Source organism: Colwellia piezophila ATCC BAA-637 (genome assembly GCF_000378625.1).
In the GTDB taxonomy this organism is placed as follows: Bacteria; Pseudomonadota; Gammaproteobacteria; order Enterobacterales; family Alteromonadaceae; genus Colwellia; species Colwellia piezophila.
Map to the genome: position 1 here is coordinate 115,344 of NZ_KB905167.1, position 57,671 is coordinate 173,014.

At 38.8% G+C, this 57,671-nt stretch carries 46 protein-coding genes, 2 tRNA genes and 1 pseudogene (2 of these 49 cut by a window edge); 23 read left to right on the plus strand and 26 right to left on the minus strand.

Features of this window, described 5'->3' with window-relative positions; genetic code table 11:
- Both F580_RS0114360 and F580_RS0114365 read right to left on the minus strand, forming a co-directional pair.
- Positions 1-229: the beginning of a DUF350 domain-containing protein gene (locus F580_RS0114360; protein ID WP_019028436.1), read on the minus strand. It extends 674 nt beyond the left edge of the window; 229 of the gene's 903 nt are visible here — the first part of the coding sequence; its start codon is at positions 227-229; its stop codon lies beyond the left edge, outside the window.
- A 40-nt stretch (positions 230-269) separates the two neighbouring features.
- A complete protein-coding gene (locus F580_RS0114365; RefSeq protein WP_019028437.1) occupies positions 270-1,256 on the minus strand; it encodes a hypothetical protein in 987 nt (328 codons plus the stop codon).
- A gap of 130 nt (positions 1,257-1,386) precedes the next feature.
- Here F580_RS0114365 and glnE point away from each other — a divergent pair, with 130 nt between their 5' ends.
- On the plus strand, positions 1,387-4,245 hold the full coding sequence (glnE, locus tag F580_RS0114370; protein WP_019028438.1) for a bifunctional [glutamate--ammonia ligase]-adenylyl-L-tyrosine phosphorylase/[glutamate--ammonia-ligase] adenylyltransferase: 2,859 nt from the start codon (positions 1,387-1,389) through the stop codon (positions 4,243-4,245).
- Between the two features lie 623 nt (positions 4,246-4,868).
- On the opposite strand, the gene F580_RS0114380 is transcribed toward glnE, so the two are convergent.
- Positions 4,869-5,567: a TcpQ domain-containing protein gene (locus F580_RS0114380; protein ID WP_019028440.1), complete on the minus strand. Its 699-nt coding sequence runs from the start codon at positions 5,565-5,567 to the stop codon at positions 4,869-4,871.
- 157 nt (positions 5,568-5,724) lie between these two features.
- Positions 5,725-6,663: an LpxL/LpxP family Kdo(2)-lipid IV(A) lauroyl/palmitoleoyl acyltransferase gene (gene lpxL, locus F580_RS0114385; RefSeq protein WP_019028441.1), complete on the minus strand. Its 939-nt coding sequence runs from the start codon at positions 6,661-6,663 to the stop codon at positions 5,725-5,727.
- A 148-nt stretch (positions 6,664-6,811) separates the two neighbouring features.
- On the opposite strand from lpxL, the gene F580_RS0114390 reads away from it, so the two are divergent.
- Positions 6,812-7,906 carry a glycosyltransferase family 4 protein gene (locus tag F580_RS0114390; protein ID WP_019028442.1) on the plus strand — a complete coding sequence of 365 codons (1,095 nt, stop codon included), beginning with the start codon at positions 6,812-6,814 and terminating at the stop codon, positions 7,904-7,906.
- Positions 7,907-8,221: 315 nt separating this feature from the next.
- Here F580_RS0114390 and tolC read toward each other — a convergent pair whose 3' ends face one another.
- The gene (gene tolC, locus F580_RS0114395; RefSeq protein ID WP_019028443.1) at positions 8,222-9,571 is read right to left on the minus strand and encodes an outer membrane channel protein TolC; all 1,350 of its coding nucleotides are present in this window, start codon (positions 9,569-9,571) and stop codon (positions 8,222-8,224) included.
- Positions 9,572-9,714: 143 nt separating this feature from the next.
- Between tolC and F580_RS0114400 the strand changes: the two genes are divergently transcribed.
- The 12 genes from F580_RS0114400 (at position 9,715) to parC (ending at position 24,817) form a co-directional block, all read left to right on the plus strand.
- Positions 9,715-10,356, plus strand: coding sequence for an NUDIX domain-containing protein (locus F580_RS0114400; protein ID WP_019028444.1), 642 nt, complete (start codon positions 9,715-9,717; stop codon positions 10,354-10,356).
- A 66-nt stretch (positions 10,357-10,422) separates the two neighbouring features.
- Entirely contained in the window at positions 10,423-10,917 is a 495-nt protein-coding gene (locus F580_RS0114405) for a DUF1249 domain-containing protein (protein ID WP_019028445.1), read from the plus strand.
- Positions 10,918-10,920: 3 nt separating this feature from the next.
- Positions 10,921-11,733, plus strand: coding sequence for a metallophosphoesterase (locus F580_RS0114410; RefSeq protein ID WP_019028446.1), 813 nt, complete (start codon positions 10,921-10,923; stop codon positions 11,731-11,733).
- A gap of 346 nt (positions 11,734-12,079) precedes the next feature.
- Complete coding sequence (locus F580_RS0114420; RefSeq protein WP_019028448.1) at positions 12,080-12,673, plus strand: YqiA/YcfP family alpha/beta fold hydrolase; 594 nt, start codon at positions 12,080-12,082, stop codon at positions 12,671-12,673.
- 142 nt (positions 12,674-12,815) lie between these two features.
- Positions 12,816-14,702, plus strand: coding sequence for a DNA topoisomerase IV subunit B (gene parE / locus F580_RS0114425; protein ID WP_019028449.1), 1,887 nt, complete (start codon positions 12,816-12,818; stop codon positions 14,700-14,702).
- A gap of 51 nt (positions 14,703-14,753) precedes the next feature.
- Complete coding sequence (locus tag F580_RS24590; protein WP_019028450.1) at positions 14,754-15,179, plus strand: hypothetical protein; 426 nt, start codon at positions 14,754-14,756, stop codon at positions 15,177-15,179.
- Positions 15,180-16,421: an HlyD family secretion protein gene (locus tag F580_RS0114435; RefSeq protein ID WP_019028451.1), complete on the plus strand. Its 1,242-nt coding sequence runs from the start codon at positions 15,180-15,182 to the stop codon at positions 16,419-16,421.
- Positions 16,422-16,694: 273 nt separating this feature from the next.
- Positions 16,695-17,780: an ArsJ-associated glyceraldehyde-3-phosphate dehydrogenase gene (locus tag F580_RS0114440; RefSeq protein ID WP_019028452.1), complete on the plus strand. Its 1,086-nt coding sequence runs from the start codon at positions 16,695-16,697 to the stop codon at positions 17,778-17,780.
- Between the two features lie 8 nt (positions 17,781-17,788).
- Positions 17,789-19,027 carry an organoarsenical effux MFS transporter ArsJ gene (gene arsJ / locus F580_RS0114445; RefSeq protein ID WP_040357439.1) on the plus strand — a complete coding sequence of 413 codons (1,239 nt, stop codon included), beginning with the start codon at positions 17,789-17,791 and terminating at the stop codon, positions 19,025-19,027.
- Between the two features lie 112 nt (positions 19,028-19,139).
- The gene (locus tag F580_RS0114450) at positions 19,140-21,053 is read left to right on the plus strand and encodes a tetratricopeptide repeat-containing diguanylate cyclase (RefSeq protein ID WP_019028454.1); all 1,914 of its coding nucleotides are present in this window, start codon (positions 19,140-19,142) and stop codon (positions 21,051-21,053) included.
- Positions 21,050-22,336: a GGDEF domain-containing protein gene (locus F580_RS0114455; RefSeq protein WP_019028455.1), complete on the plus strand. Its 1,287-nt coding sequence runs from the start codon at positions 21,050-21,052 to the stop codon at positions 22,334-22,336. Before F580_RS0114450 ends, F580_RS0114455 begins: the two co-directional genes overlap by 4 nt.
- Positions 22,337-22,507: 171 nt before the next feature.
- Positions 22,508-24,817 (plus strand): DNA topoisomerase IV subunit A, encoded by a 2,310-nt coding sequence (parC, locus tag F580_RS0114460; RefSeq protein WP_019028456.1) that lies wholly within the window; start codon positions 22,508-22,510, stop codon positions 24,815-24,817.
- Positions 24,818-24,950: 133 nt separating this feature from the next.
- Here the strand turns inward: parC and F580_RS0114465 are convergent, their stop codons facing one another.
- On the minus strand, positions 24,951-27,200 hold the full coding sequence (locus F580_RS0114465) for a winged helix-turn-helix domain-containing protein (RefSeq protein ID WP_019028457.1): 2,250 nt from the start codon (positions 27,198-27,200) through the stop codon (positions 24,951-24,953).
- A gap of 549 nt (positions 27,201-27,749) precedes the next feature.
- Between F580_RS0114465 and F580_RS0114470 the strand changes: the two genes are divergently transcribed.
- The 3 genes from F580_RS0114470 (at position 27,750) to F580_RS27130 (ending at position 32,260) form a co-directional block, all read left to right on the plus strand.
- The gene (locus F580_RS0114470) at positions 27,750-30,809 is read left to right on the plus strand and encodes a TonB-dependent receptor domain-containing protein (RefSeq protein ID WP_040357440.1); all 3,060 of its coding nucleotides are present in this window, start codon (positions 27,750-27,752) and stop codon (positions 30,807-30,809) included.
- Positions 30,810-30,953: 144 nt separating this feature from the next.
- Positions 30,954-32,099 carry a metallophosphoesterase gene (locus F580_RS0114475; RefSeq protein ID WP_019028459.1) on the plus strand — a complete coding sequence of 382 codons (1,146 nt, stop codon included), beginning with the start codon at positions 30,954-30,956 and terminating at the stop codon, positions 32,097-32,099.
- A gap of 32 nt (positions 32,100-32,131) precedes the next feature.
- Positions 32,132-32,260, plus strand: coding sequence for a hypothetical protein (locus tag F580_RS27130; protein WP_281167225.1), 129 nt, complete (start codon positions 32,132-32,134; stop codon positions 32,258-32,260).
- Between the two features lie 104 nt (positions 32,261-32,364).
- Here the strand turns inward: F580_RS27130 and F580_RS0114485 are convergent, their stop codons facing one another.
- A complete protein-coding gene (locus tag F580_RS0114485; RefSeq protein ID WP_019028461.1) occupies positions 32,365-33,090 on the minus strand; it encodes a YebC/PmpR family DNA-binding transcriptional regulator in 726 nt (241 codons plus the stop codon).
- A 697-nt stretch (positions 33,091-33,787) separates the two neighbouring features.
- On the opposite strand from F580_RS0114485, the gene F580_RS0114490 reads away from it, so the two are divergent.
- Positions 33,788-34,636 carry an N-formylglutamate amidohydrolase gene (locus F580_RS0114490; RefSeq protein WP_019028462.1) on the plus strand — a complete coding sequence of 283 codons (849 nt, stop codon included), beginning with the start codon at positions 33,788-33,790 and terminating at the stop codon, positions 34,634-34,636.
- A 191-nt stretch (positions 34,637-34,827) separates the two neighbouring features.
- Here the strand turns inward: F580_RS0114490 and F580_RS0114495 are convergent, their stop codons facing one another.
- Positions 34,828-36,999 carry a cation:dicarboxylate symporter family transporter gene (locus F580_RS0114495; protein WP_019028463.1) on the minus strand — a complete coding sequence of 724 codons (2,172 nt, stop codon included), beginning with the start codon at positions 36,997-36,999 and terminating at the stop codon, positions 34,828-34,830.
- 621 nt (positions 37,000-37,620) lie between these two features.
- Between F580_RS0114495 and F580_RS0114500 the strand changes: the two genes are divergently transcribed.
- A complete protein-coding gene (locus F580_RS0114500; protein ID WP_019028464.1) occupies positions 37,621-38,763 on the plus strand; it encodes an HlyD family secretion protein in 1,143 nt (380 codons plus the stop codon).
- Positions 38,753-39,826 carry a DUF2955 domain-containing protein gene (locus F580_RS0114505; protein WP_019028465.1) on the plus strand — a complete coding sequence of 358 codons (1,074 nt, stop codon included), beginning with the start codon at positions 38,753-38,755 and terminating at the stop codon, positions 39,824-39,826. Before F580_RS0114500 ends, F580_RS0114505 begins: the two co-directional genes overlap by 11 nt.
- Here F580_RS0114505 and F580_RS0114510 read toward each other — a convergent pair.
- The 17 genes and pseudogenes from F580_RS0114510 to mutY all read right to left on the minus strand — a co-directional run bounded on the left by F580_RS0114510 (position 39,818) and on the right by mutY (position 55,007).
- Positions 39,818-40,567 (minus strand): SCO family protein, encoded by a 750-nt coding sequence (locus tag F580_RS0114510; RefSeq protein WP_019028466.1) that lies wholly within the window; start codon positions 40,565-40,567, stop codon positions 39,818-39,820. The genes F580_RS0114505 and F580_RS0114510 overlap by 9 nt on opposite strands.
- A gap of 6 nt (positions 40,568-40,573) precedes the next feature.
- The gene (locus F580_RS0114515) at positions 40,574-41,482 is read right to left on the minus strand and encodes a heme o synthase (protein ID WP_019028467.1); all 909 of its coding nucleotides are present in this window, start codon (positions 41,480-41,482) and stop codon (positions 40,574-40,576) included.
- Positions 41,483-41,520: 38 nt separating this feature from the next.
- Positions 41,521-41,871 carry a cytochrome C oxidase subunit IV family protein gene (locus F580_RS0114520; RefSeq protein ID WP_245560631.1) on the minus strand — a complete coding sequence of 117 codons (351 nt, stop codon included), beginning with the start codon at positions 41,869-41,871 and terminating at the stop codon, positions 41,521-41,523.
- Between the two features lie 7 nt (positions 41,872-41,878).
- The gene (locus tag F580_RS0114525) at positions 41,879-42,568 is read right to left on the minus strand and encodes a heme-copper oxidase subunit III family protein (RefSeq protein WP_019028469.1); all 690 of its coding nucleotides are present in this window, start codon (positions 42,566-42,568) and stop codon (positions 41,879-41,881) included.
- A gap of 9 nt (positions 42,569-42,577) precedes the next feature.
- Positions 42,578-43,261, minus strand: coding sequence for a cytochrome c oxidase subunit 3 (locus F580_RS0114530; RefSeq protein WP_019028470.1), 684 nt, complete (start codon positions 43,259-43,261; stop codon positions 42,578-42,580).
- Positions 43,261-45,030: a cytochrome c oxidase subunit I gene (locus F580_RS0114535; protein ID WP_019028471.1), complete on the minus strand. Its 1,770-nt coding sequence runs from the start codon at positions 45,028-45,030 to the stop codon at positions 43,261-43,263. The genes F580_RS0114530 and F580_RS0114535 overlap by 1 nt, the downstream gene beginning before the upstream one ends.
- Positions 45,031-45,070: 40 nt before the next feature.
- Positions 45,071-46,480: a c-type cytochrome gene (locus F580_RS0114540; RefSeq protein WP_019028472.1), complete on the minus strand. Its 1,410-nt coding sequence runs from the start codon at positions 46,478-46,480 to the stop codon at positions 45,071-45,073.
- A 519-nt stretch (positions 46,481-46,999) separates the two neighbouring features.
- On the minus strand, positions 47,000-47,557 hold the full coding sequence (locus F580_RS0114545; RefSeq protein WP_019028473.1) for a hypothetical protein: 558 nt from the start codon (positions 47,555-47,557) through the stop codon (positions 47,000-47,002).
- 236 nt (positions 47,558-47,793) lie between these two features.
- Positions 47,794-47,963: pseudogene (locus F580_RS26620) on the minus strand (IS1595 family transposase); the annotation flags it as partial.
- A gap of 94 nt (positions 47,964-48,057) precedes the next feature.
- Positions 48,058-48,336, minus strand: coding sequence for a GGDEF domain-containing protein (locus F580_RS0114550; protein ID WP_083926992.1), 279 nt, complete (start codon positions 48,334-48,336; stop codon positions 48,058-48,060).
- A gap of 560 nt (positions 48,337-48,896) precedes the next feature.
- Positions 48,897-49,289, minus strand: a complete 393-nt coding sequence (locus F580_RS25570; RefSeq protein ID WP_019028477.1) for an FAD synthase family protein — start codon at positions 49,287-49,289, stop codon at positions 48,897-48,899.
- Between the two features lie 292 nt (positions 49,290-49,581).
- Positions 49,582-50,235 carry a CDP-alcohol phosphatidyltransferase family protein gene (locus F580_RS0114570; protein WP_019028478.1) on the minus strand — a complete coding sequence of 218 codons (654 nt, stop codon included), beginning with the start codon at positions 50,233-50,235 and terminating at the stop codon, positions 49,582-49,584.
- Between the two features lie 769 nt (positions 50,236-51,004).
- Positions 51,005-52,606 (minus strand): diguanylate cyclase domain-containing protein, encoded by a 1,602-nt coding sequence (locus tag F580_RS24600; protein ID WP_019028479.1) that lies wholly within the window; start codon positions 52,604-52,606, stop codon positions 51,005-51,007.
- 484 nt (positions 52,607-53,090) lie between these two features.
- Positions 53,091-53,166: transfer RNA gene (locus F580_RS0114580), tRNA-Thr, on the minus strand.
- A gap of 112 nt (positions 53,167-53,278) precedes the next feature.
- Positions 53,279-53,354, minus strand: a tRNA-Phe gene (locus tag F580_RS0114585).
- A gap of 214 nt (positions 53,355-53,568) precedes the next feature.
- Positions 53,569-53,841, minus strand: a complete 273-nt coding sequence (locus F580_RS0114590; RefSeq protein ID WP_019028480.1) for an oxidative damage protection protein — start codon at positions 53,839-53,841, stop codon at positions 53,569-53,571.
- Between the two features lie 80 nt (positions 53,842-53,921).
- Entirely contained in the window at positions 53,922-55,007 is a 1,086-nt protein-coding gene (mutY, locus tag F580_RS0114595; RefSeq protein ID WP_040357443.1) for an A/G-specific adenine glycosylase, read from the minus strand.
- A 138-nt stretch (positions 55,008-55,145) separates the two neighbouring features.
- Between mutY and F580_RS0114600 the strand changes: the two genes are divergently transcribed.
- Positions 55,146-55,484, plus strand: a complete 339-nt coding sequence (locus tag F580_RS0114600) for a YggL family protein (RefSeq protein ID WP_019028482.1) — start codon at positions 55,146-55,148, stop codon at positions 55,482-55,484.
- Between the two features lie 268 nt (positions 55,485-55,752).
- A complete protein-coding gene (gene trmB / locus F580_RS0114605; protein WP_019028483.1) occupies positions 55,753-56,487 on the plus strand; it encodes a tRNA (guanosine(46)-N7)-methyltransferase TrmB in 735 nt (244 codons plus the stop codon).
- A 34-nt stretch (positions 56,488-56,521) separates the two neighbouring features.
- Here the strand turns inward: trmB and F580_RS0114610 are convergent, their stop codons facing one another.
- The gene (locus F580_RS0114610; RefSeq protein WP_019028484.1) at positions 56,522-56,884 is read right to left on the minus strand and encodes a hypothetical protein; all 363 of its coding nucleotides are present in this window, start codon (positions 56,882-56,884) and stop codon (positions 56,522-56,524) included.
- Between the two features lie 141 nt (positions 56,885-57,025).
- On the opposite strand from F580_RS0114610, the gene F580_RS0114615 reads away from it, so the two are divergent.
- Positions 57,026-57,671 carry the 5' portion of a S1C family serine protease gene (locus F580_RS0114615; RefSeq protein WP_019028485.1) on the plus strand. The gene runs 404 nt beyond the window's last position, so 646 of the gene's 1,050 nt are visible here — the first part of the coding sequence; it begins with the start codon at positions 57,026-57,028; the stop codon falls past the right edge of the window.

Below are 57,671 nucleotides of genomic sequence, written 5' to 3' on the forward strand. Positions count from 1 at the left end.
CAGTAATAGCACCGGTAAGTACAATTCCTAACGCGAAAATGCTACCCGCTACACTGATACCAAAAGCGAAATTGTCTTCTTTTGCTAATTCTTCGGTGCTGTTCACTTGCGCGCTAAGTCCTGAAAGAAAGCGCATAGCCCCTAATAACAAAATGGCAATGGAAACATCGATAGCTAAATAAATAAATAAATCTTGATTAACACCAACGAGTTCGATGAATGTGTTCATAATATTGTTGTTCCTATTCTTTTTTTATACGACTTATTCATTACTTCCCACGTCTAAAACCGCGTGAAGTATTGGTATTTGAGTTTCTAAAACTAGAATTCTTACTTCTAGATTTACTGGCGTAGTTGCTTTTCTTGACACTATTGGTGCGAAAGCGATTGGCACTGTTTTGTGCTGTTCTACTCTGACTTGATAAACTCGATGAACCCGCTCGGTTCTTACTATAGGGACTAGTAAATTTTTGTCCGCGGCTCGCAAACGATTTTTTAGTACGCGTGTCTAGTGAGGTTTGTTGTTTTAATTGATTTGGTGAGCTGTAACGTGTTCTACCATAGTCGTTGTAATAACTATAATTACGGTTGCTGCCCCAATCATTATAATAGGTACGTCGACCAAACACGTTGCCCACCATAGAATACATGCCATACCAAGCCCAGAACGACATACCATTACTGCCGGTTTGCCAATTACCATAATTGGGATTGCCAATAAGTTGTTCACCCGTGCCAAAGTCTTGGGCATTATTGGCGCGTTGGCTCTGAGATTTTGATAAGGAATTAATGCGCGGTAATTGACCATCAGACATATCCGCTAAGACATTAAGAGGATCACTTAAGGCATCAGAATACAATACGGGATCTGCAGCCTGGTAAATATTAAGTAATTCATTATAAAGCGCCTGAGATGACTCAAACATTTGCGGTTGTGTCTTAGCAGTATTAATCCTATCTAATAACGCTTTGTACATAGGGCCATCAGTGGAAGCATCTTTGCGAAACTCATTAATCAAAGGCGTTAAATGTGCCTTGCTAACCATGACGGTATCAGCATATTGATTGATTAAGCTGGCATTACGAACTTGGCCATTAGTTAGGGCATTACCTAACTGCACCACTCTTTGTTCAGTTATTGGTAATTGCTGCTGTATTTGCTCTTTAACCGGATCACCACAGCCAAATAAACTAAGGCTGGTAATTATGATCACGAGCAATAAAAAAGGTGTTTTTAGTAAGTGCATTTCTGCCATCATCTCCTCAAAAATGCTATGTTATCGAAATAGTTAAATAATATTACCGATAATTCATAGACAAGTGTCAATTAATACCATTATCGACATATTATGTCTATAGATAGACTTGTTTATATAAGGAATTCTTGTGACCTTGGCCTTTTCCCCGCTTCTTCAGCAACAGCAAATAACTAGCTGGCAACACTTTACTGAACAACACAGCAATGTCTGTGATGAGTTAACAACGCAGCAAGTAAAGGCTTTTCAGCAAGCGATAACCTTAAGTGACTTTATTTTTGAAAGTGCTTTGCAAGCGCCAGAGCTTGTCATTGAACTATTCAAGACACCCAGTGATGAAGCAATACCAGACTATAAGCAGCTTTTGTTTGGACAGGTATCAGTTTGTGCTGATGAAGCTGAACTGCATCGAGCACTAAGACGCTTTCGCTTACAGCAAATGGTCAGCATTGCTCTTGATGATTTAGTCTTTAATATCAGTCTAGACACGTCACTAGCACGGCTATCATCGCTAGCTGAGGAACTCATTTTGGCAAGTTTACAGTGGCTTACTGATTTTTGTCAGCAGAAGTGGGGCACCCCGACTAATGAGCAAGGCGAGCCGCAAATTTTATTGGTTTATGGCATGGGAAAGCTCGGGGGCAAAGAATTAAATTTCTCTTCTGACATTGACCTTATTTTTACTTACCCCGAAAGAGGGGGCACTAGAGGTTGTCGCCGAAGTATTGATAACCAACAGTTTTTTACTCGTTTAGCGCAAAAATTAATTGCTTCACTCCATCAAGTGACCTGTGATGGTTTCGTCTATCGCGTCGATATGCGCTTACGTCCGTTTGGAGATAGCGGCCCATTGGTACTCACTTTTAATGCCATGGAAGATTATTACCAAGAACAAGGGCGAGATTGGGAGCGTTATGCCATGCTAAAAGCGCGGGTTATCGGTCAGTCTAGCTATCATCAGCAGCTGTCAACTATGCTCAGACCTTTCGTTTATCGTCGTTATATTGACTTTAGTGTTATTGAAAGTCTGCGCCGTATGAAGATGATGATTGCTCAAGAGGTACGTCGTAAACAATTAATAAATAATATTAAATTAGGCGCCGGTGGTATCCGAGAAATTGAATTCATTGTGCAAGTTTTCCAGTTAATTCGCGGCGGTCGAGTAAAAGAACTGCAACAGCGTAGTTTATTAACCGTGTTACCTAAACTGGTTGAGTCAGGCGAAATAAAAGAAGAAAATAAACGAGTACTTGAAGATGCCTATCGTTTCTTACGCCGAGTTGAAAATATTATTCAGGCATTAGCCGACCAGCAAACACAAACCTTACCCGACAACGAACTTGATCAGCAGCGGTTATTATCGGTACTGAATATGGATAACTGGGCTGATTTTCTAGTCATTTTAGCTAAACATATGGACGGGGTTCATCAAGAATTCGATTTACTTATTGGCCTAGATAGCCCTAATCATCAAGCCGCGGATGAACATTGGGTTACTCTTTGGCACAGTCGTTGGAATATTGAGGAGTCTATTGCTTGGATAGAGCAAGAGGCACTTGCATGGCATAGTGATACAGTTTGGCAAACACTCAGTGATTTTCGAGAAGATACCGGTAAACGCAGTTTAGGTAATCGAGGGCGGCAAGTCTTAGATAAATTAATCCCGTTATTGTTATGTCGACTACAAAAAAACATTAATGCTGAAGAAGTCTTAGCACGAGTACTGCAAGTCTTTAGTAAAATAGTCACCCGTACTGCTTACTTAGAATTACTTTTTGAAAATGAAGGCGCACTAAAGCAGTTGATTCATCTTTGCCAAGCGAGTAGCTGGGTGGCAGACTATATTGCTAAGTACCCGATATTACTTGATGAGTTGATTGATCCTAAATTACTGCATAATCCGCCACAACTTTCATCTTATGGGCTAGAGTTACGCGAACGTATGTTGCGTATTCCAGAGGAAGATCTTGAAGCGCAAATGGAGTCGTTACGTCAATTTAAACAGTCACAACAACTACGCATTGCGGCAGCAGAAATTGCTGATGTACTACCTGTTGCCCGAGTTAGTCAACACTTAACTGCCTTAGCCGAAGCTATTTTATCAGAAGTAATAAGTCTTGCTTGGCAGCATGTTTGTGAACGCTTCGGCGTGCCTATATCATGCCTAGGTGGAGATAAGGAAAAAGGCTTTGGCGTTATCGCTTATGGAAAAACGGGGGGGGTAGAACTCGGTTATAGCTCTGATTTAGACTTGGTTTTTGTTCATGACAGTGACGCCAATGAGGTAACCACAGGCAGGGCTGATGGCAGTAAAGTTGTCTCAACAAGTCAGTTCTATATGAAATTAGCACAGCGTATTATGCATATATTTAATGCCCGTATGAACAGCGGTATATTATATGAGTTAGATATGCGCTTAAGACCGTCAGGTAATTCTGGTGTACTAGTTGTTCATTTAAACACTTTTGCTCAATATCAGCATGAAGATGCATGGACCTGGGAGCATCAAGCACTAGTGCGAGCCCGAATGGTATTTGGTAATAGTGAGTTTAAGCAACGCTTTATCGACATAAGACAAGCCGTTTTATCAAAGCCAAGGCAGATTGAAACACTTAAAATCGATATTACTAACATGCGCGAGAAAATGCGTAATCATCTAGATAAATCGAGTGAAACACAATTTGATATTAAGCAGGGCAGGGGCGGCTTAGTCGATATTGAGTTTCTTGCCCAGTTTCTTGTGCTAGCTCATGCAAATCAGTACCACGAACTGATGTTGTACTGTGATAATTTAGGGATTTTTAAAACATTATTGAAATTGGACTTACTTGATAAACCAGAGCAACAACAGTTGAGCAATATGTATCAAAAATTTAGAGCGCTAGGGCATCAAGCAACTATGCAAAGTGAAGGACAATTAATCAATAGTAAAAACATCACCGGACAAGAGGCTATTTATGCTATTTGGCAACAACGCCTAGTTAAGTAACCTCAACTCTGGATAAGCAAAGTTACTCAATAAGCTATTTCATACCAATTCCAATAAGTTTCTTCGCACTCAGCGAGAGTTAAAAGGTTTAGAGGCAAGGCATTGATTGTAGATAATGGTTATTCAGGAGAATAAGCTCAGGATAATATGCTCCTGCATTATCTAATAAGGTACTTCCTGTACCGTCTGCATTCTCTAAAAACACCATCCATGTAGCGTCCTTATCAAAATCAATAACGCAGCATGTAAGTCTTTACCTTTTATTAGGTACTCGCCCTTTGGGAGATCACCAGTAATTCGATAACCACACAGAATTTCTTTCATATAGAGTGACTATATGCAAAAAAATTCTATTTGTTCTCAAACCGCTGGCAAGCTCTGGGTTGGAACTAACTTAATGGATTTGGTATTGGGCGATATCAGCATTGGAACTCCTACCAATAACCAGTTATTGGGTACGTAATACCGCCTTGTTATCCACAAAACTATCAATATTGAGACTAATAAACAATCACATAACATATGTTTTATGCTATGTGATTGATAATAAATAAGTACTTATAAAACTTAACATTCATTACCCAAAGTTGAGGTTAAGTAATAAAAAAAGTGATGAAGGAAAATTAATAAGCTTTGTCACTATCGAGTAAAATACAAGCGTCATCTAAAAACTCTTGTGGAGCGCTTTCAATAACAACAATTGCCCGTTGTCGATTGCAAAAGAAGATGGAAAGGCCTGATGGAAAGTGCCCTTCGATTGCTTTCGCAACTTGGAAGGTTGTCGTTAGAATGTTTTTATCAATTCGAAAAGGGTCTTTAATTATATAATCTCGGTTTAACCACCAGATCAAATCTAGGCCATCTTTCTCGGTGTACTCGGCCAGTTTTTGGTTTAAGGTTTCACCACGCCTAAAAGGTCTCGATTCAATACTGCCACGCCAATTTTCTTTATAAGGGCGCACTACCATTTCTCTTGCTTGCAATATTTTAACTAAATCCCCCTTAGGCTCTGGCAGATAAACAATATTATTACGGATTTTAGGGCCCTTACCATCCATATCGCCGTGTATGTTAGCATAAAATTTGGATAAACCTACTGCTGCAGCATTGGTAGAGACTCTGCCTTGTTGGTACTTTGGGGCTTTACTCTTGGCTACTTGTGGCGTCGAATCGCTCGCTGTTTCACTCGAATTTATGGTACTTTCATCGACCTTACCTAAGGAGCCATCAAGGGAAAGCAAAAAGTCTTGGTTAGCAAAAAATGCCCAAGCTAATACGGTGAGAAAAAGTCCTAATATAGTGTTACGCAGCCAAAAGTTCATTGGTTAATTAATACCTTTATTATCATTATCTTAATTATAGTGAATGTTTACTCAATTTACGTAATGAATAGTCTTTCTATGAATTACTGATCAATAATGGCTAGTTGATAGCTAAAGTCAAAGCCTTTGCTTTAGTTATTAACGATAAAATAATCTGTTACTTATATAAGGAAGCATCATCCGGATTTGGTCTAGTTTTAAAACGTCGATGTAACCACATATATTGCTCGGGTTGCACCATAATGGCTTTTTCTAATTCTTGGTTTATTTTGATTAAATCTTGTTGGTCATTACCTGTTGGAAAATTTTCTAGTGGCGCAGATACTTCTAAAGTGTAACCACTGTCATCCGCATTTCTTCGCGGGATCATCATTACTGTTTTGGTGTTTTTCTTCTGGGCAAATATTAAAGTACCCAGAGTGGTTGCTGTTTCCTTTACCGCAAAGAAGGGCACGAATAAACTTTTATTGCGGCCGTAATCTTGATCGGGCAAATAGGCACAGGCTTCTTTGTCATGAAGTGCTTTGAGCAAACCTTTGACATCTCGCTTCCCTACCATATATTTATTAGATCGAGCTCTGCCTCTGTGTTGAAAAAACTCCATCAGTGGATTGTTGTGGGGGCGATAAAACGCCACTAAAGGGTTGTTGATTCCAGCGCCACGAGCACATATTTCCAAGCTTAAATTGTGCATGGATAGCACAAGCACGCCATTACCTTGAGCTTGTGCAGCCGTTATATGATGCGCGCCAATTACCTTTACTTTTTTCGCTATGCGCCAATTTGGCCACCACCAACCCATACCGGTTTCAAAGAGGGCTATGCCAGTATTTTCAAAGTTTTTCTTTAAAAGTTCTTGTAATTCTAGCTCGCTTTTTTCAGGAAAACATAATTGTAAATTTGTCAGTGCTACATGTTTACGTTTTGAAGCGAGTTTAAAAATAAGTCGACCCAATATTCGTCCCATGGCGAGTTGTAATTTAAAAGGTAACCAAGAAATACTGTAAAGGATAAAAACACCGAGCCAAGTTAACCAGTACTTTGGTAAGAGAAAAGATAACCTAAAATTAGGCTGTAATACTTTATTGCTGCTCAATTAATTTTCTCATCTGACTTTTATTTAAACTAGGTTTGATTATACGCAAGTTAGTTTGCCTTGGGCAATGAAGTTATTTCGCCACGGGACAATTTTTACAGTAGAATAGCGCCTAATAGTTTAATTGTTGGTATTTAGAGAATTTTTAATGGAAACAGTGGTTGACCAAGGGGCAAGCGACAAAGAAATTGAGCTTATTCTTGGAAATTCAAAACGGAATTTTTCAGGTATTACTTCAACAATGTTGCAAGTGGTATCTTATCAAAAGGATATGATACCATTACGTATCATGGGGAAGAATAATTTAACCGATCCAAGTCTAGCGATTAGTTTTTGGGAAGTTGTTAAATTGTGCCAACAGCCTTTAACCAATGGTAAATTTCGTATTTTTCATGCTCGTCGTGTTGATGAAATGATTCAAGGCGTACTCCTTAAATATATTTTTGGCGCCAAAATAAAGTTGGTTTTTAGCTCTGCAGCTCAACGAAAACGTGCAAAGTTTACTTGTTGGTTAACTCGGCGTATGGATGCAGTTATCGCCATGAGCAAAGCTTCTGCCCGTTATTTAGAACACCCGCCAACTACTATCATTTATCATGGCATAAACACTAACGCTTACACCGCGAGTGCCGATAAACTCCAAGCGTGGCAAGCGCTAACATTATTAGATAGCACACAAGATAAAGGTAAACGTGGTATTGCTATTTTAGGACGTGTTAGAAAGCAAAAAGGTGTACACCTCTTCGTTCTAAGCTGTATCTCGCTCTTAAAAGATTACCCTGATTATACTGCCGTTATTGTTGGTGGTGTTGCACCTAAACATGCAAAGTTTACTCAAGAATTACGTGATATGGTTGCCAAGGCAGGATTGTCTGAGCGTATAATTTTTACTGGCGAGCAGGACTTTGCTGATATCCCTAAAATATTTAGCAGTTTGTCACTGGTGGTTGCCTTGAGTGACAACGAGGGTTTTGGCTTAACCATCCTTGAAGCCATGAGTAGTGGCGCAGCTGTCTTAGCTAGTGAAGCTGGCGCATGGCCTGAAGTTATTCGTCAGGGAGTCGATGGGTACGTGGTTCCGATAAATGATTTAGCGGCCGTAAAAGATAAAATGGCTTTGCTGTTAAGCGATGAAAATAAACTTGCCCAAATGGGTGAAGCCGGACGTCAACGCATCAAAGAACATTATTCGGTTGAGCGAGAAGCAAAAGAGCTCACTAATTTCCTTAAAACGCTCGTTTAATATAGCTTATCCATAATTTTAAAGTCGCTATTTTTGCAGCGAGATCATGTTATGGCTGAAATTTTGACGGGGAATTCTAGCCGATAACAGCTGAGTTTTTGACAAAAGACTTCGACGACTTGTTGTAAACCTGAGTAGCTCTATAGATAAGTTCTTATCTTGAACGTTCAATTATCGAACACTAAACGCCTCCTTACTAAATTATTGTTTACTCAAAAGTAGTCATAAAAAAGCCCTAAACAATCGTCTTGCTTAGGGCTTATTAAATAGTGTATTAAATTAAATCTTAAGTCATAGTTGATATAAACCGTTTGACTAATTAACTACCATTAAACCGGAGTTTATTGAACTTATATCTGCATCAGTGATAGTACCTGCAGCGCGTTTTAATAATAAAACATTTTGAATATAGGCATAACGAGTTGATGATAAATTACGCTTGGCGTTATATAAGTTACGTGTGCTATCTAATACATCAACGATAGTACGTGTACCCACTTCAAAGCCTGCTTCAGTCGCTTCTAATGCTTTATTCGCACTTAACACTGATTGCTCAAATGCTTTAATTGCTGAAATAGCGGCTATAACCGTGTTATAGGCGTTACGTGTAGTACGAACAACACCGCGGTGTGTTAATGAGAGATCTTGGCTGGCCAGTACAAAGCTGTTCTGCGCTTTACGCACTGAGCTTTGAATAGCGCCACCTGAATAAATAGGCACATTCAATTGCACGCCAATCGAGTAACCATTAACGCCTGGTAAATCTGCAGAAGAGCCTGAGTTGAATGCTGTCTCTTCATCTTTACCATTGTAACTCGCGCCAAAGTCTAACGTTGGGTAATGACCTGAGCGAGCAATATCAATATTATCTTTTGCAATATCAATACCGACTTTAGCGGTAATTAAATCCAAGTTTTTAGCTTCAGCCGTTACTTGCCACTCATCAGCACTATTTGGTATAGGAGTACTGGTGCTAAAACGTTCAGTGTTTAAGACGCTAATATTTCTTGGGTAAGTATTGGTGATTACGCGTAACTCTTCTTCTGCTTGGAAAATCGCATTTTCAGCGCGAATTTCTTCAGTAACAGCACTATCAAATTGCGCTTGTGCTTCATAGACATCGGTAATAGCCGTTAAACCAACAGAAAAACGCTGCTTAGTTTGCTCAAGTTGACGAGCGATAGCATCTTTTTCAGCGGTGGCAAAAATGAGATCATCTTTAGTACTGAGTAAATCAAAGTAAGCTTGGGTAACACGGGTAATCAAATCTTGTTTAGCAACTTGATAAGTTAAATCACTTTGATGGGCTGCTTTTTCGGCATTACCTAAACGTAACCAACTATCATGATGATAAAGCTGCATATTCAAACTTGCACCGTAAGTCAGGCTTGTTGATTCTTGTGTGTTGACAGTGGTGTTATCATTAGCAACAAATTCTTGTTCTCCTGTACTGAAACCGCCATTGGCACTGATTTGCGGTAATAACACCGATCTAGCCTGGACAATATCTTCTTTTACGATCATAAACTGAGCTTGTGCTTTAAGAACCACAGGATCATTTAATAGGGCTTGATGATAAACGGTAAGTAAATCATCAGCTTGGGCGTTTGTACTGCTAATTGCAGCGGTAATCGCTAGAATTAGGGTGCTTAGGGTTTTTTTCATGAGTAAGGAATTCCTTGGGTGTATTACTCTAATTATTCATTTATAGGTATTAGTTGGTAGAGTATCCTACATGGATTTTAAAATTAACCAAATAAAATAACTGTTTACTAGTGTAACAAATTATTTTACAAAAGAGATCTTCGATGAAAAGTGATAAAGATAAGCCTTTAGCTATGCTGCAATTTGGCAATGAACAGGTGTCAGTGCACTCGGTTGATACCAAGTATCAGGGCTTTTTTAAAATGAATGAATACACCTTGCAGCATAAACTGTTCTCAGGGCAGCAGAGTCATACTTTTACCCGGGAGGTTTTTGAACGTGGTGATGCCGTAGTCGTTATGCCATATGATGTTAAGCAAGATAAAGTGCTATTGATTGAGCAGTTTAGACCTGGCGCTTTAAGGGGAGAAGACAGCCCATGGTTGTTAGAGTTTATTGCTGGTATGTTTGATGATAATGAGAGCCCAATTGACGTCGCTATACGAGAAGCGAAAGAAGAAGCCGATATAGATTTGACAGACAATGATTTAGTACCGATTATGCAATACCTTTCTAGCCCTGGCGGCATGAGCGAGCGTATTCACCTATATTTAGCGCATTTTGATAGTGAGAATGTAAATTCTGGTGACGTTTATGGTTTGCTAGAGGAAAATGAAGACATACTGTTACATCTAGTCAAGCGTAACTGTGCTTTAGATTTATTAGCACAAGGTAAAATCACTAACGCGGCCACTATTATCGGGTTACAATGGCTAGCAATGAACTATCAATCGTTATCTAATTAAGGTACCAGTAGTGAGTACGCTTGTTTTATTGGTAGCGATTATACATGTACACGCTAAGAGGCATCTATGAGTTTTTTTCCTAACCGAGCATTGGTTAACGGGGCTAGAAAAAGTTACCAGCCCAACTTAGTTAGCTTGATGACTTTGTGTGCCAATAACTATATGTTATTACTTCGAGTCTTAGCTGATAAGAGTGTTGCGGGTGAAATACGTCACTTCTTTATCAGTGATTTTCTCTCTTATAATGTGACAATAACAGAGGTGACTCGTTACACCTGGTTGATAAGCTTTGAGCAAGAAGTTTTAAGCAGTCGACTTAAAAATATTCCAGGAGTCGTCGCTAACGGACTGCACCCTCGCATGACCATTCGTTTATATCATGATGCCCGTATGGCAGAAGTACTTTCTACGCAAGACATCAGGCAAGTAAAGCCACGTTACGATTATCCCAATGCTCAAATGCATCAACAAGATGAAAAGCAACAGACTAATCAATTTCTAAATGAGTGGTTACATTTATGTTTACGTTTAGGCCAAGTCAATGTTGAGTTGCAGCCTTAACTTATGAACGTCTCTGAACCGCCGCTATTAAATAGTCAGGCGATTGTTTTAGCACAAATAACCGATAGTCATTTGTTTTCTTCAATTGATGGCTTGCACCATGGTCATGACGTGTTGGCAAACCTTAAAAAGGTTTTATTGAGTATTTCCCAGAACGCTAATATAGACTATATCGTCTTTACCGGTGATCTAACTCAGGATCATACCGAGCAGTCTTATCAAAATTTTGTCAATGCGGTGCATGATTGTCATATTAAAAAACCAATATACTATTTGGCTGGTAATCACGATGAGCCGGAGCTATTAGCTAAATATTTTTCAGGCGCGCCTTTTCTCTCTGATAAAGAAATAAACTTAACCCATTGGCAAGTGCAGCTAGTTAATAGTAAAAGTACTACGCCAGCAGGTTATGTTAGCGAACACGCTTTAAAAAAATTGCACCGTGCTATCAATAGAAATAAACATCAACTCATTATGATGCATCATCACCCTATCGATGTGGGTTACTTTATTGATAAACATGGTTTACAAAATAAAGCCGATTTTTGGCGAGCCTTTAATGATTTTGATAACATCAAAGCGATTGCTTGTGGACATGTCCATAGTGCTATGCAGTTAACCTATCTATCAGAAAAGCAATTAGAAAACACATCAAAGGTCAAAGAGTCGGTAACTCTGTATACTTGCCCTGCAACCTCAATACAGTTTGACCCTAGCGTAGATGGTGTTGCCGCTTTAGCTAAAGGCCCAGGTTATAGGCTTTTTCATTTACAGCCGGATGGCCAGCTTAATACTGATGTTATTTACTTAACCTGAACTCTGGATAATGAGTGATTGGTGTTTAAGTAAAAACAACAACTTACGATTATTAAGAATGAAATTTACAAGATTAGTGGCGATATGCTCTATCAATGTTTCAATTTATTTGATTATCAAGGTAAAACGTTTATGAATAACGGGTTATTTATCGACGTTTTAACGCTGATAATCAGATAAAGGGGAATATTGAGCAAGTGCAGCTTATCCAGAGTTCAGGTTACTTATACTGAAGTTATTTTTACTTTAGCAAGTGATAACCCTATGGCAATGCTTTTTAAACAAAGTAACTCTTTAATAATTAAAACGCTTGATAACTTAAAATCTTAATAATAAAAATTCAATAATGAAAAAAAACATTCTCTATATTCATGGCTTTAACTCATCGCCATTGTCGCTAAAAGCCGAACAAACTCGGCAATACTTAGCAAAAAAACATCCCGATGTTGGATTTTTCTGCCCGCAATTAGCCAGCACACCTGCTAAGGCTATTAGTCAATTAGAGCAACTCATTGAAAATCACAGCGCCAATACGCAATGGTATTTAATAGGCTCTTCATTAGGCGGCTATTTTGCGAGTTATCTAGCGCCTAAATATCACAGTTTAGCCGTATTAGTGAATCCGGCGATAACACCTTATGAATTATTGCATGATTATATTGGCGAACAGGTTAACCCTTATACCCAAGAAGTGTACCAAGTGACCGAAGATCATATCCAACAATTAAAAGCGTTGGAGCAAAGTGCACCGACAATTAATTGTCAGCAAAAAAATAATTACCTAGTTATGGTACAAATGGGTGATGAAGTGTTAAATTACCAACAAGCTGTGGAAAAATATCAACATTGTCGATTAATAGTACAAGCGGGGGGCGATCATAGTTTTATCAACTTTGATAAGTACTTAGCCACCATCAGTGACTTTTTTCAACTTGATTAACCACCAATAAAACTTGTAATGTGTAATGCGCTAATACCAAAAGTAGGAACACCTATACCCGTTACCATTCAAGCACTCTGAAACATGCATCTTGAATGTTAACGGGTATAGATCTTTTAACTGCGATTAAATTGAGTTTAAAATGACTGACCAATACAACTCCGACTCCATTGAAGTACTCAGTGGCCTAGAACCCGTTCGACGCCGCCCGGGCATGTATACCGATACCACACGACCCAATCATTTAGGTCAAGAGGTTATTGATAACTCGGTGGATGAAGCACTTGCCGGTCATGCACAAAATATCAGCGTGATCTTATATAAAGATCAGTCACTGGAAATAATCGATGATGGCCGAGGTATGCCGACTGATATTCACCCTGAAGAAGGTGTCTCCGGGGTTGAACTTATTTTTTGTAAATTGCACGCCGGTGGCAAGTTTTCCAATAAAAGTTATCAGTTTTCAGGTGGTTTACATGGCGTTGGTATTTCCGTGGTTAATGCCTTGTCAACGCGAGTTGATGTCACCGTTAGACGAGACGGTAAAATTTATGAAATGGCCTTTGAAAATGGCGATAAAGTAGAAGAGCTAAGTGAAACGGGTACGGTAGGAAAACGTAATACCGGTACCAGTGTTAAATTTTGGCCCGATGCTAGCTATTTTGATACCGCTAAATTTTCGGTACGCCACCTGACGCATTTACTCAAAGCTAAAGCGGTATTGTGCCCTGGCTTAACCATTAAATTTCATGATCAAATTGAAGATAAAAAATATCAATGGTGTTATGAATACGGTTTAACTGATTATCTAAAAGATTCAATAAAAGACTATATTACCTTACCCGAGCAGCCTTTTATCGGCAGTTTCACTTCTCAACAGGAAACGGCCGATTGGGCGGTTACTTGGTTAACTGAAGGTGGCGAAGGCATAGGTGAAAGCTATGTTAACTTAATTCCAACTATTGTCGGCGGTACTCATGTTAATGGTCTGCGCCAAGGGCTACTGGAATCGATGCGAGAGTTTTGTCAATTTAGAAATATTTTACCGCGCGGGGTAAAATTAACTCCTGATGATATTTGGGATAAATGTAGTTATATCCTATCAATTAAGATGCAAGACCCACAATTTGCTGGACAGACTAAAGAGCGGTTATCGTCTCGTCAATGTGCCGCTTTTGTTACTGGTGTGGTAAAAGATGCTTTTAGTTTATGGCTAAATGAGCACACAGATAAAGCGGAAGCATTGGCAGAGTTTTGTATCAATAACGCCCAAAAGCGTATGCGGGCCAGTAAAAAGGTAGTCAGAAAAAAAATCACCTCCGGTCCAGCTTTACCCGGTAAATTAACCGATTGTGGTAGCCAAGACTTAAGCCGTACTGAGCTCTTTCTGGTGGAAGGTGACTCCGCTGGCGGTAGTGCAAAACAAGCACGTGATCGTGAATTTCAAGCGATTATGCCGCTGCGAGGTAAAATACTCAATACTTGGGAAGTAGACTCAGGGCAAATATTAGCATCGGAAGAAGTACATAATATCTCAATAGCTTTAGGGATTGATCCTGACAGTGATGACTTATCAGAGCTACGTTACGGTAAAATTTGTATCCTAGCCGATGCCGATTCTGATGGACTGCATATTGCCACCCTATTGTGTGCCTTATTTACTCAGCACTTTTTACCACTGGTGCAAGCGGGTCATATTTATGTTGCTATGCCGCCATTATATCGAATCGATATCGGCAAAGAAGTGTATTACGCCTTAGACGAAGCAGAAAAAGAGGGTATTTTAGATCGAATCGAAGCCGAGAAAAAACGTGGTAAAGTCAACGTACAACGCTTTAAAGGACTGGGTGAAATGAACCCGTTACAGTTACGTGAAACAACCATGGATCCAAATACTCGTCGCTTAGTACAACTTACCGTTGATGATCATAGTGAAACTATGGAATTGATGGATATGTTGTTATCTAAAAAGCGAGCCGGTGATCGTAAAGCATGGTTACAAAGTAAAGGTGATATGGCCGTAGTTTAATAGGCCTTTAGATTATTTGTATATAAAAAATAAAAAAAAAGGACATGTTAAATGAATACAGAGCATATTCCAGCGTATTTAGCTGGCGCTAATAGTGACCCTTTAATGGTCGTTATGGCCGTTATTCTTGTGGTAGTGATTTTGGTTGGTGGCGTTTTATATTTCAAGCTTCATGCAGTGCCAGAACATATAGCCCATGGAAAAAATCATACCCAAGTACAACTGATTGCTATCTTAACTATTTTGGCTTTATTCACCCACAATAATATATTTTGGGTTGCAGCCCTAGTGCTAGCCGTGGTTGAATTCCCTGACTTTTTATCGCCATTGAAATCTATTGCCAAATCACTAGAAACAATTGCCCAAAGCAAAAAAACAAATAATCAGCAAGACGTGCAGCAAAAAATTGAGAAAATTACTGAGCAAAGCTCGGCTCAAGAGAGTAAAGCGCAAGCAGTCGTTAAGGAGAACAACTAGATGTTAGAAGTACTGCTGTGTTCACTTTTTACCATATTGCCGGATTATTTATTTAGAAAATATCGTCAAGGCAAGACTTGGGGCAAAGAAATTACCTTTTTTACTATGTGGTATGAACTGCGCTGGGGAATATCTGCCTGCACTATCTTAGCGATCTCACTGGTTACTTTAATCTTTTATTACCACCCATCGACCACTAATGCGACGCCGATGTTTCGAACGGTATCAATAATACCTGAAAAAAGTGGCCGGGTTCAGCATGTGTTTGTTGAAAATCATCAGCAAATAAAAGCCGGTACCGCTTTATTTAACATGTATGATGAATCTCAAGTGGCGGCTATAGACACGGCTAAAGCACAAATCCTGCAAGTTGAAGCTGAGTTTGTTACCGCTTATGCCCAGCATGCAGTAGCGATAAGTCTCGTTGAAAGGGATAAAAGTGCTTACCAACGTTCACTGCATGAATATGACCGCAAAAAGACACTCGCCTCCAAAGGTGGCAATATAATCAGTGAAAGTGAAGTGGAAAAAATGGCTGATACTGTGGCAATCAAAAAGGCATCATTGTCAGCTTCTCTCGCTAATCAAGCGTTAGCCCAAGGGGCCTTAGACACTATACTGCCGGCGAAAAAAGTCAGTGCTATCGAAAAATTAAACACTGCACTTGTTGAGCAAGGCAAGCGCACTATTTACGCCCATATTGATGGCGAATTACAGCAATTTGCCTTACAGCAAGGGGATTTTGTTAACCCTATGTTCCGCTCTGCCGGTATTATTGTTCCCTCATCGGGTAAGGCTTCAGGAAAAGAAGCAGTACAAGCAGGCTTTAACCAATTAACGGCGAATGTCATCAAAGTAGGTACTTTTGCTGAGATTACCTGTATGTCTAAACCTTTCACTATCATACCAATGAAGGTGGCACATGTGCAGAGTGTCATTGCTAGCGGGCAAATAAGGACTGTTGAGACCTTATTAGATATACGAGAAAGAGCAAGGCCAGGCACACTGACCGTTAGGTTGGTACCTTTATATGAAGGAGGTCTTGATGGTGTTATTCCAGGAACAAAATGTATCGCTAATGTTTATAGCTATCACCATGAATTAATTAATAGTGGCACACTGAGCACGACAGAAGTAATCTATTTTCATATGGTGGATGCGGTCGGGGTTGTTCATGCCATTATCCTAAGAATGCAAGCCTTGGTACTGCCCGTTAAAGGTTTAGTTTTTTCAAGTAACTAGAAAGATAGCAACGAATTTAATACTTAAATAATCAAGCAAAAATAGGCTGGGTCATAAAAGTGTCATGTATTTGTAATATCGTTATATAACCAAGTTACTTGAAACCTGCATCTTCGGGTTGTTTGGTTATAGTAAGAATCCTCTTTTTAAGAGGATTTTTTTATGGTCGAGATTATCAGTATAAATATATGAGTTTAGATAGTTGTTAATAACCATCATTACGAGTGCATGGCTTACTTGCAGTCAATTGAGTACACAGGGATAAGATAACGAATGACAATTAAAGTAGGTATAAACGGCTTTGGCCGAATGGGACGATTAATTTTACGTGCTGCTTGGCATTGGCCAGAGGTTGAGTTTATCCAAATTAATGATCCCGCGGGTGATGCGCCGACACTGGCGCACTTACTTAATTTTGATTCTATTCATGGCCGTTGGCAATATGAGGCGACAGCTACCGATAGCCTAATGCATATTGAGGGAAAATCTTTAATTGTCAGCCAAAATGATGCCATAGCAGAAACAGATTGGTCCGACTGCGATCTTGTTATTGAAGCATCAGGCGTCATGCGCGATAAAGAGAAGCTACAAGCTTATTTTAACCAAGGTGTTAAAAAGGTTTTAGTGACCGCACCAATGAAATTGGCGGCTGACGGCTCAGATGATGATATCGTTAATATTGTTATCGGGGTAAATCAACACTTATATCAAGTCAATAAGCATAATATTGTTACTGCGGCCTCATGTACTACCAACTGCTTAGCACCCGTTGTTAAGGTACTGCAAGAATCTATAGGTATTAAACATGGCAGCATGACTACCATCCACGACATCACTAATACCCAAACCATTTTAGATGCACCACATAAAGATTTACGCCGCGCTCGAGCTTGTGGTCAATCATTAATTCCAACCACTACCGGTTCAGCAAAAGCGATTACTGATATTTTCCCTGAATTAAAGGGTAAATTAAATGGTCATGCCGTGCGGGTGCCTCTGGCAAATGCTTCCTTAACTGACTGTGTTTTTGAAATGCAGCGTGATGTCAGTGTTGCAGAAGTAAACCAGTTAATGGCTGATGCAGCACAAGGGGAGTTAAAGGGGATTTTGGGCTATGAAACTAGGCCTTTAGTGTCGGTTGATTATAAAACTGATGCCAGATCCTGTATCGTCGATGCACTCTCAACTATGGTGATTAATGGCAGTCAATTGAAAATGTATTTGTGGTATGACAATGAATGGGGTTACGCTAATCGCACCGCGGAGCTAATGATATTAATCGCTAACAGTTTAGGTAACGTGAGTGATAATCATATCAAAAATAATACTATCGAAAATAATGTTAACCAAGGCGAGTGAGTAATCGTTTGTTTGAATTTAGCTCCTTGTCGCCAGCGATAAAAAAATATCTGGCCATCACCGCAAACTATTGGGCATTTACCTTAACTGATGGCGCGTTGCGCATGCTGGTATTGCTGTACTTCTATCAGTTAGGTTATAGCCCCTTTGCTTTAGCGACATTATTCATTCTTTATGAGGTTTTTGGTGTTATTACGAATCTAGTTGGTGGTTGGCTGGGTGCTCGTATTGGCTTAAATAAAACCATGCTAATTGGTCTAGTTATCCAAGTATTAGCGTTATTGCTGTTAGCTGTACCCAGTGAATATTTAAGTGTAGCTTATGTTATGTTGGCGCAAGCACTGTCGGGCATTGCTAAAGATCTTAACAAGATGAGTGCTAAGTCGAGTATTAAACTGCTGGTTACTAACGAGAACAGCGAGCAGGTGCACAGCACGCTCTTTAAATGGGTGGCTTTACTTACCGGCTCAAAAAACACCCTGAAAGGGGTCGGTTTTTTTCTAGGTGGTTTATTACTTACTCTTGTCGGCTTTCAAAGTGCGGTGTTATTCATGGCATTCTCGCTAGCAATCGTTGCCATGTGTACTTACCCTATGCTGCGTGGCGAACTCGGAAAAACGAGTTATAAAGCAAAATTTAGTCAGTTGTTTTCAAATGAAGCGCCTTTAAATTATTTATCAGCAGCGCGTTTATGCTTATTTGCAGGTCGTGATGTTTGGTTTGTTATTGCCTTACCTGTTTATTTGGCAAGTCAATTACAGTGGCAGCATCAAGACGTTGGTATATTTCTCGCTAGCTGGATTATTTTTTATGGCATTATTCAAGCGAATGCGCCCAAAATACTTATACGGCTATCAGGCAAGGTAAAAAAAAACTCATGCCAGCAGGCTACGCTTTGGTCTTTGTTACTGGCGTTGGTAACGCTGATTTTATGCCTTGCTATTTACCTTTTTCCGCACAGTAATACCGTGCTAGTCGTTGGCCTATTCATATTTGCTGCTACTTTTGCTATTAACTCATCACTGCATAGTTATCTCATTGTTGCCATCGCTAGAGAAGATGGCGTATCAATGGATGTTGGCTTTTATTATATGGCCAATGCCATGGGCAGACTGCTAGGCACCATACTTTCAGGTGTTATCTATCAGCAATTGGGGTTATTAGCCTGCATGTCTTTTGCCTTCATCTTAATTTTACTAGCAAGTTACTTTATTGGAAAAGTTAAAGGCTCAAATATTACGCTTTAACTCTCTGACCAAATAGTTTTATACTGACTATAGGCTGTTTTATCAAACGGATTCATATAATAATTCGTTTGGTCTTATCTTCGCTTGAAGCTATAGGTTAAGGAAACTCTACTTGTTGTACATTGTTAAAAAATACTGCCTCGGGCTAACTGCCATTATCTGTTTTAGCTGTCTTTTGCTATCGCTGGTTAGTCGTGCTCAAGACAGGGTAAACCCGAAGCAATTCAATCACACTGTTGAGCAAATTAAAGAACTCAAAAAAACTGATTTAGCAGGATCGTTAAAGCAATTAACCGTTTATGAAAACTCACTACCTGCACTGACGATAAAACAAAATTTACTGTATTTTAAACTGCTCACTGAAATTTACATCGACCAGAATAAATATAGTGCCGCTAAAAAATCAGCCAATAAAGGCTTAGTTATTGCGAAAAGCCTGGCTAGTCCGAGCTTAACTATAAGTGAACTTTTATACTTAAAAGGTTTTGCTTTTGAAAGTTTAGGCAATACTTCACAAGCGACTATAGAGTATAAAAAAGGTCTGGGAATTGCAGAGTCGTTACAGGATCAAGTGCAAGTCGCAGAAGGCTTGATTAATTTGGGGGCCATTGCTTATCTTACCGAAGATTATAAACGTGCGTTAATCTTGCTTCATGATGCTTTTAACATTGCCTCACAAACCGACGATGAAGACCTTAAAGGTACTGCCAATACAGAGCTTGGCATCGTTTACTCACACTTGCGGCAAGACAAGCAGTCAATGGCCTATTACCAACAATCATATTTGCACTTTAAAAAAGCGGGTTTACTGCGAGCAGCACATAACAGTCTCAATAATATAGCCCTTACCCATATCAATAATAAAGACTATCAACAAGCGTTAGCGGTTTTTAATATCATCTTGGCCGAGTCTTCTCAAGACAGTCCAAATGATAGTCTATTTAGCCTCTATTCGGGCATGGCTTGGGCGTATTTAAAACAAGAAGACAGTAACCCTGATGCAGCATATCAATATTTATTGAAGGCAAAGCAGTATTTGAAAACTACCGAAACACTGAATGTACAAGTTAGGTTTTATTATGATGAAGCCAGTGTTTTATACAAATTAGCACGCTTTGATGAGGCATTAATTAGCTTAGCCACGATTGAAAAAATATTATCATCCCATCAAGAGTTATCGCTAATTAGCAAGCAAAGCTACGTCAATTTAATTAGCCTCAAAGGCAGTATTTTAAATAAGATGGGACGTTTTCAACGGGCCTATAAGGTTAAATCTCGGGTCATTAAGTTAACCGATACCTTGTATGAAAACGAAGATAATCGCTCTATCGCTCAAGTACGGTTGAGGCTTGAAGGGGAACAAGCGGATAAGTACAGTAAAGTATTACAGAATCAGAACCTTCTCTATGAGGCCGATTTACACCAAGCCCAACTAGAAAATGAAGAGCAACGCTTATATCTTATTCTGAGTGCTTTATTTGCCTTGGCTTTCGCTTGGATCTTAGTCAAATTAATTCAAAGTCAGCATAAGCTTAAAGTTGCCTCTAATGCAGATAGCTTAACCGGAGTCGCTAATAGAAGACGTTTGATGAAAAAATCTCAAGCGTTGTTCAAGTTTGCCAAGATAAAGCAAGATCACTTAAGCATTGTCATGATTAATATCGACCACTTCAAAGACATAAATGAGAAGTTAGGTCATAGCGTTGGTGATAAAGTGTTAGCTCAAGTCGCGACTATTGGCGCTAATCTCATGCGGAAAAATGATGTTTTCGGCCGTTATGGTGGTGTGGAGTTTATGGTGTGCTTGCCTAAAACACCATTGGGGTCGGCTATAGACATTGCCGAGCGAATTCGTACTTCAGTGAGCCAGCATTCATGGCCGTTTAATCACCTTGAAACGGTAAACGTTAGTATCGGTGTTGCCACGTTGGCAGCTGATAGTGATTTAATCAGCTTAATAAAACGAGCGGATGAGCAGCTCTATCATGCTAAGGCATCGGGAAAGAATAAGGTTTGTGGCCAATGATGAGGATTTCGATTAAAAGGTTTTGGCTATTACGGCTAATACTGTTAACTGTTACTTTCACTAGCCAGGCTCAAAGCGTTGTTGGTGTGGTAGCCGTTGAAAATTTAAATAACCTTAATCATAAATTACTACCTACGGTAAGCTCTTTAGCGATTAATAGTAAGATAGTTGCTTTGCATGCCCAACTAAAACAGCAGCCAACGAATACTGAAAAGTTAAATAGTATCTTAGCGCAAGTTAACTTAATTAAAATTAACACTATAATGCCCCTTAATGCTGCCGAGCAATATTTAGTTTTTGTGGCGCAAGCACTAATAAAAGAAAAAATAGCGAATAATAGTACCGATAACCAGCTAAGTATTGAGGTTATAGCACTCTTGGCGCAAGCGGCTAAATTGTCAGTGAGTATTTCCGAGCAACAATTGAGTCAGCCAATATTTTTACAATTACACCTTCTGCTAGCAAAACACTATGCAAGGCAAGGTAAGTTTGATTTAGCTTACCTTGAAAAGGAAAATTACTTAAAAAAATATAATACCTATCGTAAAAATAAGCGATTAGCGATGATTGCTTCTTTAGAGCAGTCGTTTGAAGTTAAAGATAAAAAAGCCAACAACGCCTTGCTAGTCAGTCAAAATAAATTAAAAGTACGCCGGGTTGCTGAAGCCAAAGATCAAAAGCATAGTCAGCAGTATAATTTCACGTTGATCATTACTACCACATTTATCTTTATACTACTTTTTTTCAGGCAGCTAAGAGTACGAAATAGGCTGATGTTATTAACCCGCACTGACACTTTAACAGGACTAGCTAATAGAAATTCTTTGTTTGAAAACGGCGCTAAAATGATCGCCAAATTCAAGGAACAACCTCAAGAGTTCTCAGTGCTATTGTTAGACTTAGATCACTTTAAAAAAATAAATGATCATTTTGGTTATCAAGTTGGAGATGAAATTCTCAAGGTAGTGTCACAGATGGTTAAAGAAACCATGCGTTCTCGTGATGTGTTTTATCGTTTAGGCGGCGAAGAATTCGTCGCTTTATTACCCTTTGCCGATAAAAATAAAGCCAAAGCGATTGCTGTACGCATTAATGAAAAAATATCACAACATGATTTCTCATTATTAATGATGAGAGGGAAAGTCACCGTGAGTATAGGTGTTGCGACTATGGAGCATAATGAAAAGAGCTTTGATGATATGCTTCATAAGGCAGACTTGGCTATGTACCAAGCCAAGGACCAAGGTCGAAATAGTGTCGTTTGTTATCAAAAAATTGCTTAGCGAGCAGAAAGAAGGGCATTTTAATGCTTTTGTTACTTTAACTATTTTTTCTAGCGGCATAATCAGATAAGCTATAGCGGTTATCATCTGGTTTATTTTGACTAACCATAGTCAGGCGTTAAACCTTTAATAATAAAAATAATTATACCGTTAAATCAGGAAACTCCTTTCATGTCAGATGCGCTCGAATATAGCCTAGATGGAATAGAACAAGTTCCATTAAGGCGATTTACTGAAGAAGCTTATTTAAACTATTCCATGTACGTAATTATGGACAGGGCCTTGCCGCACATAGGTGATGGCTTAAAGCCCGTACAAAGACGTATCATTTATGCTATGTCAGAGCTTGGTTTATCAGCGACAGCTAAATTTAAGAAATCAGCGCGTACTGTTGGTGATGTATTAGGTAAGTTTCATCCACATGGTGACAGTGCTTGTTATGAAGCCATGGTATTGATGGCTCAGCCTTTTTCTTATCGCTACCCGTTAGTTGATGGCCAAGGTAACTGGGGGGCACCCGATGATCCTAAATCCTTTGCCGCCATGCGTTATACCGAGTCGCGCTTATCTAAATTTAGTGAAGTATTACTGGCTGAATTAGGCCAAGGTACCGTTGATTGGCAGCCAAACTTTGATGGCACCCTGAAAGAGCCAGTCACACTACCTGCTCGTTTACCGCATATTCTGCTCAATGGCATTACCGGTATTGCTGTTGGTATGGCAACGGATATTCCGCCGCACAATGTACGTGAAGTGGCCCAGGCCTGTGTGCATTTAATTGAGAATCCTAAAGCTGAAGTAAGTGACTTACTCGAGTTCGTTAAAGGCCCCGATTACCCGACAGACGCCGAAATAATTACCCCGAAAGCGGATATCGAAAAAATTTACCAAACCGGTCGCGGTAGTATTAGAATGCGTGCTGTATATGATGTTGAACACGGCGATATTGTGGTCACTGCACTGCCACATCAAACATCGGGTGGTAAAATATTAGAGCAAATAGCCGGCCAAATGACCGCGAAAAAGCTGCCCATGGTGGCCGATCTTCGTGATGAGTCTGATCACGAAAATCCGGTACGCTTAGTGATAATGCCTCGTTCAAATCGTGTCGATATTGAACAGCTAATGCAGCACTTATTTGCTAGTACCGATTTAGAAAAAAGCTATCGTGTAAATATCAACATGATAGGTTTAGATAACCGTCCGGCAGTTAAAAATTTACTGGTCATTTTATCTGAATGGCTTGAGTTTCGCCGTGAAACCGTGCGCCGTCGGTTGCAATATCGTTTAGATAAAGTATTGGCACGTTTACATATTCTTGATGGCTTACTGGTTGCCTACTTAAATATTGATGAAGTAATAACTATCATTCGTGGTTATGACGATCCTAAAGCAGAATTAATGTCGCGTTTCTCTATATCAGAAACGCAAGCACACTCTATTTTAGAAATTAAACTACGCCAACTTGCTAAGCTTGAAGAAGTAAAAATTCGCGCCGAGCAAGACGAGTTACACATTGATCAAGAATACTTAGAGAAAATCCTTAGTTCAAAAGCGCGTATGAGTACGCTAATGAAAAAAGAAATTCTTGCGGCCGCCGAAGAATACGGTGACGATCGTCGCTCTAGAATAGTTGAACGTACTGAATCAAAAGCACTAACCGAAAAAGATTTAGTGCCAAGTGAAGCAGTTACTATCGTAGTTTCTGATAAAGGTTGGGCTCGCTGTGCTAAAGGTCATGATATCGACCCAACTAGCTTAAGTTATAAAGCGGGTGATGGATACTTATGCTCATCTAAAGGGCGTAGTAATAGGCCGGTGGTCTTTATTGGCTCTGATGGTCGAGCATATACTACCGACGCGCATACCTTGCCAACGGCGCGTTCTCAAGGCGAGCCGCTAACTGGGCGATTTAATCTCGCTACCGGGAAAAGTTTTGTTCATAGCATAATGTCTGATGACGATGCTAAATACCTATTAGTGAGTGATGCCGGTTACGGTTTTGTCACTAGTTTTACTGATATGGTCAGTCGAAATAAAAATGGTAAGGCCTTAATCAGCTTACCAGAAGCGGCTAAAGTGATGGCGCCGCAAGCGATTAATAACTTTGAAAATGATTATTGTCTAACCATTACCAGTGAAGGCCGCATGTTAGTTTTTCCGGTTAAAAATTTGCCACTACTCAGTAAAGGCAAAGGTAATAAGATCATTAATATCCCATCCGCTCGAGCGAAAACCCGTGAAGAGTTTGTCAGTATGCTTTGTATTATTCCAGACGGGACAGCAATTACTTTACATGCAGGTAAACGTAAGCTGACGTTAAAGGCGAGTGATATAGAGCACTATAAAGGCGAACGAGGACGCCGTGGTAATAAACTGCCTCGTGGCTTACAACGTGTTTCACAGGTGGAAATTGAGTCTGCTGTTGTCAAGGGTGCCGGCGAAACTAATACTGATGAAGCAGCTCAAACGAGTGACTAAAGCTATTATCGATAAGTCAGGGTATTACTCGCGGTAGCGACTCTATCTTAGCGCGATTTCCATAATAAAAAAGGCCAACAAATAATACCTATTTGTTGGCCTTTTTATATTCGGCTGCTTACTATGCCAAGCATTAAAATAAGTATTTTTTTGGCACCATTTTTATATTGGCTTGAGGAAAGCTACTACTGGTATAGAGTAAGCGATCTTCAGTTGCGAGGTAGGTAATGCTATCTGTTTTAGAGATGGAGTTTAACGGTAATCTCACTAGTGGGGTCTGAATTTTCTTTTCGAGATCATAGGATAACAATTGATAATGATCATCAAATATTTTTTGATAATAAACATGACCTTTATTATAAGTCCAAGCGTATAAGGTATTAAATAAACTCCCGTCAATCACCTTATCGCCAGCCTGCACATCATAGATGTTTTTTTGCCATAAGCCTCTTCTAAGTTTGGTGTAAAGCAAGGTATCTGCAGAGGTCATTATACCAAAACGAGCGCCATCAAAGGTAAGGCGCTTGGTGCTAGAGTTTGCGATATTAATGCTATAAATATCAGTATGTTTTTCACCATAGATGGCAGAAATTATTTCACTATCATCGATTGACCAATTTGGACGGTTATGCTGTACAAAAGGGCTTTTTAGTAAGGTAACTTGCTTATTTTTAAGTGAATAGATATATATGCCATCACCTCTATCTTCAGATAGTGGTGCTAAAAAGGCAATCATTTGGCCATCGTGTGACCATTTAGGGTAACGTATGGTTTGTTTTAAATTAGTTAACTGTTTACGTGCACTGCCATCAGATTTCGCAGACCACAATTCATCAAAACCAGATTCATTGGAAGAAAATACCACTAAATTATTTCTTGGGCTGTAATCAGGTGATTCATAGGTGAAATTTGATTGTAATACCGGGAAAGGGCTACTGGCTATCGCATCATTGAGTTGTAAGCTTACTAAGGACGAGTTTTCTTTCCGCTCTTGGTAATAAAGTTGCTGCGATTTTTTGGCAATACTTGGGTAACTAAAACCGGTTAAATCTAACGATTTTTGTACTCTACTTTCAATATCCATAACAAAACCGAAGCGGTTATCGGCGCGTTGTGCGGCAAAGACTAATTTTTGACTATCGCCAAACCAAGTCATACCGACAATATCCTCTTCATCGAAGGTAAGTTGTTCGGTTTCTTTAGTGGCGAGATTAATCAGATAGATATTTTCACTTAAACGATTAATTCTCCTAGCAACAGCTATATATTTACCGTCGGGTGAAAAGGCCATATCTCTATCTTTATAGGTACAATTGCTATCGCAAGAAAAGCGAGACATGGCAAAGTTTTTTGATTTTAAATCAATAAAATATATGCCTGTTCTTTTAGCCAAAGCCCCTTTGTTATACACCGCAAGTATTTGGTCATCAGGGGAAATGTCTAGGTAATAATAAACCCCTCGCATAGGGCAAGAAGCGAGTCGTGTCTCTTGTTGGCTAGATACTTTTAACCGTATGTAATGGCATGTGTTATTAGCTTTATCTTTACGTGAAAAATACAGGTATTGACCGTCATTACTCCAAACACTATGCCTTTCTACGGCATTATCAAAAGTTAATTGCTTAGGTGGCAATTCCATTTGATGGGTGTCTTTCATAAAAAGATTGGTTGGTTGGTTGGTTAATACTTGGCTGTATACTAAAAAACGCCCATCAGGTGAGGGCGCAGGAAAAAGCTCGCTGCCTGGGTGATTGGTAATGGCAGTAATCTCAGGACTTTCATTATTCGGCAATTGCTGAACATAAAGTAGTAATAATAAAGTAACGATTAACGTTACTAGTATATAGGTGCTGCTTATTTTTTTTGTTTTTGTCTTGCTGTTAATCTTTTCAGCGGCATCTTCGATGAGTTGTCTGTTATTAGTACTTTGCTCTTGATAGGGTGATGTATCCATCGACGTTTCAATGGAGCTATCAATAGAGCTTTCAATGGAGTAGTTTATTGAGCTTTCTACTAGTTCAGGGCTAGATATCTTCTTAATTTTGCTTGCTTGGGTCTGCCATTGCGGCTCAGGTATTAATTGATAACCAGCCTTACGAATAGTTTTTATAATTTCTTCTTCACCCTCGGCGCAAGTGAGTTTTTTACGTAGATGCCAAATAGCATTCGTTAAACTTTTTTCACCGACATAACTATCTTGGCCCCAAATGTGATCAATAAGTTCGTCACGAGGTACAACGCGGCCGTGGTTTTCTGCCAAATAAAATAACACCTCGATAAATTTTGGCTGGAGTGATTGTTTTTTTAGCCCACTTGCTTGTATGGAAAATTCAGCCGGAATTATCTGATATTGATTAATTTTGAACGGTTTATTGGGCATCATGTAAATTATATTTTGCTCTATTAGTTCTGTTTTATTGTTTTAGTGGTGTCCATTTCAGTCCATGAATTCACCGTTTTCAACCCCTTCTAGCGTTAACTTCATGCTAACAAAATTCTTAAAGCTAAGTAACTATTTTATCTGGATTTTGCCGGCTATGTTTTTTTTTGTCGTATTTTGTTCTCCATGTGTAGTTAGTTTGTAATCGTGTAACTCAATGCTTTTAAAGTGTAATTTTTGTTTTTGTCGATAATAGATATTAAATAGATATACAAATGATTTTCTATAGATTGCTTAAGTGGCCTTATTTTCTTAAAACAGAGAAAAGCTTATTTCTATCTACGTTTTATTAACACAAAGTTACTTAAACATAAGATGTTTGCTTTTGTGAGTTTTACTTATGATCTGATCTGTCATGAAACGTTTTGTAAGTAACTCGGCTACTTTTACCAGCAGTCAAGCTGTCTGCTTTTAGAGGTCAACCAAAACATAATAATAATATGTAAAAACATAAATAATAAAACTAAACAAAAACACTAAGAGAGATGAATGATGAATAAGAGTCCAATCACCATCGCAATTCAAACTGCAATATATACAGCAATTGCCGGTTCAGCATTAACATTTGCACCAGCAACTTTTGCTGCTGACGCTGAAAACTCAGTCGCTAAACCCGTTGTTAAAACAACACCTGCTGAAGAAGTGAAAAAAACCGAAGCCGATGAAAAAATAACCGTAACAGGTTCACGTTTACGTCGTGACAGTTTTAGCGTAGCAACGCCTCTAGCAACCATGAACAGAGATGCGATTGAAGATGCCGGTATTGGCTCTTTATCCGATATCTTAATTGATGAATTACCGCAACTTTCTGAAGGTTTTAGTAACTCAAACTCACAATCAAGTGTATCAGGCACAGGCCTTTCAACCGTCGATTTACGTAACCTAGGTACTAACCGTACGTTAACGCTAATTGATGGTCGACGTACTGTTTCAAACAGCTACTCAGGTAACTACGTAAGTTTATCAACTATTCCTTCAGGCATGGTAGATAGAGTTGAAGTTATTACCGGTGGTGCTTCAGCAGCTTATGGCTCTGACGCCATTGCTGGTGTGGTAAACATTATTACCCAACAAGACAAAGAAGGTTTATCTTTCAAAGTAAAGGGCGGTGAAAGTACAGATGGCGGCGCTAAAGAGTTAGGTCTTGATTTCGACTTTGGTACTGGATTTGATGATGACCGTGGTTATCTGTTCTTTAGCTCTTCTTATGATAAAGACTGGGGCCTTACGTTTGATGATAGAGAGCGTGCTCAGCAGGAAGACTCATGGGATTATGATGAAGACTTAATGTGTAACCAGATGCAGACCGAAGACGGTGATAAATGCATGCGTGATATTTCACCTGCTGATTGGAGAAGTCGCAGTGACGGTATCTTAGGTGGTGTATTTGATGAAGGTAGCGGTGGTAAAGGTGGTTATTGGTATGATGGCAATGAATATAAAGGTGATACCTGGCTAGAAGAACGTGATGGTATCAATAGTAACCAGTACGTTATGCTTAAAGTACCAGATGAAAAAGCCTCTGTTGCATTAAAGCTTGATTATGACTTAACTGATGATGTGATGTTTTATGGGCAAGTACAATACAGTTATAACCGCTCTATCAATAATAAATCACCTGAAGATTCATATGAAGGTGAAACTGCCGTAACTTATAATCCTGAAACGGGTGAGTTTGGTGAAATTAAAGCAGGTCGAATCCCTGCTGATAATCCGTTCATGCATCCTGAAATTGCTGATCAAGCCAGCTCTAAAGGCGTGAAATGGGATCGCCGCTTTGGTGAAGTTGGTAATATTATCAACGACAATACCCGTACCACTATTCGTTCATGGGCTGGTCTGCAAGGTACTATGTTTGATGGTAGCTGGGATTGGGATTTATCTGCAGGTTACGGTAAATTTAAACAAAGACAAGTGCGTTCAAACGAAATTAATGTTTACAACTTAAAAAATGCATTAGATACCGAAGTAGTGAATGGTGAAGTGCAGTGTGCAAATTCTGTCGCTGAAGCTGACTCAGGCTGTGTACCACTTGATTTATTTGGTGAAGGCTCAGTTACTGCTGAAATGGCCAACTACCTTCGCGTCAATCCTGAAATAAATACTGATAATGAACAAATGAATGTACTTGGTTATATTGCCGGTGATTTATTTGAAATGCCAGCGGGCGCGGTTTCATCAGTATTTGGTTTTGAATACCGTAAAGATACTCAAACAGTAAGTACTAACGTACCTCAAGGTGGTGTTACTTTTAACTATGTACCTGACTTTAAGGGTTCTATCGGAGTAGCAGAGATTTTTGCTGAAGCGGCTTTCCCATTATTAAGAGATGTTGCTGGCGCGAAAAGCTTAACGGCTGAAGTATCAGCACGTGTCGGTCAATACGACCTTGATAACGTTGATATGGTTGAAAGTTATAAAGTAGGTTTAGTATGGGAACCTATTGCAGGTTACGCCTTACGTACTAACTGGGCAACTTCACAGCGTGCACCAACTATTACTGAAGCGATGTCGCCACCACGAGGTGATTTTGATTCATTCGATGATATCTGTGATAAAACTACTGAGACTTCAGATGAACCAGGGCACAACAATTGTCGTTTAGAACAAGGTATCGCTGATACTATTGCTGGCGGTAATGAGTTTGAAGATGATAACAATGGTTATTCACCAAACGTAGGTAACTCTGATTTATTTGAAGAAACGGCTACTACGTTTACTGTCGGTGTTACTATGGCTCCGGCCTTTTTAGAAGATTTCAACTTAGCGATTGATTACTATGATATTTCAATCGAAGATGCGATTACGTCATTTAGCAATGAAGATATTCTTGAGTTTTGTTATGACTCTTCGTTAGCTTACGGTCCGGAAAACTCTTTCTGTAATGATGTTAGTCGTGACCCTGATGGCCAAATAACGGGCATCATGCAACGTGTATACAACCAAGATGAAATCCGCACTAGTGGTGTTGATATCGCTGCTCAATACCGTTTAGATTTAAATGATTTTGGTAATCTTAAGTTTAAACTTGATTGGACACACGTACTTACTCATGAAGAGACTAAGACTTCACCTGATGGCCAATATACTACTGACTATGTAGGTTCATTATCAGCAGGGATTTTTGAAGATAAAGCAACTGCATCAGTGAGTTGGTATAAAGACGGCTGGCGCGTGCGTTGGAGCATGAAGTACAAAAGTGGTGTAAATTCAAGCGTTTCTCGTTATGACGAATTTTATGCGCCTATTGATGCAAACAAACCTGGAATCTTCCCTGTATACGAAGCGAACTGTGCTGCCGATGCAAGTGCTTGTGTTGATAACCCAGAAAAACCTTACCAGTTAGCCTTACCTTCATACGTAAGAAATGATGTTTCAGTATCTTACACTATGGAAGTAGCAAATGAGGCGGACTTACGTTTATTCGGTGGTGTTAATAACATCTTTGATAATAACGGTGCGTTTATCTTAGGTGGTAAAGGTAACTTTGATAGCGAGTACGGTGGTGGTAAAGGCCGTTACATCTATGCAGGTGCTGAAATCAGCTTCTAATGCTTAGCTAATTAAGCTAATTAAGCTAGTTAGTATGGAGGTTAACGTGGTTAACCTCCATTTTTTAAAACCTCACATGGATGTGGTTTTCTTTATACTTCTCTATTTTCTGTATATTCTTTGTCTTTTCTTTCCGGAGTTTCTATGTTCAACCCTATTTATTTCACTTTGCGTTTCGTTGCCTTAACGACCACCTTATTACTTGCAAGCAGTGTTTCAAGCTTTGCTTTTTCCAGTGCCGATGAAAAAACAAAGCTTGAGTCATTACCACCGGTTAACGATGGTCCTTATGTTTTTGTAAACCAACAACAGCAGCTTGAATCGTACTGGCTGTGTCAGGGCAAGGTGGTGAGCCAAACTGTCTCTGTAAGTGCTTTTCCAAAGGTGATGAGCGCCTGTGGCATGCCTGCACAAGTACATGACTTTACTAGCCTTGAAAATAAAGTGCTCGAATTTTCAGGGGACTTTCCCGTTGCCGCCTTAAGTGACTTCCACGGTAAATATAATTTAATGCTTGAGTTATTAACGAATAACAACATTATTGATGAAGATAAAAAATGGGCCTTTGGTAAAGGTCATTTTGTCATTACCGGCGATATTTTTGACCGTGGTGATAAAGTTACTGAGATTCTGTGGTTCTTATATGATCTAGAGCAGCAAGCTAAAAAAGCCGGTGGTGATATTCACCTCACTCTCGGTAATCATGAGGTCATGATACTTAATGGCGATTTACGCTACCTACATCCTAAGTATATTGAAACGGCGAAACAATTAAAAAAGCCTTTTGAGCAACTCTTTAGTAAAGACAGTATCATCGGTAATTGGTTACGCAGTAAGCCAGTTTTGGTAAAAGTAAATAATATGCTGTTTGCCCATGGTGGCTTTCACCCAAGCTTAGCGACAGAGCAGCGCAGCTTAATTGAAATTAATACCATCTTTAAAGCTAGTTTGATTAAAGCTGAGCTTGATAAACCACGTGAAGGTTGGGCAAAGTACTTGCACAAGACTAATGGCCCTATTTGGTATCGCGGTTACTTTTCTGCAGATCGCGGTAAAGATGGCGGTGCTAGCTCAACGGAAATTGATTTATTACTTAAACATTTTGATGTTAAACATTTAATTGTTGGTCATACTTCACAAAAACAAATAGAGACACGCTATCAGGGTCGAGTGATTGCCATTGATTCAAGTATCAAGCGTGGCAGTTACGGCGAGATATTATTTATTGAAAATGGTAAAAAGTGGCGTGGCAGTTTAAGTGGCAAGGTATTACCACTTTATCACCAATAGAAACACGGCTGTAATCAAATAAGGCCGAGTGATTGCCATTGATTCAAGCATCAAGCGTGCTTACCATGGAAGTAAAGTACGGTGAATTATTATTTATTGAAAACGGTAAAAAGTGGCGTGGCAGTTTAAGTGGTAAAGTACTACCGCTGTACCATCAATAATTCAGTAATTGTTTTGTAGTCAGATAAATATCAAAAAAGCCAATATCAGTAATGATATTGGCTTTTCGTTTTCTATCTAAAGCTGTTATTGCTAGCTAGATATATTAATCTTTAAGTTCAGCATTATGATAAACGTTTTGCACATCATCACAATCATCTAACATGGCAATGAATTTTTCAAAGTTTTCTAGGTCTTCTTCACCTTCAACATCGATGTAGTTCTGTGGTACCCAAGTGATCTCTTCAACTTCTAGCTCAAATTGTGGCATTGAGCTAGCAAATTCAGTTTTGATTTTGAAAAACTCAGTATGTGGTGCATAAACGGTAATGATGCCATCTTCTAACTCAACGTCAGTTACATCGATATCAGCCATCATTAGGTTTTCTAATACGGTTTCATCATCTTCACCTTTAAAAGCGAAAACAGCTTGATGATCAAACATGTGAGAAACGGTACCAGAAGAGCCTATTTTTGCATTTGATTTAGAGAAACATTGACGTACATCTTTAATGGTACGGTTACCGTTATCGGTTAAGCAATCAATAATCACCATACAGTTACCTGGGCCAAAGCCTTCATAACGTGCTTCAACGAAATCTTCGCCGCCAGCACCAGAGGCTTTTTTAATTGCATTGTCGATAACGTGAGTAGGTACTTGGTCTTTCTTTGCACGGTCAATTAAGCCACGTAAAGCAAGGTTACCATCAGGGTCAACGCCACCATTCTTAGCACAAACGTAAATTGCTTTACCGTACTTAGAGTAAACTTTAGTTTTGGCCCCTGCGGTTTTGGCCATAGATAATTTGCGGTTTTGGTAAGCTCTGCCCATCTCAATGTCTTCTTTTATGTTCAAAAATATAATGCGCTAGATTCTACCGTCTCCACGGTGACTTGACTAGTGCTCATGCGGATAAATTCACAAAATTTGCTGTTAGAACAACTGAGAAATATTAATCGTTATGCGGGGTAGTAGTGGAAAAATAAGTACTTTGCTATTCCCGGTAAATTGACCTCCAGTTGTCGTATTATAACTATCAAGCCATTGAACGTTTTGGGGTGATTTAAAGGTGCTTTGTTGGCCATTAATCGAACTTAGCGCATTAAACGTTATAATGGTCCAGATTGCGGTACAGTCATTAACTCTCTGTCGCCACTATATTGGCAACTGTTTTATCCGGAAAGTTAAAGGAATAACTATGTCACAAGAATGGCTACGCTAGGAAGAAGCGCAGCTAGGTGGGTAAGTAGCCTATCCGAGTAGTAAATAAAAAAATAGTATTACCGCTTCGAAGGGGCAACATGATCTGATTAATTTAATCTAGATGCTTATCGGCGCATTCCTTATGTTAGTCAGTTAACGCCCCTGAGAAGATTAGGTTATATTGCACTAATTAGATAAACAAATTAAAAGAAAAAATCTGGCAAAACGCTGCTTTATATCAACCTTTTCAGTACACTTCTACTGTGATATAAACTATAACCTATGATATTACCCGTATTAACCATCTAACCAAGGGAGCTCACTTATGACTGAGCAACATACCGAACAATTTACCGAACAAGAGATTATAAATAAAATTAATCAACGCCAATGTTTTACCGCGACTGTTGTTGGCGGAGCTTTCACTCTTAAAATTGACCAATATATTCCAGCTATGTCTGCGGCTATTCATGATGGTGGTAACTTTAGAGCTGAACTTGAAGATAACTGTTTGTTAGAGCAAAGCGATCGATACTATGAAGAAGATCCCTATACCGGCAGTTTTATCGCAGAGCAAGCCATTACTTTAATTGCCCATGACTCGCGTTACGAATATGATTTAAATCGCAATACCGATGAGTGTGTATACGAAACTGCTTGGGGCAAAGAAATTTGGAAAAAGCCGCTAAGTGAAGATATTATCGCAAAGAGCAAAGCTAAGCATGCTCAGTTTTATCGCATTGTTGCTGCTGTAGTTGAAGCGTTAGTAGCAGATTTCGGTCAATGTATTGTTTACGATAATCACTCTTATAACTTTAAGCGTCATGAGCGGAAAGACTTACCGGTAATCAACCTTGGCACAACGTCTGTTAAGGGAGAACAGTGGCGACCGATTATTGATAGCTGGCTCAGCGCTTTGCAAAATATGAAGGTTGATGGCATTGAGATAACCGCTGCGGAAAATGATATTTTTTATGGTAAAGGTCACTTAGCGGGTTTTTGTCATAGCCGTTACGATAATGTTTTAGTCTTGGCGACAGAAGCTAAAAAGGTCTTTATGGATGAGTTAACCGGACAAGCTGATGAGGTGGTCTTGCCTTCGTTGCAGCGTGTTTATAATGAAACGGTTGCTAAGCATACTCAGTGGTATATCAAAAACTTCCACAATAGCTAAGTGAAAAAATACTAGGCGAGCTAATAAAAAAGCCCCTTTACTGTGAATAATAGTAAAGGGGCTTTTTTTGCTTTAGGCTTATCTAAAATTATCTAAACTTATCTGAAGTTAAGCGAGTTTGCCTTTGTAAGTTAAATTCGCTTAACTCAGTCTAGTTCAACTTATCTGAGCCTAAGCGAACCGAGAAAAGATTAAACCCAACCCAGCACATCTTTCATCACCGACCAGCGGGGCTTTTTCGCTTTAGGATTTTCGCCTAAGATCCAATAGTTATAGACCTTTTGTTGAAAACCATTTTCCTTTTTAAGCCTAAGCCAAGTATTCATGTACTGTACGTAGTCTAATTGCCCCTTTGGCATAACAAAAGCAACCGGCGCTCTAAACCTTAGCCCTTTAGGAATAACCGCGGAGTAATTTGGATAGAGCATAGCCCATGCAGAGCCCGCTTCAAGTGAGTAAACTAAGGCGTCTACTTCCTTATGTTGATCTTTAAGGAAATTTCTAACATGTTTTACTTCGGTTAACTCAGCGTTTGGAAAATACTCTTGAACAATTTCTTGGTAATATTTGCTTTTCTTCATCCCCAAATTTAGCTTATCCATTGCTTGAATCTTGTAAAGATCGGCAAACTGATCACGTTTGGCATCATTAACTAATAAGCCGAGAGTATGAAAAGAATAAGGGTTTGAAAAGGTCACTGTTAAGGCTCGTTTAGGAGTAATAGTACGGCCACCAATGGCAATATCAATGCTACCATCAGCCAGTAGTTCGGCTTCATTTGCCTTATCTTTATCTGAAATCCGAATTAGCGCTATATTAATATCAAGATCTTTAGCAAACTTATTGAGTAGCTCAACATCAAAACCGACAGGACGACCATCTTTGTTTCGAAATGCATAAGGTAAGCCGTCTTTGTAATAGCCGACACGAATACTTTTTCTGGCAAGAATGACATCTAGGCGAGGTTGTTGCTGTTCAAAATAACCTAATGGCGTCAGTGTTTTATACTGGTCTACTTTAGCGTTGCCACCCATTGATTGCATTGATTCAAACGTTTGTACACCTTCGTATTCGTAGGGGATTAATGACTTCAAGGTAAAACCTGCGGCTATCATTACACCAAAAGTGATAGCTAAATGCAGGCCTATGGCTTGCATCATTCTATGCCATTTTAGCTTCTTCAATACAGCTGAGGCGACCAGCAAAGTGACAACAAAACCATGCAATGCCGCCAAACCTGTGGCAAAACGTGCGGTAACAACACTGCCTAATAAATATAATTGAAATTGGTCAGCCGGTAAGTCAAAGAAGTTAAGTAAAAATGGGATGGCGACGGCCATGCTACCAAAAGCCGTTAACGCGCCCATAATGACAAATGAAATATAGTCTTCAAAGCCAAGAGGAGAGCCAACATACCAGGCTGAAAAGAGGATGAAACCTAAGCCGAGTAAAGTCCCCGTACTAGGGAAACTGTAGGCAGTAGGTACAAGTACATCAACTGTGGAGTCGGTCTCTTCACAATCCATACCGTGCTTGGCTAATAGCTCTTTGCTTCGTTCTATAATCATAGGTAACACAACTAATACCGTACCGGTAGCTAATGCTGTAATCACGGCTTCACCCGCGGTTGACATTATTTCACGGTATGAAAACGGTGTAGCCCAATGAATAAGTAATGGTAAGAATACAAAAGCGAGCAGCGCTGCTGCGGTGATATAAACCCATAAGAATACTTGTAAGCGACCAAGCTCATCAACTTCTAAGGTGCCGGCGGCAGAAGCTGAAATAGCAAATATTCCTAAAGGTGCTAATTTGGCAACATAAGAAGCGACTTTCATTAAGCTATCACCAATATTGGTGGTGAGTGTTAATAACGTTTCTTTGTTTTTTACTTGGATTAAGGCCACACCCATAAGTAGTGAAAAGAGCACAACGGCAGGCACGATAGTTTCTGATAAAGAAGCAAAAATATTACTCGGGATATACAGCTTAACAAAATTAAAATCAGCGGGTTCCGCAATCATGCTAGTACTGAAGAAACCTGCGGTTTGCCAGTCAGGATAAGCCAAGGGTAATAATAATAATGTTGCCATCACCGACAGCCACATAATGACGATAACTTTGATTGCACGTAGGCCGATTCTGCTAGCCATATCGCTGTCTAACCTGCCTAGGCCGCCAATGATTGACACAAGTACGTAGGGTAAAACAGTCATTTGCAATAAGCGGATATAAACATCGCCAATCACTGCCAAATTTCCAGCGGGCTCACCGACAAAAATACCGGTTGAGATACCTAGTATTAAAGCGATAATTACCCGTTGAAAAGGGCTGGTTTTTTTATAGAGTCGTACTATTAGCATTTTCTCTCCAGGGTAGCATAGAACATAGAGTCGATTTTATAGTAGTTATTATCGCTTTTCTAAGAGGTTTTTCAAGTAGTTGAACAAGTTAAATGGCAAGCTAGCTGATAAAATCAGACTTTATCTGCATCTACTCGTGCTCTAGGAGATAAAAAAATAAAAAACTGACGATGTAATGCGAGTTATTTTCTACAGAAGATAACTTATCAGTGATAACATCAAATGATATTTATATACCCAAGCTACTTCAACATGCTCATTTCAGGACGAATAAGCGATTCATAATCAAGGCGCGTATTTTATTAATGGTTATTCCCTTAATTACATACGCAAAGATGAATATGATTTGCTCATGCGTCCCAGCAGGGCTGGTTTAGAAACGGTTTATCCATCGTTATTGATTTCGACAAGGACGCTACACGGATGTAGCCTCTTAGAGAATGCAGGAGAATATTCTCCTGAATAACCATTCTCTTCAATCAATACCTTGCCTAAAGACGTTTCTAATTCCAGCTGAATCCTGCATCTTGAGGTTATTTGGGTATATGCATGACACTTAATATTTTTGGTATTTAGTGAACGATACCGCAAAGTAGTTTTAATTAGGGAAATCAAAATAATATGTCAGAACAAGAGCGACAACAAAATAAAGAAACTTCAGCGCCAGAAGCAAGCACAGAAAAAGAAACAACACCGGTAGCAACACAAGATCCCGTACGTAAGATAACCAAATATGTGTTAGTTATTACCGCTTTAATTTTTATCTGGTATATCATTGCTGATAGGCATGCGCCTTGGTCAGATCAAGCTCGAGTACAAACGTATGTTATCCCAATTGTGCCACAAGTTTCAGGACGGGTAACCGAAGTCTTGGTTAAACAAGACCAAATCGTTTCCCCTGGTGATATTTTATTTCGGATAGACCCAAGCGATTATGAGTTAGCCGTTGAAAGTGCTGAAGCTGCATTGGAGCTTGCCGGGCAAGAAATTGGCGCTGGTATGGCGTCTGTCGTAACTGCACAAGCGCAACTCGTGGTTGCAGAAACCAATGTTGAGCATGTTAAAGCACAAAGTGCCCGAGTGTTTGAAATGGAGCTTAAAAACGTTCTTTCTCACTCTGATGGTGATAAGGCACGTGCAGCAATCAAAGCGAGTAAAGCTCAGTTAATTAGTGCCGCAGCAAACTTAGATAAAGCCAAACAGTCATTAGGTGTTGAGGGAAATGACAACCCACGTATTCGTGCCGCAATGGCGCAATTGAAAAAAGCACAGTTAGATTTAAGCCGAACTGTGGTACTAGCACCCTCTTTAGGTGGCATCACTAATTTGCAAATTGATATCGGATTTTATGCCCAAGCGGGTGCTGCAGCGATGACCTTTATCGAAGGTAATACCGCTTGGATTCAAGTAAATTTACGTGAAAATAACTTAGCAAACCTAGCCATAGGCAACGCGGTTGAAATCACCTTAGATGTAAATCCTGGCACTATTTATCAGGGGACAATCAGTAGTATCGGTTTTGCTGTTGATACATCATCGACCAGTGCCGTTGGTGGTTTAGCTACGGTTGAGTCTAAAACAGGTTGGCTTAGAGATGCACAGCGCTTCCCTGTGATGATCACCTTTAATGACGACAGTACTAAAGGTAAGCGCCGTTTAGGCGGTCAAGCTGATGTACAAATATATACCGGTGATAACTGGTTTGTGAACGGTCTAGGTTGGCTGTGGATCAGGGTGTTAAGTATACTTTCTTATGTTTACTAGTACCAAAGGTAAAGTGAAACCCCAAGCAACTCGCTTTTTGTCATCATTATATGCCGATGTTAGTGCTATGCGGGTTTTACGTTTTGCTTTCGGGGTCACTTTTTCCTGCGGTTTAGCTTATGGTATAAATTGGCCATTAGCGTTTTTAATGCCTGTTTTTACCGCGATGATTTTGGCCATGCCACTACCAAAACCATCAGTTAAAGCCAGTTTAAATAATATGATGAGTACCTTAAAAGCCTTTGCTATCGGCTTAGCTTTCTCATTGTTTTTTTTACAGTACCCCATAGCTTACTTAATCGTATTGGCTGTGGTTTTATTCCATTTATATTATTATTTAAACCGCGGTGGCTCTTTTTGGTTTACCTTAATGTCGATGATCGCCATTTTAGTGTTACCTATGATTGCCAATAGTAATGAAGGTTTAGCAATAGGTTTTTCAGCAGGTTTTGTTTATTCAAGTTGGCTCACTATTGCCATGCTTTGGCTGGCACATTTTGTATTTCCTGACCCTAGCTTTACCCAATTCCCGATAAAACCCAAATACAGTAAAGCTTATTCGAAACTTGCAGCGCTTACCGCATTAAAAAGTACCTTAGTGGTTTTCCCGATTGCTGCGATTTTTATAAGTTATGGTTTGAGTGACTATTTATTAGTGATGGTTTTTTCGGCGCTATTTATTCTTAAACCTGACTTGGCACAAGGAAAAGAGGCAGGTAAAAATTCATTGCTGTCGACCTTTTTGGGCGGGGCATTTGCTTGTGTATTTTATTGGCTGATTGTTGCTGTGCCGCAATTTCATTTTTACTTATTATTGCTTTTTTCTACCGCATTATTTTTTGGTCGTCATATTTTTTCTGGTACACCAATGGCAAAATATTACAGCTCTGGTTTTATCGCATTACTCGTAATTGTTAATAGTGCTATGGCGGCGGATAGTAACTTTAGTGAAATTATAATTCAGCGAGTATTACTCATTTCTTCGGCAATTTTTTATATTATATGTGCTTTAAAAGTACTGGAACGTTATTGGTTCCAGGCCAAGAGCACTTCCTCAGAGTAAGCTGCGTTGTTGATAATACTTAATAACTTTTAAATAGTCGCTATAAAGAATATCAGGCGTAAAACTATTCATGCCAAGCTCGGTGATTTCAGGTGTAAACACTGCTTGTAATTCAGCCTCGGGGTTTATCAGTAATATGGTTAGTCCATGGCTAACCTGATAAATCTGCTCAGCTTTTGGGGCTGAAATAACCCCTTCGTTTTTAATAGTGTACTCATCGTCACCATTTCTATAAGCGCGAGTTATTTCAACTTTTATACCTAAAGTTTGTTGGAATGATTTCGCTTCTTCCGAGGTATTTGCGCGCATTGCAACAAACTTCTCTGAAAAATAATTAATATACTGAGCAAGTTTTGTTTGAGAGTCTCTATCTGGGTCAATAGTATAAAAAACAAATTGCGTGTCTAGCATGTCATTGCTTGCGTTGAGCAAGTCAGCAAGCTGAGTTAAAGTGAATAAAGTAGTTGGGCAAATATCAGGGCACTGAGTATAGCCATAAGTAATAAAGTGCCACCGCCCTATGAAGTAGTCACTATTAATAGCTTGCCCTAGATGGTTAGCTAATCGAATATTTGTTAATAGTTGCGCTTCTTTTAATATAATTCCTTGGATCTTAGGCAACTCAATATCGGCATGAGAATCTGTGTTAGCGGTTAAACGATAAAATAGTATCGTTAATACGATGACAACTAAAATAGGCAGTAGGATTAATGCTCGTTGTGAATTTGACAAGGTCTTCATGTTTCTTCACCACCAGTAAACAACAAGGCGATCGAGTAATAAAGCAATAAAAAGAGCAATTAAATAATAAATGGAAACATAAAACGTTTTCAATGCTAATTGATTATCTACGGCCACTTTTAATTGAATGGCATAATAACCAAACCATAGTCCAAGTAGTAAAACCAATGATAAATAAAGCTCACCAGAATAGTGAAAAAAGTACGGTAATAAACTAGCAATAATGGTTGCTAGGGTATAAATAACAATGCAAGTTTTGGTATGGTTAACCCCCTTAATTACAGGCAACATAGGTACATTAGCTCGTCGATAATCTTCAAGCCTGTCTATTGCTAAGGGCCAAAAATGAGCGGGCGTCCACAAAAAAATAATCAAGGTTAATAATAAGGGTTCTAGTGCAATACTATTGGTGATGCTTGTCCAACCTAACAAAGGTGGTATGGCGCCAGCAAAACCACCATAAACAATATTTTGTGGTGTTTTATGTTTTAAAAAACAAGTATATATCAAGGCATAACCAATAAAGCCAATTAAGGTAAGTAATGCAGTTAACAGGTTGATATAATTTAACAATAAAAACATTGAACTAGATACCAAACCAGCGGCAAAAAATAGCGCCTGCTTATTACCAATGCGTTGATTAACTAGGGGTCGCCATTGAGTTCTTTGCATTTTTGCATCAATGTTAACATCCACGACATGATTAATAACCGCAGCAGCACTAGCAGCAAAACCTATAGCGATAGTTGCGATTATTATCAACTGCATATCAAAGCTCTGTGCACTGGCTAGATACATGCCTACCATAGCGGTGATTAATATCATCAACACCACTTTCGGCTTACATAAGGCGAGGTAATCTCGCCAAGTAGCTATTTGAATTGAAATTACTGAAGTATTGGCACTGTTTTTCATCTGCTCTCCTTAACCACAAAGTAGTAATATCAATAATATCAAGGATTAAAAAACGACATAATACGGTTAATAAATACATAATCAGCCTCACTCGACATCAAAGCAATAAACACTAAAATAGCAAAGGGCGGTAAAAACAATAATAATTTAACGGCCATGCGCTCCCAAGCTAAGTGCATAAATACCATGATTATTAAGCCGGCCTTTAAAAACATAAAAGTTAATATCAGTGTCCATCTGAGCGGACCTTGAAATTGAAAGTAATCAACCATGTAAGAGCAAGCACTTAATACAAAAAGTAATAACCAAACTTTAAGATACATACTAATCGGATGTCGCTGCTCAACATGTGATGCAACACTCGGTATATCGGACTGTTGTTTCATCATATTCGCCTCACCATAAATAGAAAAATGCAAAAATGAATACCCAAACTAAATCAACAAAATGCCAATATAGCCCGGTAATTTCTACGATGTGATAACCTTTCTTGTCGTACTTTCCTTGATTAATTCGTTTGGCAATCACGGTAAGATAAATAACACCAGCACTGACATGTAAACCATGGAATCCGGTGATCATAAAAAATGCTGCGCCAAATTGATTAGCACCCATTGGGTTTTCCCAAGGACGTATGCCTTCTTCCACTATTAATTTTGTCCATTCAAATGCTTGCATGCCAATAAAGCTGGCGCCTAATAATGCTGTCGCTAACATTAAATAGACGGTTTTTTTCTTATTTCCTTGATAGGCATAATTCACCGCCATTGCCATAGTGCCGCTGCTAGTGATTAAAATGAAAGTCATAATGGCGATTAAGACTAAGGGGATATGGTGACCCGCAATAGTTAAGGCAAACACTTCACTAGGGTTCGGCCAAGCAACGGTTGCTGACATGCGTACATTCATATAGCTGATTAGAAAAATACTAAAGATAAAGGTATCGCTTAATAAAAATAGCCACATCATCAACTTGCCCCATGGCATGTCAAAAGACTGTTTATCTGCGCTCCAATCGTTCACTACGCTTTGCCAAGAGGAGGCCTTGTTTGTTTCATGGTCTTTTTGATGGTCATCATTTTGCATAAGTCCCCCTTAGAAGCCACAAATTAACGCAATAGTTTTAAAGGTATCAGCATCACTGGTTAATAAAAAAAATAGAAATAACCAAATGAAAAGTAGGTAGTGCCAATAACGCGTACATAAGATGAGACGGGATGTTAGCTGTGGGTAAGAGAGGCTAAAAGCAAACAGCCAAATACAGCGCATTAATACCAATACGCCGCCAATAATATGCAAGGCATGCACCCCAGTAAGTAAAAAATAGTAGCTGTTAGCAGGGTTAGTTGTGATATAGAAACCAGACTGATTCAATTGCTGCCAAACCTGAACTTGGCCATTGATAAACAGTAAAGTAAATAATGTGGTTGCGGTTAATGAAATAATAATGGCGTAGAGAATCCGCTGTTCAGCAAATTTTTTCGCGACCATAATACTGATACTGGCCAATACTAAATAAGCACTGTTTTGCCATAAAATGTCGGCATTGGTAAACGGCAACCATGGCTCTCCTGATAATGCCTGGAAATCAAAAGATTGCGTGCGTTGTAAAAAAGTGATGGTAAATAATAGAAATATCACAGTGATCACTGCTAAAAAAAATTGTAATGCGGTACTCGCGGCTTTTTCTTTATTAAATAGAGCAGAGGGGAGGCTAGCTTGTGGTTCTAACTCAGCTGGCAACCAAGGTTTGACTCGCAATGTTTTAAGAATGTGCATTACTTCTGCCTCGGGTTATTATTTTGCTTATCAGCTAGATATTCAACGTCTTTAGGGGCGACGTTTTGTGGAATAAAATCATCTTTAACGTTGGGCACACTATAATCGTATGCCCAGCGATAAACTTGAGGTAATTTCTCGCCCCAATTACCATGGCCAGGAGGAAATTGCGCTGTTTGCCATTCCAGTGATGTTGCTTTCCAGGGATTCCTGCCTGACTTCTTGCCTTTAAAGGTACTCCAAATGACATTGGCAATAAAAACCAATTGCACTAAACCCACAATGATGGCTGAAACCGTAATACCCGCATTAAGAGTTTGGGCAGACTGAGGAATAAAATCGGTATCTCCCATGGCATAATAACGTCGAGGCACACCTAAAAAACCTAAATAATGCATCGGCATATAGATAGCATAGGTGCCCAAAAAGGTGCCCCAAAAGTGAAAGTGCCCTAGTTTATTATTTAAAAATCGTCCGGTTAATAGTGGAAACCAATGATAAATGGCAGCAAACAATACCATTATGGGTGACACACCCATCACCATATGAAAATGAGCGACAACAAAAAAGGTGTCAGACAAAGGTAAGTCTATGATGACATTACCTAACATCAGGCCTGTTAAGCCACCATGAGTGAAAGTAAAAATAAAGCCAATGGCAAATAACATTGGCACAGTAAGATGAATATTTCCGCGCCATAAAGTTAACAGCCAGTTGTAAACTTTTAACGCCGTTGGAATAGCAATAATTAGTGTCGTTGTGGCAAAGAAAAAGCCAAAGTATGGGTTCATACCACTAACATACATATGGTGTGCCCAAACAACAAAACTCAAACCACCAATCGCGATAATGGCCCAAACCATCATGCGATAGCCAAAAATATTTTTTCGAGCATGTATGGATATAACATCCGAAACCATGCCAAAAGCAGGTAAGGCAACTATATATACTTCCGGGTGGCCAAAAAACCAAAATAGGTGCTGGAACAATATTGGACTACCACCGCTATGATCTAATGTTTCTCCTAACGATAAAATAGCCGGCATAAAAAAGCTGGTGCCGATCACTTTATCAAAAATCATCATAATGGCACTGACTAGCAGCGCAGGAAAAGCTAACAGTCCCAAAATTGTCGCGACAAAAATGCCCCAAAGAGTTAAAGGCATGCGCATTAACGTCATGCCCTTAGTTCTTGCCTGTAATATGGTGGTGACATAATTTAATCCGCCCATGGTAAAAGCGACAATAAAAATAGCCAAAGAGACCAGCATCAACAAAATACCCGCATCGGCACCTGGAGTACCACTTAAAATTGCTTGCGGTGGATACAAGGTCCAACCAGCACCAGTGGGGCCGCCACTAACAAAAAAACTCGCGAGTAATACCACAACAGACAATAAATAGGTCCAATAACTCAGCATATTTAAATAAGGGAAAACCATGTCTCTTGCCCCGACCATCAGCGGGATCAAATAATTACCAAAACCACCTAAGAGCAATGCGGTTAACAAATAAATCACCATGATCATGCCGTGCATAGTGACAAATTGCAGATAAGAAGAAGGATCAATAAATGAAAATTCATTCGGAAAGCCAAGTTGCAAACGCATAATGCCAGACAAGACTAATGCCACCAGACCTACTAATATTGCGGTGATCGAATATTGAATAGCGATAACTTTATGATCTTGACTCCAAACGTACTTGCTCATGAAAGTACTAGGGTGGCTTGATTCATCTACTTGATCAGCAATTGCTACATTTTCCATTTTAGTCACTTCATGCTCCTAAAGTATTTCACGGATAACTTCATCTAACATTAGTGAGTGAATTGATATAACTCACCACATCATTAACCGCTTGTTCGTCATGTAATGTTTTTGACATCAGTATCATTTGGTTACCATAGAGGTCAGCTGGATGTGCGCCCCGAATGCCCTGTTGAAAAGAATTAATTTGTCGTTTCAAATACCAAGGATGTTGTCCGGCTAATTTAGGTGCGTTCATGGCATAATTTCCTTGGGCATGCTCACCATGACAATAGGCACAGTTTGTATAAAGCGACTTACCCTTAATGGCATCGCCAGTGTTCATTGTGATTTTTTTAATAAAAGTTTTTTCAGTAGGGCTTTTTTTTGTAGGACTTTTATTGGTCGGAATTAGGGAGCTAAGGTAGGCGCTAACGTCTGTTATTGCTTTTTCATCGGCTAATAAAACCGACATGGCGGCCATTTGTTGACCAAATAAGTCGTTTCTATTTTGGCCTCTAATTTTTCGTTTGAAATAACTTAATTGCCTTTGCAGATACCAACGACTTAAACCCGCTAATTTAGGCGCATTCATCGCTTCATTACCTTGGCCAGCGATGCCATGACACGAAACACAGCCAGCATAATGTTGTTTACCTTGCTCTATATTTGCAGTGTCGCGAGTTAATGTCTGGCTAAAGGTAGGTAAACTGGTCAGCCAAGTTTGATAGTCACTAACAGAGTCGACTTTAATATAGCCACGCATGGTAAAATGGGCAATACCACAGAGCTCTTGGCACAACAGTTCGTAGCGTCCAAGTTTAGTTGGGGTGAACCAAACAAAAGTAACGGCTCCAGGCACTAAGTCCATTTTTACTCGAAATTGCGGTACTGCAAAATTATGTAAAACGTCTTTTGAGCGTAATACCACTTTGACGGGTTGATCAATAAGTAGATGTAATTCATTGCTTTTTACCAGTAAATCATCAGTGCCGTAAATATCATTAACATCAATACCAAACGGATTGTCTTCGCTAACTAACTTTATGGCTGTTTTTCCTAACTTGCCATCTTTGCCTGGAAGTCGATAACTCCAATGCCATTGTTGACCGACGACTTCAACAATTTTACTATTTTCAGGAACAGTAATAAATTCCCCCCAGACTATAAGTCCGGGAGCTAACATTGCCGCGACACCAATAGTCGTAACAACAGTCAGCCAACCTTCTAGTTTGCTATTTTCTGGCTGGTAGTCAGCACGTCTATTTTTATTATGGCGATATTTAAAAACAACAAATGCGAGAAATAGACTTACTGCAACAAATACAGTGCCTACAACCCAAAGAGAAATATTAATGGTGTCATCAATCGCTTGCCAGTTCGAAGCCAGAGGAGTGAACCACCAAGGACTGATAAAGTGAAAAAGTAATGTAGCGATAACTAATAAAATAATAGCAATTGCTATCGTCATAACGCATCCTTTATTATAAGTTGCAGTACTCGATAAAAATGACTTGAATGATAAAAAACTGAATTAAATGAATTAAAATAAACACGAAATAATAATTAAATTTAGTGCTCCTCTAGAGAATAAAAACAAAGTTAAGCTGACATTTTCTTATCTAAAAACAGTAAAAACTGTGTACTCACCCAGACAGCAATTAATTATTGACCTCTTTAATTATTAACATAGACTACTTTTGATAAAGTAGCGAAATGTGGCTTATGAAAAGGTTGTACAAGTGACCAATAGTAGTCCAAGGTTTTCTAGACGTTATTACAATGTATTCTCGAAACTTTAGGGAATAAAATAACCAGAGTAGCTATCTCATTTTCACGGTAGGTAATTAACTTATGCATGCTGAGTTAAGTCGGTACTATTTTTAGAAAAACAGAAAAACAGAAAAACAGAAAAACAGACGAGCAGAAAAACCTTATAGGGTCTTTGTATAAGGTTTTTATCTTTTAAACACCGTCGGTATCGTAGGCGTTAAGGCATTACTTTCATAAAATCCTTAAACTTAACTTGCGCTCGAATTACCCAATTAGGTGTAGATTCGCCAAAACCTGAAGCACCAACATTTGGATGTGTTTTCATTACTGTCGCTAATGCCAGTTCTTGATTAGGCTCAGTATCAACAAACAATATATGTTTACCGTTATGCAGCATTTCTTGAAACCGTTTAAAGTTTACATTGGGTTGTTGAATACCGATAAAGCCACCTTCCCATGTACAAAAACCTAAAATAATAATCGCTAGAAATATAAACGGTACCCAACCAGCGGCCGACTGATGCCAGTTTAACAGGTAGGTAAGCAACAGAGATGCACTGGCACCAACGATGCCAATTACAGCACCTAATTCAGTAGAATGCACCACATCTTGTTTTAATACCGCAGCAACTTCATGTAGATGATGATTTTCAACATCAGCATCATTTTCACTTAATACATGGATTTGTGGTTCTGTGAACCCTTGTTGCTCTAATTCATTTTCAACTTTTTCCAACTCATCAAGATCATCGGAAACAAAATAATGCCTCAACATAATAAACCCCACTTAATAAATTTGTATGATATTGCTCCTGTATCAGGGCGACCTATTGACTACCTGATGGTTTATTCTTATAAAACTGAGTATAGCAAAGTCTCAAAACAATACGGGCTCGAAAATTAAGTGATCACAAACGTAAAAAAGCAGAGAAATATTTCTATGATGATAATGTGGAAATACGCATAGTGCTTCGGGGCCTTAAGTATGGATCACTTTATGTTAGATGCTCACGGTTTTAATAACGAATATTGGCAATGAGGACATGGTTGAAACATTGCCTGTACTGTTAATACTTCTTCTGCTGATATTTCAGTCTGCTAGTCTCTGAGGCAATTGTTATCGTTGGCTAGGTGATAATAATATAAGCTGCTAAAAGCTGCTTAAATTGTTGTTCATTCATGAGTGTCACCTTGGAAGTTATTCACACATAAATTAAGTAAGCACTTTCACAACAATTTACTCAGGCATAGCCTTAATGTTCACTTCTTAATCCATCAGCTTTCAGTTATCAGCTCTCTAGGAGTTCTTTTGCTATTTTTATGCTGATATATGCGCTCATCAGCCATGGTTAAACACTCGGACTGACTTTTACTTTCGATGTACTTAGCTTTTTTTAGTTCAAATAACCATACGAATTCATCGCCTCCGGTACGAAAAACAGTACCGTCTTTGTTGATGCTATTTTGCATGAATGCAGCGCCAGCCATTAAAAAATCATCACCTTGTTTATGGCCTAGATTATCATTTATTGCTTTTATGCCGATAAAAGGCACTTTTTTTGTATATTTTTAAATCTAACGGGTAACCATATTCTTTTACCTCAATGTAAAGCCAAAATACATCTTGCTCATAAGGCTCAACAGTTAAGCCAAAAGCTTGAGAATGCATGAGTATGGGGGGGTTGGTCATTAAACTGGGAGAAGTCAGCAGTTTTACTACCTTATTAGTTATTATAAATAGCGCTATGGTAGCTGAGTCAATTTTTAATGCGATTTTAGCTCAACGTATTTTATTAATATCTGGGGCTATTTTTATATTGTTTGTGCATTGAAAGCCTTAGAACGATTTGTTTTTACCGCTAAATAAAAGCTTTGTATCGGTGAACAAATGTTTTACCACTATTGTGGCGCTTTTTTGATATGAAAAAGCAGCCACTAAGGACTGCTTTACTGCCAACCGTGACGGCTAGACTTAACATTCAATACTCAGGTTAATCACTGAGCAGAAGTGAGTAATACTAATTTGAAGAGGTTTTTTGCCCAGTCAACAGACTGTGTCTAAGCGGACGTAAAAATTAGTCTGCTTACTGCCAATAAACCTCTTAAAACCTTAATTACTTACTTTGAAGTTTCTTTATGATTGACGATGAATCAGTTAGTGGGCTTCTTGGTACATAACGCATAATACCCATCTTGTGAGGTAACTCATACATATGTTCCATATTATCCCCTGCCACATGAATATCAATATTATGTAGTAGGTAAAAATTTTCATCGTTATTTGGTGTAAGTGGGGCAACAATTACCTCATCAACACCCTTAATGTTACGAATTATTTCACATCGTTGTTCACAAGAAATAATTGGAGAACGCTTATAAGATTCAACGTCTTCGTCTGAATGAACGCCAACAATAAGGTAGTCGCCAAACTCTTTTGCTTTTTGTATAACAGATAAATGTCCTACGTGAAATAAATCAAATACGCCACTGGTGTATACTCTTTTCATCTTCATTACTCCTATACCTATCGAACATATAACAATTACTTTTCGTTATATGTTTTATTAAAATCTACCTCGCCACAAACTCACTCTTTGGTGAAATTGCAGCGGATAAAAAAACTGTTCGCTTTTTAAAATGTCCCTATCCGTAGCTAATCGCGCTTCTTAACTACGGCCTGTGGTAAATCAATCACCGTCAGGTATTTAGGATACTTTTTTATGGAATAACCATGGCTTTAAACATCATGGTCATCCAAGAGCTAGTTAATGGTAAATAGCTTGATAAAATTTAAATGCTTTAGAATAGCAACCAGCTATAGGTCAACGTGATAACTAGCGTGTAAACGGCAAGTACATAATACCAACTACCACTTAGTTTTGGTGTTTTTATCGGCGCGACATTAAGAGCAGCTAAACCAAGGATGGTAATATAAAGTACGACAGTAAACGCTTCAGTAGGGATAATACTTTCTAGCAGAAAAACAAAAACAAGAATAATAGCATTATTATCAGAGGCAAGACCTTGATAGCTAGATTTTGAATCTAAACCGTAAACATTAAAATAACTTAATCGTAAGACGCAAGCGGCTACGATAATAAAAGCACCGGGGAGAAACGCCGGATGATAATTGCCATAGCTCAATAAGATAACTGCTGGGCAAATACCAAAACTAACAACATCGATGAGTGAGTCTACTTGTCCGCCAATTTGACCTTGCATTGCCGTTCTATTTTTCATTTTTCTGGCAATTTTGCCATCATTCCAATCAAAGAACACCGCCCAAATTAATCCTATCATTGCGGCAGGGTAAATGCCGATCATGGCAAAGTACAGGGCTAATAAGGCTGAAAACAGCCCGAATAAAGAACAAATATTTGGTAAATCAAAGGCTAGTGATAATATCGAAGGGCGTGTGGTCGACTGATTATTATCTTTTTCTACTGTTGGCATGAATGACTCTCATTGTGAATTAAATGTATTTTTTCGGGGTATTTAATCTAAAGAGTGAGCAAGTTGCGGGTATTGTTATCGAGTTGAGTTATTTAAATGCTGTTAATTTACTAGGGGGAAATTCTAGAACATTAAGTAACTTTTTCTATAAAAATTTTCATCAAGAGATTATTTGGCATGAATATAGCATATTTAATCGATTCAATCTTGATTATCTCTGATTATCTTTCCAACGGGGGGATTTTAAACTTATCTTTTACTCTGCGGTATTGTCTAATTTAATGGTAACTTTCTGTTTCTATTGTTCTTATCAGTAAATGTAGTATCGGTAAAAATTCTGCTATAAAATGTCATACTGGGAAATATTGAATTCAACGCACAAAGTGATCATTAAGATAACAAAAAATAAAGCAGAATAACCAGGTAGATATTTACACTCGTAATTAATTCCCCCTTAAAAAATCATACCAATCAACTAACGCTTGCTAAAATAAGTGGGCTAGTAGGTTTATTGGTGCTAGTAAACACCGATATAATTTGGCCAAGTACTTAATTTGAAATGGATACAAAAAAATCTAACCGAGGTTAGGGATGCTTACTTTCTTTCGGAATGAATGGTGCCGACTGCCGGAACCGAACTGCAGTACGTTAATGAGTTACTGATTACAAGGTAGCGACTTGGTAAAGGTAAAACCACTAGTAATGTAGTTTAAGCCTATAGAAATAATGTTTAAATACTATAATCTCCCTATAAATCTTTATCCAAGTCTCAGGGGGAGGGAATTCTCGCCCCGATAGATAACTCCTCGACTTTATTTCTTCCGTTTTCTTTGGCTAAATAGAGAGCCTTATCAGCGGTCTCGATTAATAAACGTGAAGAGGTATTTATCTTGGGAATTACCGCACAAATGCCAATACTCACTGTGATAACTTGTGCGTTTTTTGAAAATTCATGAGGAATATTCATCTTTTCAATGGATGCTCGACAATTTTCTGCGATTTCAATTGGGCTTGTTGTCTGTGGTAATATGAGAGAAAACTCTTCGCCACCGTATCTCGCAACAAGGTCGCGAGGACGATGCAAATTGCTCTGCAGTTGTTTTGCCACCCTTTTTAGACAATCATCTCCCTGTGGATGGCCATAATTGTCGTTATACAACTTAAAAAAATCAATATCAATAATAATAAACGATATTGATGTTTGATTTCGTAATGCAAGTCGCCATTCATGTTCAAAAAATTCATCCATATATCGTCTATTGGCAATTCCGGTCAAACCGTCTGAGCGAGAAAGTAATTTAAGTTTTTTATTTGCTTCATTAATTTCTTGATTTTGTGCAAGAACGACTTTTTGAACGGCTGTCGCACGTTTAGATATGAAATTAATATAAAGGGCGATATACATTGTGAATACTAGAAATGATATAAATACTGCTAAGGGTAATACGTTCCTTCTGTTAGTGATAAAAGCCTTAGATGGAGAAGCCGCTATACTCCATTGCCGTCCCCATAACAAAGGCAGGCTTTTTTTATAGATTATTTCATTGTTTAATTCGACGCCTTGGTTGGGCGTTTTATACAGTGTTTTTTTATCCAGAGGTTGCGTTTCATCTAGCAATGTAATCTGTATGTTTTTTATGACTTTGTGCTTTATTGAATTGTGGTAAATGTCACCAATTTTAAAAACTCCAAGAACAAAACCTAGCAGGTTTTTTTTTCGTCTTTCTTCCGTAGACAAACCCCTGACTTTGTAAATGGGAATGAAGGCTAAAAAACCTTTTTGGTTACCTCTTTCTTGAACAAGAGTAATACTGCCCGTAGCGGTTGGTAATCCACTATTTCTAGCAGAAATAAGTGTTTGATAGCGAGTTGTATTTGATGCTAAATCAAATCCATAGGCTAGTTCATTTCCTATATAGGGTTCTACAAAATAAACGGGAAAATATTCCTCTTTAATTGGCGACCTCACCATGTTGCCTTGTTTTTTTCTTGCTATTATTTCAAACTTTGGAAGGTTAAGTAATGGTTTTGATTCGTAGGTCCCCCTTTGAGCGTGCATTACAAGGGGTATCCATTCTAATGCTTGTATACCATTATGACGGCTAAGGATACTCTTAGCTTCAAGGCTAAAGTGGTTCCAGTCGGGAGGGTTAGAATCACTAAACAGGATCGCTAATGATCTTAGCGCTTCGAAATTTACGACGATTTCTTTGTGTAAAGAAGCTACATTTTCGTCTATTTCTTTATGAAATTCTCTTGTTATTTTTCTTCCTTCAATATTATACAGAAGGTAACCACTTGATATAGATATAAATAGACCGAAAAATAATACGGTAACTAAAACCGTAGGGGTATGAAGCTTCTTAAGCATGAAAAATTTCTCACTTATAACTCGTTATATTTTACTGAGGCATTGAAATCAATCTAATTACTATAATAGTAGTTACTAGCGGGTATACCAAGAGTCATTGATTCAATCAGTGGGGGAGTTGGTATTATTTCAAATATATTGAATCTTTGGCAATAACGAAGCCTCAACATAAATGCTGAGGCTTCGTTATATTCTCATAGAGAATGAATGGTGCCGATTGCCGGAATGGAACTGCTGCACGTTAATGAGTTACTGATTCAATCAGTAGGGTAGTTATTGAATTTTTGGCAATACAAAAGCCTCAACATAAATGCTGAGGCTTCATTATATTCTCATAGAGAATAAATGGTGCCGACTGCCGGAATCGAACTGCTGCAGGTTAATGAGTTACTGATTCAATCAGTAGGGCTGTTATTGAATTTTTGGCAATAAAAAAGCCTCAACATAAATGCTGAGGCTTCGTTATATTCTCATAGAGAATGAATGGTGCCGACTGCCGGAATCGAACTGGCGACCTACTGATTACAAGTCAGTTGCTCTACCAACTGAGCTAAGTCGGCACACAAAGCTGTGTGCAGTATTTGAGTCTAAATTAATTGACCTAAACACTCTGGCACCGAAATAATGCTTAATATTAGTAATTAAATAATATCTGAGCACCACTTCTGTAAATGGTGCCCCGACCCGGATTTGAACCAGGGACACGAGGATTTTCAATCCTCTGCTCTACCAACTGAGCTATCGGGGCACAACATGTTTAACTTGGCTGCAATCGCTGCCTCGTTAAGACGGGGCGTATTAAACTGTTTTTCCTTTACCCCGTCAACTGTTTTTTACTAAGTTTTTTATAAAAAGTGTTTGTTTGCTGTTTTTTGCAGCAAATATGTTTTGGTAGCACTTTTTATGAACGCTAACGAGCTAGAAAATAAGCAACCTAGTATGTCGAAAATTATTAAACGCGATTATTTACTCGGTGGCACATAACCTTCAATTTCTGGTTCTTTACCTTCAAATAGGTAAGCAACCATGGCATTTTCTAAAAAAGCACGATCGTCAGCATTCATCATGTTCATTTTTTTCTCATTAATGATCATGGTTTGTTTCTTTTGCCAGATTTTCCAAGCTTCTTGAGAAATATTATCAAAAATGCGTTTACCTATTTCACCAGGGTAAAGTTGAAAACCTAAACCTTCGGCGTCTTTTTTTAGGCTTTGACAAAATACTGTGCGACTCATAATGGATTCTCTTCTCTTTATTAGGTAAGTATTAGGTAAATATTAAGTAAGTAATAGTTATTCTGGTGATTAATTATTAGTTAATTGCTAAGTAAATTTAATAGTTTTTGTGTAGAGGCAGCTAGGCCGACACTTAATTCTTGGTGTAAATCATACCACTTTTGCTGATTAGGTTCGTTTATTTCTGCTACATCAAGTTGCTGGCAGTCTACTACCACAGGGGTAATATCTAAATGAAAGTGACTAAAAGTATGCCTAAACTCTGTTAAGGTTTGTGATGAAAGTGCTTTAAGTGACAAACTTGCCATTAAGTCATCAATTTCAGTTAGCTCATCAACTTCATGAAAACACCATAAACCACCCCAAATTCCAACCGGTGGGCGCTTTTCCATTAAAACCTTATCACAGCGTTCATTTTGTATTCTAGGAATGACCATAATGGTGCTCTTCTCAGGGATCTTTTTCTTTGGTTTTTTCTGAGGAAAGTTCATTTGCTGATCGCCCGCTTTGGCCAAACAACTTTGCTCAACAGGGCACAGTTCACAATTAGGCTTGCTTCTTGTACACACTGTTGCGCCGAGATCCATCATTGCCTGATTGAAACTATCGGTTTCAATGGCAGGCGTTAACTGCTCACTTAGGTGCCACAATGCTTTATCGAACTTACTCAAGCCGTTGTAACCTTCAACTAAATAACTACGGGCGAGCACCCTTTTGACATTGCCATCTAAAATGGGGTGATGCTGCTTTAGGGATAAACTTAAGATAGCGCCGGCGGTAGACCGACCAATGCCAGGTAAGGCTATTACCTGCTCTATTTCTATTGGAAATTGGCCTTCATAGTCATCGACCATGATTTTGGCTGCTTTATGTAGATTACGTGCTCTAGCGTAGTAACCTAAGCCTGTCCAGTGATGTAAGACCACATCATCATCGGCATTAGCCAAGTCAGTTATTGTCGGGAAACTTGCCATAAAACGCTGGTAATACGGGATAACTGTCGTAACTTGTGTTTGTTGCAACATGATCTCAGAAATCCACACACGATATGGGGTTTTATCTTGCTGCCAAGGAAAGTGCTTTCTACCTTGCTGGTGATACCAGCTAACGACTTTCTGGCCAAATTTTTCAGCTGAATTGGCTGATATTGCTATAGGATTATTCATAGCGCGCAGTGTAACTAAATAACGTGTAGAGCTCAAATAGACAAATTCGCATCTTGATGGGCTAGGGTATATAATATCGCCTTTAAAATTCGCTCCGCTAAAGTTTAGCGCAGTGTTAGGCAAAAATAAGGCTTTATAATGAAATTTAACGCAAAAAATCGTAGTCGTCGTATCCGTAAAAAATTACGTGTTGATGAGTTTCAAGAGTTAGGCTTTGATGTTGCTTGGAAATTAAACGAGGGCATAAACGGTGAAGAGCTTGATGCTTTTATCGATAAGTTTTTCGCTGAAGCAATACAGCCAAACAGTTTAGGTTTTGGTGGTGAAGGGGATACTTTATGGCATGGTCTAATTTGTACACAAACATTAGGCTCTTGTACTGATGAGCACCGTAGTATTGTCGAAAAATGGTTAAATGATAATGGTGCTACCTCTGTAGCAATAAGCGATCTTTACGATGTGTGGTGGGCTGAATAATTTCTGAGTGTTTAAAAACACTTTATGCAGCGTTAAGTAAACTCGAAATATGAGTAACTATTCCTTCGTTTACTTGCCTTGCCTAAAATATTTTTAATTCACTCAGTGAGTAATTTAGCTAGCAATTGATGAACTTAGGCGCTGATATAGCCGGACGGCTTTGCCTAAAGTACATTGATTTTGCCTAATTGCGCGAAAACGTCTATACGTCAAAGACTAAAAGCCATTTTTTAGAATAACGAACTAACTCTTTTGATAAAGAAAACTTATGACTGAAAAAAACGAAAAAATACATAAAACCATAGAGCAAGCCGAGCAAGAAGGTAAGTACATTCGTAAAATACGTAGTTTTGTAAAACGCGAAGGCCGTTTAACAAAAAATCAAGAGCGTGCGATTAACGAACATTGGCAAACTATGGGCTTAAACCATAATGATGGCGTTATAGATAGCCAAGTCTTATTTGGTAATGCGAATCCTGTAGTTTTAGAAATTGGTTTTGGTATGGGTAAGTCATTAGTTGAAATGGCTCAAGCCTCACCAGAATTAAACTTTATTGGTATTGAAGTACATAAGCCCGGTGTTGGCGCATGTATTTCATCTGCCATTGAAGCTGGTGTTAGCAATTTAAAGGTCTATGAACATGATGCCATTGAGATTTTAGCTGATTGTATTCCTGATGGCATGTTAACAACAGTGCAATTGTTTTTTCCTGATCCATGGCACAAGAAAAAGCACCATAAACGTCGTATTGTGTCAGCTGAATTTGTCGAAACAATTAGACAGAAGTTGAAAGTTGATGGTGTATTTCATATGGCCACCGATTGGGAAAACTATGCACAATGTATGTTAGAAGATATGCAAAGTGCGCCAGGTTATAGCAATTTGTCTGCAGAAAATGATTATGTGCCTCGCCCTGACTCTCGCCCGTTAACGAAATTTGAAAACCGTGGCCAACGTTTAGGGCATGGTGTTTGGGATTTGCAATTTGCTAAAAAAGCGTAGCGTAACCGTTAAGCTTTTACTTTCACCATAGTTTTTAGTCTTCGCTGTGGCGAGGGGATGGTAAATACTGACGTTCAATGAAAAACAAATGTTGAGCGTTACGTAAATTTCCGCTGTCTATTAACCATTGTTGATCAATAATCTCTCTTGCTAAGGCCGCATGCAATATGCGGCTTTTATATTGCGTCCAAAAGAGTAATGTCGCTGCTTGGTGGCAATCATTATTAGGAAGCAGTTCACCGCGTGTTAAAGCCAACTCCTCTATAATATTTGCAATGACTTTTTCTTTGAGTTCAGTTTCAATTTGTTGCTTAAAACGGGTGAATTGTTTTGCTTTTACTAATTGCCATGACAACCAAAGTAATGACAATAACGCCAAAGTGGCGATAATTTCCATGTGTTTTTCCTCATAAAATAACCACTGCTATCATATCATCTATGCCAAGTTAATTACCTAGCCAAGTGCATAAAAAAGAATGATAAAAGGATTACAGTTAGTTACACTGTAGTTAATTTAATAACATACGGATTTTTATCAATGAATAGAGTTTTTCTAATTCTTAGTGTTTTCTTCTTAAGTGGCTGTGCAACTTCATCACAAGCATATCAAATAAAAGAAAATTCAATTCAAACCTTATATAAAAAGGTTAACCCTTCAGTAGTTGAATTACATGTAAAGTCATTAGCGGCTCCAAAAGCTGGGCAGGTTGCCTATAAAGAACAGACTATGGGCTCTTTGGGTTCAGGTGCATTAGTGAGTAGTGAAGGTCGTATTTTAACTGCAGCTCACGTTGTTGATAAAGCTACGGAAATTGAGGTTATATTTGCTGATGGTACTAAAACTACCGGTCATGTTGTTTGGGTTGAACCGCTAATTGATTTAGCCATGATTCAAGCAGGTAAAGTTCCTAGTACAGCAAAACCGCTAAAATTAGCGAAAGCTAACGACTACCAAATAGGTGAGCAAGTTATCGTTATTGGTGCTCCTTTTGGTGTTAGCCATAGTTTATCCGTTGGTTATTTAAGTGGTATTCGTGATGGAAATGCCATACCTGGTAGAAAGTTAGTGCCACGTTTATTGCAAACAGATGCCTCAATTAACCAAGGTAACTCAGGCGGACCAATGTTTAATCTAAATGGTGAAATTATTGGTATCGTTAGCCATATTTTATCACGCAGTGGCG

Excerpts from the sequence above, each read along its gene's own strand:
- F580_RS24590 (WP_019028450.1), top strand. The coding sequence starts at position 14,754 with ATGAATACAGAGCATATTCCAGCGTATTTAGCTGGCGCTAATAGTGAC.
- F580_RS0114510 (WP_019028466.1), bottom strand. The coding sequence starts at position 40,567 with ATGAAGACCTTGTCAAATTCACAACGAGCATTAATCCTACTGCCTATT.
- F580_RS0114525 (WP_019028469.1), bottom strand. The coding sequence starts at position 42,568 with ATGCAAAATGATGACCATCAAAAAGACCATGAAACAAACAAGGCCTCC.
- F580_RS0114495 (WP_019028463.1), bottom strand. The coding sequence starts at position 36,999 with ATGCTAATAGTACGACTCTATAAAAAAACCAGCCCTTTTCAACGGGTA.
- parE (WP_019028449.1), top strand. The coding sequence starts at position 12,816 with ATGACTGACCAATACAACTCCGACTCCATTGAAGTACTCAGTGGCCTA.
- mutY (WP_040357443.1), bottom strand. The coding sequence starts at position 55,007 with ATGAATAATCCTATAGCAATATCAGCCAATTCAGCTGAAAAATTTGGC.
- F580_RS24600 (WP_019028479.1), bottom strand. The coding sequence starts at position 52,606 with ATGCTTAAGAAGCTTCATACCCCTACGGTTTTAGTTACCGTATTATTT.
- tolC (WP_019028443.1), bottom strand. The coding sequence starts at position 9,571 with ATGAAAAAAACCCTAAGCACCCTAATTCTAGCGATTACCGCTGCAATT.
- F580_RS0114600 (WP_019028482.1), top strand. The coding sequence starts at position 55,146 with ATGAAATTTAACGCAAAAAATCGTAGTCGTCGTATCCGTAAAAAATTA.
- F580_RS25570 (WP_019028477.1), bottom strand. The coding sequence starts at position 49,289 with ATGAAAAGAGTATACACCAGTGGCGTATTTGATTTATTTCACGTAGGA.
- F580_RS0114540 (WP_019028472.1), bottom strand. The coding sequence starts at position 46,480 with ATGACGATAGCAATTGCTATTATTTTATTAGTTATCGCTACATTACTT.
- F580_RS0114500 (WP_019028464.1), top strand. The coding sequence starts at position 37,621 with ATGTCAGAACAAGAGCGACAACAAAATAAAGAAACTTCAGCGCCAGAA.
- F580_RS0114465 (WP_019028457.1), bottom strand. The coding sequence starts at position 27,200 with ATGATGCCCAATAAACCGTTCAAAATTAATCAATATCAGATAATTCCG.
- F580_RS0114420 (WP_019028448.1), top strand. The coding sequence starts at position 12,080 with ATGAAAAAAAACATTCTCTATATTCATGGCTTTAACTCATCGCCATTG.
- F580_RS0114390 (WP_019028442.1), top strand. The coding sequence starts at position 6,812 with ATGGAAACAGTGGTTGACCAAGGGGCAAGCGACAAAGAAATTGAGCTT.
- trmB (WP_019028483.1), top strand. The coding sequence starts at position 55,753 with ATGACTGAAAAAAACGAAAAAATACATAAAACCATAGAGCAAGCCGAG.
- F580_RS0114535 (WP_019028471.1), bottom strand. The coding sequence starts at position 45,030 with ATGGAAAATGTAGCAATTGCTGATCAAGTAGATGAATCAAGCCACCCT.
- F580_RS0114545 (WP_019028473.1), bottom strand. The coding sequence starts at position 47,557 with ATGTTGAGGCATTATTTTGTTTCCGATGATCTTGATGAGTTGGAAAAA.
- F580_RS0114530 (WP_019028470.1), bottom strand. The coding sequence starts at position 43,261 with ATGCACATTCTTAAAACATTGCGAGTCAAACCTTGGTTGCCAGCTGAG.
- F580_RS0114435 (WP_019028451.1), top strand. The coding sequence starts at position 15,180 with ATGTTAGAAGTACTGCTGTGTTCACTTTTTACCATATTGCCGGATTAT.
- F580_RS0114380 (WP_019028440.1), bottom strand. The coding sequence starts at position 5,567 with ATGAACTTTTGGCTGCGTAACACTATATTAGGACTTTTTCTCACCGTA.
- F580_RS0114505 (WP_019028465.1), top strand. The coding sequence starts at position 38,753 with ATGTTTACTAGTACCAAAGGTAAAGTGAAACCCCAAGCAACTCGCTTT.
- F580_RS0114410 (WP_019028446.1), top strand. The coding sequence starts at position 10,921 with ATGAACGTCTCTGAACCGCCGCTATTAAATAGTCAGGCGATTGTTTTA.
- F580_RS0114455 (WP_019028455.1), top strand. The coding sequence starts at position 21,050 with ATGATGAGGATTTCGATTAAAAGGTTTTGGCTATTACGGCTAATACTG.
- F580_RS0114590 (WP_019028480.1), bottom strand. The coding sequence starts at position 53,841 with ATGAGTCGCACAGTATTTTGTCAAAGCCTAAAAAAAGACGCCGAAGGT.
- F580_RS0114520 (WP_245560631.1), bottom strand. The coding sequence starts at position 41,871 with ATGATGAAACAACAGTCCGATATACCGAGTGTTGCATCACATGTTGAG.
- F580_RS0114405 (WP_019028445.1), top strand. The coding sequence starts at position 10,423 with ATGAGTTTTTTTCCTAACCGAGCATTGGTTAACGGGGCTAGAAAAAGT.
- F580_RS0114475 (WP_019028459.1), top strand. The coding sequence starts at position 30,954 with ATGTTCAACCCTATTTATTTCACTTTGCGTTTCGTTGCCTTAACGACC.
- F580_RS0114400 (WP_019028444.1), top strand. The coding sequence starts at position 9,715 with ATGAAAAGTGATAAAGATAAGCCTTTAGCTATGCTGCAATTTGGCAAT.
- F580_RS0114485 (WP_019028461.1), bottom strand. The coding sequence starts at position 33,090 with ATGGGCAGAGCTTACCAAAACCGCAAATTATCTATGGCCAAAACCGCA.
- F580_RS0114570 (WP_019028478.1), bottom strand. The coding sequence starts at position 50,235 with ATGCCAACAGTAGAAAAAGATAATAATCAGTCGACCACACGCCCTTCG.
- F580_RS0114490 (WP_019028462.1), top strand. The coding sequence starts at position 33,788 with ATGACTGAGCAACATACCGAACAATTTACCGAACAAGAGATTATAAAT.
- F580_RS0114365 (WP_019028437.1), bottom strand. The coding sequence starts at position 1,256 with ATGGCAGAAATGCACTTACTAAAAACACCTTTTTTATTGCTCGTGATC.
- F580_RS0114440 (WP_019028452.1), top strand. The coding sequence starts at position 16,695 with ATGACAATTAAAGTAGGTATAAACGGCTTTGGCCGAATGGGACGATTA.
- F580_RS0114610 (WP_019028484.1), bottom strand. The coding sequence starts at position 56,884 with ATGGAAATTATCGCCACTTTGGCGTTATTGTCATTACTTTGGTTGTCA.
- F580_RS0114515 (WP_019028467.1), bottom strand. The coding sequence starts at position 41,482 with ATGAAAAACAGTGCCAATACTTCAGTAATTTCAATTCAAATAGCTACT.
- parC (WP_019028456.1), top strand. The coding sequence starts at position 22,508 with ATGTCAGATGCGCTCGAATATAGCCTAGATGGAATAGAACAAGTTCCA.
- F580_RS0114470 (WP_040357440.1), top strand. The coding sequence starts at position 27,750 with ATGAATAAGAGTCCAATCACCATCGCAATTCAAACTGCAATATATACA.